The sequence below is a fragment of the Escherichia sp. R1 genome, assembly GCF_003000935.1.
Taxonomy (GTDB): domain Bacteria; phylum Pseudomonadota; class Gammaproteobacteria; order Enterobacterales; family Enterobacteriaceae; genus Escherichia; species Escherichia coli.
In genome coordinates this window covers 57,672-115,342 of sequence record NZ_PSRU01000014.1, presented here as the reverse complement: position 1 = coordinate 115,342, position 57,671 = coordinate 57,672, and the positions used below count along the sequence as shown (strand labels likewise).

At 49.2% G+C, this 57,671-nt stretch carries 53 protein-coding genes and 8 pseudogenes (2 of these 61 cut by a window edge); 33 read left to right on the top strand and 28 right to left on the bottom strand.

Going from position 1 to position 57,671, the window contains the following annotated elements:
* The 8 genes and pseudogenes from sapF to pspF all read right to left on the bottom strand — a co-directional run.
* Positions 1–546, bottom strand: partial view of a peptide ABC transporter ATP-binding protein SapF gene (gene sapF / locus C4F37_RS17475; RefSeq protein WP_000573407.1) — the 5' portion only. The gene continues 261 nt to the left of window position 1, outside the view; only the first 546 of its 807 coding nucleotides appear in the window; its start codon is at positions 544–546; the stop codon falls past the left edge of the window.
* Between the two features lies 1 nt (position 547).
* Complete coding sequence (gene sapD, locus C4F37_RS17470) at positions 548–1,540, bottom strand: peptide ABC transporter ATP-binding protein SapD (protein WP_001128858.1); 993 nt, start codon at positions 1,538–1,540, stop codon at positions 548–550.
* Positions 1,540–2,430 (bottom strand): peptide ABC transporter permease SapC, encoded by an 891-nt coding sequence (gene sapC, locus C4F37_RS17465; RefSeq protein WP_001146163.1) that lies wholly within the window; start codon positions 2,428–2,430, stop codon positions 1,540–1,542. The genes sapD and sapC overlap by 1 nt, the downstream gene beginning before the upstream one ends.
* The gene (gene sapB / locus C4F37_RS17460; RefSeq protein ID WP_000583271.1) at positions 2,417–3,382 is read right to left on the bottom strand and encodes a putrescine export ABC transporter permease SapB; all 966 of its coding nucleotides are present in this window, start codon (positions 3,380–3,382) and stop codon (positions 2,417–2,419) included. The genes sapC and sapB overlap by 14 nt, the downstream gene beginning before the upstream one ends.
* The gene (gene sapA, locus C4F37_RS17455) at positions 3,379–5,022 is read right to left on the bottom strand and encodes an ABC transporter substrate-binding protein SapA (RefSeq protein ID WP_001250202.1); all 1,644 of its coding nucleotides are present in this window, start codon (positions 5,020–5,022) and stop codon (positions 3,379–3,381) included. Before sapA ends, sapB begins: the two co-directional genes overlap by 4 nt.
* A gap of 312 nt (positions 5,023–5,334) precedes the next feature.
* Positions 5,335–5,580, bottom strand: a complete 246-nt coding sequence (locus C4F37_RS17445; protein WP_001015099.1) for a YmjA family protein — start codon at positions 5,578–5,580, stop codon at positions 5,335–5,337.
* 133 nt (positions 5,581–5,713) lie between these two features.
* Positions 5,714–5,821, bottom strand: a pseudogene (locus C4F37_RS27905) (hypothetical protein); the annotation flags it as partial.
* A gap of 185 nt (positions 5,822–6,006) precedes the next feature.
* Positions 6,007–6,984 carry a phage shock protein operon transcriptional activator gene (gene pspF, locus C4F37_RS17435; RefSeq protein ID WP_001538703.1) on the bottom strand — a complete coding sequence of 326 codons (978 nt, stop codon included), beginning with the start codon at positions 6,982–6,984 and terminating at the stop codon, positions 6,007–6,009.
* 166 nt (positions 6,985–7,150) lie between these two features.
* Here pspF and pspA point away from each other — a divergent pair, with 166 nt between their 5' ends.
* The 16 genes from pspA to ompG all read left to right on the top strand — a co-directional run bounded on the left by pspA (position 7,151) and on the right by ompG (position 21,922).
* Positions 7,151–7,819 carry a phage shock protein PspA gene (gene pspA / locus C4F37_RS17430; protein ID WP_000511015.1) on the top strand — a complete coding sequence of 223 codons (669 nt, stop codon included), beginning with the start codon at positions 7,151–7,153 and terminating at the stop codon, positions 7,817–7,819.
* Positions 7,820–7,872: 53 nt separating this feature from the next.
* Positions 7,873–8,097 carry an envelope stress response membrane protein PspB gene (pspB, locus tag C4F37_RS17425; protein WP_001274960.1) on the top strand — a complete coding sequence of 75 codons (225 nt, stop codon included), beginning with the start codon at positions 7,873–7,875 and terminating at the stop codon, positions 8,095–8,097.
* The gene (gene pspC, locus C4F37_RS17420) at positions 8,097–8,456 is read left to right on the top strand and encodes an envelope stress response membrane protein PspC (protein WP_000907391.1); all 360 of its coding nucleotides are present in this window, start codon (positions 8,097–8,099) and stop codon (positions 8,454–8,456) included. Before pspB ends, pspC begins: the two co-directional genes overlap by 1 nt.
* 8 nt (positions 8,457–8,464) lie before the next feature.
* Entirely contained in the window at positions 8,465–8,686 is a 222-nt protein-coding gene (gene pspD, locus C4F37_RS17415; protein WP_001295585.1) for a phage shock protein PspD, read from the top strand.
* 74 nt (positions 8,687–8,760) lie between these two features.
* Positions 8,761–9,075, top strand: a complete 315-nt coding sequence (gene pspE, locus C4F37_RS17410) for a thiosulfate sulfurtransferase PspE (protein WP_000473128.1) — start codon at positions 8,761–8,763, stop codon at positions 9,073–9,075.
* A 209-nt stretch (positions 9,076–9,284) separates the two neighbouring features.
* A complete protein-coding gene (gene ycjM / locus C4F37_RS17405; protein ID WP_106106713.1) occupies positions 9,285–10,964 on the top strand; it encodes a glucosylglycerate phosphorylase in 1,680 nt (559 codons plus the stop codon).
* Positions 10,965–10,977: 13 nt separating this feature from the next.
* On the top strand, positions 10,978–12,270 hold the full coding sequence (locus tag C4F37_RS17400) for an ABC transporter substrate-binding protein (protein ID WP_001538705.1): 1,293 nt from the start codon (positions 10,978–10,980) through the stop codon (positions 12,268–12,270).
* A gap of 20 nt (positions 12,271–12,290) precedes the next feature.
* The gene (locus C4F37_RS17395; RefSeq protein WP_001773899.1) at positions 12,291–13,172 is read left to right on the top strand and encodes a carbohydrate ABC transporter permease; all 882 of its coding nucleotides are present in this window, start codon (positions 12,291–12,293) and stop codon (positions 13,170–13,172) included.
* Positions 13,159–14,001, top strand: coding sequence for a carbohydrate ABC transporter permease (locus C4F37_RS17390; protein ID WP_001538707.1), 843 nt, complete (start codon positions 13,159–13,161; stop codon positions 13,999–14,001). Before C4F37_RS17395 ends, C4F37_RS17390 begins: the two co-directional genes overlap by 14 nt.
* Positions 14,002–14,031: 30 nt before the next feature.
* Positions 14,032–15,084, top strand: coding sequence for a zinc-dependent alcohol dehydrogenase (locus C4F37_RS17385; RefSeq protein WP_001538708.1), 1,053 nt, complete (start codon positions 14,032–14,034; stop codon positions 15,082–15,084).
* An 18-nt stretch (positions 15,085–15,102) separates the two neighbouring features.
* Positions 15,103–15,891 carry a sugar phosphate isomerase/epimerase family protein gene (locus C4F37_RS17380; RefSeq protein ID WP_001538709.1) on the top strand — a complete coding sequence of 263 codons (789 nt, stop codon included), beginning with the start codon at positions 15,103–15,105 and terminating at the stop codon, positions 15,889–15,891.
* 9 nt (positions 15,892–15,900) lie between these two features.
* On the top strand, positions 15,901–16,956 hold the full coding sequence (locus tag C4F37_RS17375; protein WP_001538710.1) for a Gfo/Idh/MocA family protein: 1,056 nt from the start codon (positions 15,901–15,903) through the stop codon (positions 16,954–16,956).
* Positions 16,953–19,220, top strand: a complete 2,268-nt coding sequence (gene ycjT, locus C4F37_RS17370) for a kojibiose phosphorylase (protein ID WP_001773900.1) — start codon at positions 16,953–16,955, stop codon at positions 19,218–19,220. Before C4F37_RS17375 ends, ycjT begins: the two co-directional genes overlap by 4 nt.
* On the top strand, positions 19,217–19,876 hold the full coding sequence (pgmB, locus tag C4F37_RS17365) for a beta-phosphoglucomutase (RefSeq protein WP_000775772.1): 660 nt from the start codon (positions 19,217–19,219) through the stop codon (positions 19,874–19,876). The genes ycjT and pgmB overlap by 4 nt, the downstream gene beginning before the upstream one ends.
* 13 nt (positions 19,877–19,889) lie before the next feature.
* Positions 19,890–20,972, top strand: a complete 1,083-nt coding sequence (locus C4F37_RS17360; protein ID WP_000057991.1) for an ABC transporter ATP-binding protein — start codon at positions 19,890–19,892, stop codon at positions 20,970–20,972.
* Positions 20,973–21,016: 44 nt separating this feature from the next.
* Positions 21,017–21,922, top strand: a complete 906-nt coding sequence (gene ompG, locus C4F37_RS17355; protein ID WP_001350256.1) for a monomeric porin OmpG — start codon at positions 21,017–21,019, stop codon at positions 21,920–21,922.
* Between the two features lie 50 nt (positions 21,923–21,972).
* Here the strand turns inward: ompG and C4F37_RS17350 are convergent, their stop codons facing one another.
* A complete protein-coding gene (locus C4F37_RS17350) occupies positions 21,973–22,971 on the bottom strand; it encodes a LacI family DNA-binding transcriptional regulator (protein ID WP_001538712.1) in 999 nt (332 codons plus the stop codon).
* A 156-nt stretch (positions 22,972–23,127) separates the two neighbouring features.
* Here C4F37_RS17350 and C4F37_RS17345 point away from each other — a divergent pair, with 156 nt between their 5' ends.
* The 3 genes from C4F37_RS17345 to tyrR all read left to right on the top strand — a co-directional run bounded on the left by C4F37_RS17345 (position 23,128) and on the right by tyrR (position 27,272).
* Positions 23,128–24,525, top strand: coding sequence for a YcjX family protein (locus tag C4F37_RS17345; protein ID WP_000825763.1), 1,398 nt, complete (start codon positions 23,128–23,130; stop codon positions 24,523–24,525).
* Complete coding sequence (locus C4F37_RS17340) at positions 24,522–25,583, top strand: YcjF family protein (RefSeq protein ID WP_000138728.1); 1,062 nt, start codon at positions 24,522–24,524, stop codon at positions 25,581–25,583. Before C4F37_RS17345 ends, C4F37_RS17340 begins: the two co-directional genes overlap by 4 nt.
* A gap of 147 nt (positions 25,584–25,730) precedes the next feature.
* Positions 25,731–27,272 (top strand): transcriptional regulator TyrR, encoded by a 1,542-nt coding sequence (gene tyrR, locus C4F37_RS17335; protein WP_001296041.1) that lies wholly within the window; start codon positions 25,731–25,733, stop codon positions 27,270–27,272.
* 43 nt (positions 27,273–27,315) lie between these two features.
* On the opposite strand, the gene tpx is transcribed toward tyrR, so the two are convergent.
* Positions 27,316–27,822 carry a thiol peroxidase gene (gene tpx / locus C4F37_RS17330; protein WP_000084387.1) on the bottom strand — a complete coding sequence of 169 codons (507 nt, stop codon included), beginning with the start codon at positions 27,820–27,822 and terminating at the stop codon, positions 27,316–27,318.
* A 118-nt stretch (positions 27,823–27,940) separates the two neighbouring features.
* Here tpx and ycjG point away from each other — a divergent pair, with 118 nt between their 5' ends.
* Positions 27,941–28,906: an L-Ala-D/L-Glu epimerase gene (gene ycjG, locus C4F37_RS17325; protein ID WP_001538714.1), complete on the top strand. Its 966-nt coding sequence runs from the start codon at positions 27,941–27,943 to the stop codon at positions 28,904–28,906.
* On the opposite strand, the gene mpaA is transcribed toward ycjG, so the two are convergent.
* The 3 genes from mpaA to C4F37_RS17310 form a co-directional block, all read right to left on the bottom strand.
* Positions 28,881–29,609, bottom strand: a complete 729-nt coding sequence (gene mpaA, locus C4F37_RS17320; RefSeq protein WP_001773901.1) for a murein tripeptide amidase MpaA — start codon at positions 29,607–29,609, stop codon at positions 28,881–28,883. The genes ycjG and mpaA overlap by 26 nt on opposite strands.
* Positions 29,610–29,899: 290 nt before the next feature.
* Positions 29,900–30,538: an SDR family oxidoreductase gene (locus C4F37_RS17315; protein ID WP_001556942.1), complete on the bottom strand. Its 639-nt coding sequence runs from the start codon at positions 30,536–30,538 to the stop codon at positions 29,900–29,902.
* A gap of 70 nt (positions 30,539–30,608) precedes the next feature.
* Positions 30,609–31,529 (bottom strand): alpha/beta hydrolase, encoded by a 921-nt coding sequence (locus C4F37_RS17310; RefSeq protein ID WP_001538718.1) that lies wholly within the window; start codon positions 31,527–31,529, stop codon positions 30,609–30,611.
* A 137-nt stretch (positions 31,530–31,666) separates the two neighbouring features.
* On the opposite strand from C4F37_RS17310, the gene pgrR reads away from it, so the two are divergent.
* Both pgrR and mppA read left to right on the top strand, forming a co-directional pair.
* Complete coding sequence (pgrR, locus tag C4F37_RS17305; RefSeq protein WP_000817700.1) at positions 31,667–32,566, top strand: DNA-binding transcriptional regulator PgrR; 900 nt, start codon at positions 31,667–31,669, stop codon at positions 32,564–32,566.
* A 336-nt stretch (positions 32,567–32,902) separates the two neighbouring features.
* Entirely contained in the window at positions 32,903–34,516 is a 1,614-nt protein-coding gene (mppA, locus tag C4F37_RS17300) for a murein tripeptide ABC transporter substrate-binding protein MppA (protein WP_000682996.1), read from the top strand.
* A 50-nt stretch (positions 34,517–34,566) separates the two neighbouring features.
* Here mppA and ynaI read toward each other — a convergent pair whose 3' ends face one another.
* A complete protein-coding gene (ynaI, locus tag C4F37_RS17295; protein WP_000559904.1) occupies positions 34,567–35,598 on the bottom strand; it encodes a low conductance mechanosensitive channel YnaI in 1,032 nt (343 codons plus the stop codon).
* Positions 35,599–35,841: 243 nt separating this feature from the next.
* On the opposite strand from ynaI, the gene C4F37_RS17290 reads away from it, so the two are divergent.
* The gene (locus C4F37_RS17290; RefSeq protein ID WP_000605090.1) at positions 35,842–36,099 is read left to right on the top strand and encodes a DUF2534 family protein; all 258 of its coding nucleotides are present in this window, start codon (positions 35,842–35,844) and stop codon (positions 36,097–36,099) included.
* A gap of 49 nt (positions 36,100–36,148) precedes the next feature.
* On the opposite strand, the gene uspE is transcribed toward C4F37_RS17290, so the two are convergent.
* The 4 genes and pseudogenes from uspE to C4F37_RS17270 form a co-directional block, all read right to left on the bottom strand.
* On the bottom strand, positions 36,149–37,099 hold the full coding sequence (uspE, locus tag C4F37_RS17285) for a universal stress protein UspE (protein WP_001262123.1): 951 nt from the start codon (positions 37,097–37,099) through the stop codon (positions 36,149–36,151).
* Positions 37,100–37,250: 151 nt separating this feature from the next.
* Positions 37,251–38,003 carry a fumarate/nitrate reduction transcriptional regulator Fnr gene (fnr, locus tag C4F37_RS17280; RefSeq protein WP_000611911.1) on the bottom strand — a complete coding sequence of 251 codons (753 nt, stop codon included), beginning with the start codon at positions 38,001–38,003 and terminating at the stop codon, positions 37,251–37,253.
* A 194-nt stretch (positions 38,004–38,197) separates the two neighbouring features.
* Complete coding sequence (gene ogt, locus C4F37_RS17275) at positions 38,198–38,713, bottom strand: methylated-DNA--[protein]-cysteine S-methyltransferase (protein WP_000945019.1); 516 nt, start codon at positions 38,711–38,713, stop codon at positions 38,198–38,200.
* A gap of 10 nt (positions 38,714–38,723) precedes the next feature.
* Positions 38,724–38,855, bottom strand: a pseudogene (locus C4F37_RS17270) (hypothetical protein); the annotation flags it as partial.
* A gap of 20 nt (positions 38,856–38,875) precedes the next feature.
* Here C4F37_RS17270 and C4F37_RS28425 point away from each other — a divergent pair.
* Positions 38,876–39,052 (top strand): annotated as a pseudogene (locus tag C4F37_RS28425) (LysR family transcriptional regulator); the annotation flags it as partial.
* 173 nt (positions 39,053–39,225) lie between these two features.
* Here C4F37_RS28425 and C4F37_RS17260 read toward each other — a convergent pair.
* A complete protein-coding gene (locus tag C4F37_RS17260) occupies positions 39,226–40,041 on the bottom strand; it encodes an AraC family transcriptional regulator (protein WP_000156569.1) in 816 nt (271 codons plus the stop codon).
* A 96-nt stretch (positions 40,042–40,137) separates the two neighbouring features.
* On the opposite strand from C4F37_RS17260, the pseudogene C4F37_RS17255 reads away from it, so the two are divergent.
* From C4F37_RS17255 to smrA, 3 genes and pseudogenes are all read left to right on the top strand, one after another.
* A pseudogene (locus C4F37_RS17255) lies at positions 40,138–41,028 on the top strand (HlyD family secretion protein); the annotation flags it as partial.
* Positions 41,019–42,414, top strand: a pseudogene (locus C4F37_RS17250) (DHA2 family efflux MFS transporter permease subunit); the annotation flags it as partial. The pseudogenes C4F37_RS17255 and C4F37_RS17250, both read left to right, overlap by 10 nt.
* Before the next feature lie 253 nt (positions 42,415–42,667).
* On the top strand, positions 42,668–43,231 hold the full coding sequence (gene smrA, locus C4F37_RS17245; protein ID WP_001046820.1) for a DNA endonuclease SmrA: 564 nt from the start codon (positions 42,668–42,670) through the stop codon (positions 43,229–43,231).
* 20 nt (positions 43,232–43,251) lie between these two features.
* Here smrA and dgcM read toward each other — a convergent pair whose 3' ends face one another.
* Positions 43,252–44,484, bottom strand: coding sequence for a diguanylate cyclase DgcM (gene dgcM, locus C4F37_RS17240; protein WP_000628065.1), 1,233 nt, complete (start codon positions 44,482–44,484; stop codon positions 43,252–43,254).
* Positions 44,485–44,677: 193 nt separating this feature from the next.
* Between dgcM and ydaN the strand changes: the two genes are divergently transcribed.
* The 4 genes from ydaN to dbpA all read left to right on the top strand — a co-directional run bounded on the left by ydaN (position 44,678) and on the right by dbpA (position 47,573).
* Positions 44,678–44,725, top strand: a complete 48-nt coding sequence (ydaN, locus tag C4F37_RS27900; protein WP_211180494.1) for a protein YnaN — start codon at positions 44,678–44,680, stop codon at positions 44,723–44,725.
* A 13-nt stretch (positions 44,726–44,738) separates the two neighbouring features.
* On the top strand, positions 44,739–45,722 hold the full coding sequence (gene zntB, locus C4F37_RS17235; RefSeq protein WP_000387388.1) for a zinc transporter ZntB: 984 nt from the start codon (positions 44,739–44,741) through the stop codon (positions 45,720–45,722).
* A gap of 274 nt (positions 45,723–45,996) precedes the next feature.
* Positions 45,997–46,170, top strand: coding sequence for a proline-rich small protein YnaL (gene ynaL / locus C4F37_RS28285; RefSeq protein ID WP_001296046.1), 174 nt, complete (start codon positions 45,997–45,999; stop codon positions 46,168–46,170).
* Between the two features lie 29 nt (positions 46,171–46,199).
* Positions 46,200–47,573, top strand: coding sequence for an ATP-dependent RNA helicase DbpA (gene dbpA, locus C4F37_RS17225; RefSeq protein WP_000123774.1), 1,374 nt, complete (start codon positions 46,200–46,202; stop codon positions 47,571–47,573).
* Between the two features lie 128 nt (positions 47,574–47,701).
* Here dbpA and ttcA read toward each other — a convergent pair whose 3' ends face one another.
* A complete protein-coding gene (gene ttcA / locus C4F37_RS17220) occupies positions 47,702–48,637 on the bottom strand; it encodes a tRNA 2-thiocytidine(32) synthetase TtcA (RefSeq protein WP_001157412.1) in 936 nt (311 codons plus the stop codon).
* A gap of 51 nt (positions 48,638–48,688) precedes the next feature.
* Positions 48,689–48,919 (bottom strand): annotated as a pseudogene (locus C4F37_RS17215) (tyrosine-type recombinase/integrase); the annotation flags it as partial.
* Between the two features lie 12 nt (positions 48,920–48,931).
* Here C4F37_RS17215 and C4F37_RS17210 point away from each other — a divergent pair.
* Positions 48,932–49,047, top strand: a pseudogene (locus tag C4F37_RS17210) (DUF1627 domain-containing protein); the annotation flags it as partial.
* A 1,226-nt stretch (positions 49,048–50,273) separates the two neighbouring features.
* Here the strand turns inward: C4F37_RS17210 and C4F37_RS27370 are convergent.
* The 4 genes and pseudogenes from C4F37_RS27370 to nifJ form a co-directional block, all read right to left on the bottom strand.
* Positions 50,274–50,875: pseudogene (locus tag C4F37_RS27370) on the bottom strand (metal ABC transporter permease).
* Positions 50,876–50,963: 88 nt separating this feature from the next.
* Positions 50,964–51,398 carry a universal stress protein UspF gene (uspF, locus tag C4F37_RS17185; protein ID WP_001295593.1) on the bottom strand — a complete coding sequence of 145 codons (435 nt, stop codon included), beginning with the start codon at positions 51,396–51,398 and terminating at the stop codon, positions 50,964–50,966.
* A 140-nt stretch (positions 51,399–51,538) separates the two neighbouring features.
* Positions 51,539–52,672 carry a porin OmpN gene (gene ompN / locus C4F37_RS17180; RefSeq protein ID WP_001773902.1) on the bottom strand — a complete coding sequence of 378 codons (1,134 nt, stop codon included), beginning with the start codon at positions 52,670–52,672 and terminating at the stop codon, positions 51,539–51,541.
* 365 nt (positions 52,673–53,037) lie between these two features.
* Positions 53,038–56,562: a pyruvate:ferredoxin (flavodoxin) oxidoreductase gene (gene nifJ / locus C4F37_RS17175; RefSeq protein WP_001538722.1), complete on the bottom strand. Its 3,525-nt coding sequence runs from the start codon at positions 56,560–56,562 to the stop codon at positions 53,038–53,040.
* A gap of 273 nt (positions 56,563–56,835) precedes the next feature.
* On the opposite strand from nifJ, the gene C4F37_RS17170 reads away from it, so the two are divergent.
* Entirely contained in the window at positions 56,836–57,102 is a 267-nt protein-coding gene (locus C4F37_RS17170) for a putative hemolysin (RefSeq protein ID WP_001295715.1), read from the top strand.
* Here the strand turns inward: C4F37_RS17170 and hslJ are convergent.
* Together hslJ and ldhA are read right to left on the bottom strand one after the other, a co-directional pair.
* Positions 57,099–57,521 carry a heat shock protein HslJ gene (hslJ, locus tag C4F37_RS17165; protein WP_001538723.1) on the bottom strand — a complete coding sequence of 141 codons (423 nt, stop codon included), beginning with the start codon at positions 57,519–57,521 and terminating at the stop codon, positions 57,099–57,101. The genes C4F37_RS17170 and hslJ overlap by 4 nt on opposite strands.
* 110 nt (positions 57,522–57,631) lie before the next feature.
* Positions 57,632–57,671 carry the 3' portion of a D-lactate dehydrogenase gene (gene ldhA / locus C4F37_RS17160; RefSeq protein ID WP_000762229.1) on the bottom strand. The gene runs 950 nt beyond the window's last position, so the window shows 40 of its 990 coding nt (coding positions 951–990); its start codon lies off the right edge, out of view — the gene reads right to left on this strand; it ends in the stop codon at positions 57,632–57,634.

The window sequence follows — 57,671 nt, the reverse complement described above, 5'->3', positions numbered from 1 at the left end:
ATCCAGTGAGGCGAGGGCTTCATCGGCAATAATGACTTTTGGGCGCAATATCAGCGCGCGCGCCAGACCCAGACGCTGTTTTTGCCCGGGTGCTAACATATGCGGATAGTAACTGACGTGATCCGGTAGCAGCCCAACCATACGCATCGTTTCAATAATCTGTTTGCGACGCTGTTCCGGTTCCAGGTCGGTGTTCAGGCGCAGTGGAAAATCCAGAATTTGCGAGATACGTTGACGGGGATTCAACGAGGTGGAAGGATCCTGAAAAATCATGCGAATACGCTGACTGCGGAAGGAATAATCGCCAAAATGCAGCGGATGATCGTCAATCAATAACTCGCCGCTGGTAGGTTCTATCATTCCCGCCAGCATTTTTGCCAGCGTGGATTTACCCGAACCATTCTCGCCGATAATCGCCAGTGTCTGGCCTTCACGTAGCGTAAAGCTCAAGGGTTTTACCGCTTCTACGGTCTGACGACGAAACCAGCCGGTCCGGTAGCGGAACGTTTTACTTAAATTACGCACTTCAAGTAGCGTTTCGATCATCTCACTCTTTCTCCATGTTCAGCGGGAAATGACAGGCATAGAGATGATTTTTCGCCCCCGTCAAACGTGGCGTCACAATGCATTCTCGTTGTGCATACGGGCAACGTGGCCCCAGACGACAACCAATCGGTAACTGTTCCAGCAGCGGGATAGCGCCGGGCAGCGTATTGAGGCGACTTTTATGCGGCATCGCGCTGCCGAAGTCTGGTATCGCGCGGATCAGCGCCTGGGTATAAGGATGGTGTGGCATCGTCACCAACTCCTTACTCGGCGCGGTTTCCACCGTTTGACCGCAGTAAAGCACGTTAATTTTATCCGCCCATTGGCTAAGCATTTGTAAGTCATGGCTGATAAGCAAAATAGTGGTATTGCTGTTTTGGTTGAGACGCGTCAGCAGGCGAAAGATTTGCGCCTGGGTTGTTGGCTCCATTGAGTTGGTCGGTTCGTCAGCAATTAGCAGACGCGGTTGATTCGCCAGTGCAATGGCTATCATCACTTTCTGACATTCACCTTCGGTCAACTCATAGGGAAAACTGCGCATCGCATCTTTGTGATCTTTAATCCCCACGCGGTGCAGCAGTTCAATGGCACGGCGTTTGCGCCAGCCAAAACGCTGCCACCAACGGCCTTTATAGGTCCAGGCAGGGATGTTTTGCATCAACTGGCGACCCACACGTTCTGAAGGGTCAAGACACGACTGTGGTTCCTGGAAAATCATCGACACGTTGTGACCAACCAGCTTGCGCCGTTCGCGTGCGGAGAGACGCAGCAAATCGATATCATCAAAACGCATACGGTCAGCAGTAACACGCCAGTTATCTTTATTCACCCCACAAATCGCTTTAGCAATCAAACTTTTGCCGGAACCGGATTCGCCAACAAGACCGCGGATTTCACCTTCGGTTAAGGTCATACTTACGCGGTCGACGGCTTTAACCCACTCATCACCGGTTTTAAATTCAATGGTCAGGTTACGAATATCGAGTAATGGCATTATTCCACCCCCGCAATAATTGCACGACGGACACCGTCGCCAAGGAGGTTAACCAACAGCACGCTAATCATAATTGCCGCACCTGGCAGCATGACAGTCCATGGGGCGACATAAATCAGTTCCAGCGCATCACCGAGCATCGCGCCCCATTCAGGTGAGGGGAGTTGTGCGCCGAGATCGAGAAAGCCCAGCGCGGCGATATCGAGAATTGCCATCGACAGTGCGCGGGTGATCTCGGTGACCAGCCCGGCGGTGATGTTGGGCATCACAGCAAACCAGAGAATATTCAGCGTTGATGCGCCATCCAGACGGGCGGCGATAACGTACTCTTTTTCCAGTTCGTCATGCACCATGCTGTAAATCGAACGTACCATACGCGGCAGCAGCGCCAGCCAGACAGCAAACATGGCGTGAGACAAACTCGGTCCGGCAAACGCTACAACGATAATTGCCAGCAGCAGCGAAGGGATCGCCAGTAAGGTATCCAGAATATGGTTAAGCACCGCTGAGCGTAGGCCGTGGGTCGCCCCGGCGAAGGTGCCCAGTACCAGGCCACAGATCGTCGCGGCAAGCGTCACCACAAATGCGCCACCTACGGTTGGCGCAGCTCCGCTCAGTAAACGGCTTAAAACATCGCGTCCGAGGTCGTCAGTCCCCAGGAAGAAAGAAACTTCGCCATAGCGCGACCATGACGGCGGCAATAATTGATAACCGAGAAATTGCTGGTCGATGCCGTAAGGCGCAAACCAGCCGCCAAAAATACACAGTACAGCCAGCCCCGCACAGCCGTACAGGCCGACCATCGCAGAGGCGTCACTATAAAATTTGCGCCAGGCGGTACGCAGCGTGCCCGGCGGGCGCTTTTCGCTGTATACGCTATCGTAAGGCATACCATTCCTTATGTTTCAGAGGGTTAGCCATGGCACCCAAAATATCAGAAATCACGTTAACAATAATGACCAGTGAGCCACACACCATCACTCCGGCGGAAATGGCTGCGTAATCCTGCTGGCGGATGGCGTTAATTAACCAGCGCCCTAAACCCGGCCAGCTAAAAACCATTTCGGTGATCATCGCCAGCGTCAGCATGGTAGAAAACTGTAAGCCCAGGCGAGGAATAACCGGAGGTAACGCGTTATGCAGAACGTGGCGACGCAAAATAGTAAAGCGTGACAAACCGCGGGTCGCCGCCGCTTTTACATAATTCTGGTCATACACTTCGATAGTGCTGATACGCATTAGTCGGATCACTTCAGTTGTTGGCGCAACCGACAGGGTGATCACGGGCAATACCATATGACGGATTGCGCTAATGATCATTTCATCCCGCCACGGTGAGTCCGAAAGCCAGGCATCAATCAACGCAAAACCGGTAATCGGTTTCACTTCGTAGAGCAAATCGAAACGCCCAGAAACGGGCAACCAACCTAGTGTGAGTGAACAAAACAGCGTCAGCAGAAGCGCCAGCCAGAACACCGGGATTGAAAAGCCCAGTAAGGCGATGGCGTTGATCAAGTTATCCTGCCACTTATGGCGCGTAATCCCGGCAATCATTCCTACGGGGATGCCAACAATCAGCGCAAAACCGAAGGCGAGGATGCACAGTTCCATCGTCGCCGGGAAGACCTCTTTTAACTGTTCGGCAATCGGTTGACCGTTAATGCTGGAAACACCAAAATCCCAGTGGATCAGGCCGTTAAACCAGAACACCCAGGCATTCCACAGTGACGCGCCTTGTAACGGCGCATGTGGGGTGAAATAGCTCAAGCTGAAGCCAACGAAGGTCAGCAGGAACAAGGTCACAATCAATAACAAAATACGGCGTAAGGTGAAGATAATCATGGCTTTTTCACCTCATCCTGTTTCTCGCGATACACCCCAGCAAAGGAGGCGTTACCAAACGGGCTAAGTACCAGACCTTTGATATCATACCGATAGGCCTGCAAACGCAATGACGACGCCAGCGGCAGAATAGGTAATTCCTGCGCCAGAATACTTTGCGCTTCGTCATAGGCTTCAATACGCGCCGCCAGCTGCTGCGAAGAGAGCGCCTTACGCAATACGCTGTCGAATTTCGGATCGCACCAGTGGGCGAGGTTGGTCTGTGAATGAATTGCCGCGCAGCTCAGTAACGGACGGAAGAAACTGTCCGGGTCGTTACTGTCCGTCGCCCAACCGGATAACGTCAGATCATGGCTCATATCCATCAACCGCGCCTCCTGAAAACGACCTTCTACCGGCACAATCACCACTTTTACGCCAACCTGTGCCATATCCGCCTGAATCAGTTCGGCGGTTTTCAGTGGACTGGGGTTCCACGCCTGCGAACGTGTGGGCACCCACAGTTTCAGCGTTAAGTTTTCCAGCCCCAACGCCTTCAACTGTTCGCGCGATTTTGCTGGATTGTATTCAGTAATTTTAGCCTCGTTGTCATAGGCCCACGAGGCGCGCGGTAAAATAGAGGCAGCCGTTTCAGCCGTACCATAATAGATGGATTGCATCAGGCGCTGGTTATTAATCGCCAGTGCCAGCGCATGGCGGACCGCCGGATTATTTAGCGGCGGTTTGGCGGTGTTGAATGCCAGATAGGCGACATTCATCCCAGGACGCAGCGTTAAACGCAAGCGTGGGTCGTCACGCAAAATGGATAGCTGACTGGCAGCAGGCCAGGCCAGAACGTCGCACTCCCCGGTCAGGAGTTTCGACAATCGTCCTGTACCGCCAGAGCCTAAATCCACCACCACTTGTGGCATCAACGGCTTACCACGCCAGAAATCATCATGACGTTGTAAGCGAATATATTGCCCGGCGCGGTATTCCGACAACTGATACGGACCGGTGCCGACCGGTTGACGGTCGAGTTGCTCCTGGCGATCTTCTTTCTCTAACTTCCCTGCATATTCTGCCGACATGACCGAAGCATAATGGGTCGCCAGGTGCCACAAAAAAGAAGCATCCGGCTGGGCGAGACGGAACTCAACGGTATGATTATCCAGCTTGCGGACGCTTTTCACGTTATCGGCAAATTGCAGACTGTCGAAATAGGGGAAGTTACTGCCGTTGACGTTATGCCACGGGTTGTTGCGGTCAAAAATCCGTTGGAAGGTAAACACCACATCATCGGCATTCATTTTACGAGTGGGAGTAAACCAGTCGGTTTTTTGAAACGGAACATCGCGACGCAGGTGGAAGCGATAGGTCGCGCCGTTGTCGAGTACTTCCCAGCTTTCGGCAAGTTCCGGCATCAGGCGATAGGTATAGGGATCGACATCCAGCAGTCGATCATAAAACTGGGCGGCAAGGGTATCGACAATTAACCCACTGCTCGCTTTGGATGGGTTAAAGGTGTTGACTTGCCCGCTGACGCAATAGACAAAACCGCTGTCGCGGATATCAGCATGCGGGGGGGATTCAGGCGCGGCGATTGCCTGACCACTCACAAGTCCAGCAATCACCAAAAGAGACGATAATACCTGGCGCATAATATTAAGGGATTTTATGTAAAGAGGCTATCTTACTAATATTTAATGACATTTGCCATTACCGTTTGTGTTCAGAGGTCGTAATGAGGGCCGTGTGGTTGGTCATTGAACAGGTGGCGTCGCCATCAGTTCAACATTCGTACCCGTGATTTCTTTATAACTATAACTCACAGAACAACTTAGCGAGGAGCAGAGCGGTACGATCGTGAGAAACCCATTAAAGCACGCTGCTGTGCGTGTCATTTTTAGCCGGATGCGGCGCGAACGCTTTATCCGGGCAACGATACTGACCGATAGTCTGCAATTAAATAATTACTCATTACCCCATTGATTCAAAAACTCTGCGATCTCATCAATGCGTACGGGATTAATCCCCGCTTCAGCAGCCATTTCATGTTGGGCTTCTTCACTGATCTCTTCATTGTTCATCAAACGGGTGAGCAGTAACTGGAAGTAGTGGGCCAGTGGTGTGCGTTCAGCGTCTGCGACAGGCTCTGCGCATTCGGTCGCGTACTCATCGGCAATATCAAAATATTTTAGCGGGATATCGTGGTTCATTATTTGCCCCTGGGGTTAATGCGCTAAGCATAAAGGCGGATGATAGCACTCGTGATCCGGGTCATACATATTTTTATAGTTAATGGCGCGGTGCATTACCCTCAGGCAGGATAATGCGCCACGCATTCTACTATTACGTTTCGTTCACCGGCGTTCTGTCGCCATCATACAACGGCACTTTGCGATAGCGGCGGATCAAATACCACAAATATGCGCCGCCTAACGAAGCCCATACCATCCCGGTTGCGCAATTCGATGCGGCAATGAAAATTTTGCAGGATGCGCTGAGAGATTAATACGCAGAAGCAGGGTTAACGCAATAATGCCTGATGCGCAGCGCTTATCAGGCCTGCAAACGACGTATTGATTATGTATGCCGGATAAAGCGTTCACGCTGCATCCGGCAAGTTGTATTGCCCAACTTCGCTAAATCTGGTGCTTTTTCAACAACGCGCGGAACTGATGATAGGTTAACCCCAGCAATTCAGCGGCGCGCTTCTGGTTATACTTCCCTTGTTCCAAGCTGACCTGAAGCAGTTCTTTTTCCTGCTGCATCTGAAACTCGCGTAAATCCAGTGGCAGCGTCGGAAGCGAAGTGTTTTCTGAAACGGCGATGGCTTCTTCAGATGGACGGCGTTTAAAGGGATCAATAATGATGTCATCAAGCGGATAATCGCTGGTGCCGTGGCGATACACTGAACGTTCCACCACGTTTTTCAATTCACGAATATTTCCCGGCCAGCGATAATTCAGCAATGTTTCTCTGGCGCGCTCCGTAAACCCCGGGAACAGAGGCAGCTTGATTTCCCGACACATCTGAATGGCAAAGTGTTCTGCCATCAGCATAATGTCGCTTTCGCGCTCGCGCAGGGGCGGCAGTTGCACTACATCGAAAGCCAGCCGGTCGAGCAGGTCAGCGCGAAAAGTACCTTCATTGACCATCGCCGGGAGATCGGCATTCGTCGCGCATACCAACCGCACATTCACCTGCAATGGCTGGCTGCCGCCAACGCGCTCCAGTTCACCGTACTCAATCACGCGCAATAATTTCTCCTGTACCATCATCGGTGCCGTAGCGAGTTCATCAAGAAATAGCGTACCGCCATCGGCACGTTCAAATCTCCCAGGATGACGTTTTTGCGCACCGGTAAACGCCCCCGCTTCGTGACCAAACAGTTCGGAATCCAGCAGATTTTCATTTAACGCCGAGCAGTTAAGGGAAATAAACGGCCCCTGCCAACGGGAGGAGAGATAATGCAGACGGCTGGCAATCAGCTCTTTACCTGTGCCGCGCTCGCCGATGATGAGCACCGGTTTGTCCAGCGGTGCGAGATGCGAAACCTGTTCCAGCACTTCGAGAAAGCTGTTTGCCTCACCAAGTAAATTATCTTTGTATTCTGCCATGATGAAATTCGCCACTTATTAGTGTAATTCGCTAATTCATCCTGGCATGTTGCTGTTGATTCTTCAATCAGATCTTTATAAATCAAAAAGATAAAAAATTGGCACGCAAATTGTATTAATAGTTCAGCAGGACAATCCTGAACGCAGAAATCAAGAGGACAACATTATGGGTATTTTTTCTCGCTTTGCCGACATCGTGAATGCCAACATCAACGCTCTGTTAGAGAAAGCGGAAGATCCACAGAAACTGGTGCGTCTGATGATCCAAGAGATGGAAGATACATTGGTTGAAGTACGTTCTACTTCGGCGCGTGCGCTGGCAGAAAAGAAACAGCTGACTCGTCGTATTGAACAAGCGTCGGCGCGTGAAATTGAATGGCAGGAAAAAGCGGAACTGGCACTGCTGAAAGATAGAGAAGATCTGGCGCGTGCGGCGTTAATTGAAAAACAGAAACTGACCGATCTGATTAAGAGCCTGGAACATGAAGTGACGCTGGTGGACGATACGCTAGTGCGTATGAAGAAAGAGATCGGCGAGCTGGAAAACAAATTGAGCGAAACACGCGCTCGCCAGCAGGCATTGATGTTACGCCATCAGGCGGCAAACTCGTCGCGCGATGTGCGTCGTCAGCTGGACAGTGGCAAACTGGATGAAGCAATGGCTCGTTTCGAATCTTTCGAACGCCGTATCGACCAGATGGAAGCGGAAGCAGAAAGCCACAGCTTCGGTAAACAAAAATCGCTGGACGATCAGTTTGCCGAACTGAAAGCCGATGATGCAATCAGCGAGCAACTGGCACAATTAAAAGCCAAAATGAAGCAAGACAATCAATAATAACATCCAGGCGGCGTCCGAACGCGCCGCCGCTCATCGTCTAAGGAGTACTTATGAGCGCGCTATTTCTGGCTATTCCGTTAACCATTTTTGTGCTGTTTGTTTTACCGATCTGGTTATGGCTGCATTACAGCAATCGTTCCGGTCGCAGTGAATTGCCGCAAAGTGAGCAGCAGCGATTAGCGCAACTGGCTGATGAAGCAAAACGGATGCGCGAGCGTATTCAGGCGCTGGAATCCATTCTTGATGCAGAACATCCGAACTGGAGGGATCGCTAATGGCGGGCATTAATCTCAATAAAAAATTATGGCGTATTCCGCAGCAGGGCATGGTCCGTGGCGTCTGCGCCGGGATTGCCAACTATTTTGATGTACCGGTAAAACTGGTGCGTATCCTGGTGGTGCTGTCGATTTTCTTCGGTCTGGCGCTGTTTACCCTGGTTGCTTACATCATTTTGTCATTTGCGCTTGATCCAATGCCGGACAACATGGTCTTTGGTGAGCAGCTACCTTCCAGCAGCGAATTGCTGGATGAAGTCGACCGTGAACTGGCGGCAAGTGAAACGCGTTTACGCGAGATGGAACGTTATGTCACTTCCGACACTTTCACGCTGCGTAGCCGTTTCCGTCAACTGTGAGGAAAGTTATGAATACTCGCTGGCAACAGGCCGGGCAAAAGGTGAAGCCTGGGTTCAAATTAGCAGGCAAGCTGGTACTTCTAACCGCGCTGCGCTATGGCCCGGCGGGTGTGGCGGGCTGGGCGATAAAATCAGTTGCTCGCCGACCGCTGAAAATGTTGCTGGCTGTGGCGCTGGAACCGCTGTTAAGTCGGGCTGCCAATAAACTGGCGCAGCGTTATAAAAGGTGAGGGGAGTTTCGCAAAAATGGTTAAATCTCAGGCGTATAATGGATAGCAATTTTCATCCATAGAAGGACGCTTACATGTTTAAAAAAGGCTTACTCGCTCTGACACTGGTGTTTTCACTGCCCGTTTTCGCCGCTGAACACTGGATCGATGTTCGTGTTCCAGAGCAGTATCAGCAAGAACACGTTCAGGGGGCCATCAATATTCCCTTGAAGGAAGTGAAAGAGCGCATTGCCACCGCCGTTCCGGATAAAAACGACACCGTGAAAGTGTATTGCAATGCCGGACGCCAGTCAGGGCAGGCAAAAGAGATCCTTAGCGAGATGGGATATACCCACGTTGAGAACGCCGGTGGCCTGAAAGACATCGCAATGCCGAAGGTCAAAGGTTAAAAGAATTCACCATGAGCGGCGCTTATGCGCCGTTTTTTCTGTCACACCCTATTTACATCCCCATAGATTATTTGCGTTAGCTCACAAATACGCTTTTTCCCAGGTAAAAAAAGATTTCCTGCGTGACTAAACCCCTTGAGCTCAATTGACAGTTTATTTTATGCGGAGTAGTCTCTCGTTTCATGGGACCGCTACCACGGAAAGGCAACATGAAACAGAAAATTACGGATTACCTGGACGAAATCTACGGTGGAACATTTACCGCAACTCATTTACAGAAACTTGTAACGCGTCTTGAGAGTGCGAAACGATTAATTACACAGCGACGTAAAAAACACTGGGATGAAAGTGATGTCGTGTTAATCACCTATGCCGATCAATTTCACAGTAATGATTTAAAACCACTACCCACATTTAATCAGTTTTACCATCAATGGCTGCAAAGCATTTTTTCACATGTTCATTTATTACCTTTTTATCCATGGTCATCTGATGATGGGTTTTCGGTAATTGATTATCATCAGGTCGCCAGTGAAGCGGGGGAGTGGCAGGATATTCAGCAACTCGGTGAATGCAGTCATTTAATGTTTGATTTTGTCTGCAACCATATGTCGGCAAGAAGTGAATGGTTTAAAAACTATTTACAACAGCATCCAGGTTTTGAAGATTTTTTTATTGCCGTTGATCCGCAAACCGATCTCAGCGCCGTCACCCGTCCGCGTGCGTTACCGCTATTAACACCGTTTCAAATGGATGATAATTCCACGCGCCATTTATGGACCACCTTTAGCGACGATCAAATTGACCTCAATTACCGTAGCCCTGAAGTGTTGCTGGCGATGGTGGATATATTGCTGTGTTACCTGGAAAAGGGCGCGGAATACGTCCGTCTGGATGCCGTTGGCTTTATGTGGAAAGAGCCGGGAACAAGCTGCATCCATCTGGAAAAAACACATCTGATTATCAAACTGTTACGGTCGATTATTGATAACGTCGCGCCAGGCACAGTGATCATTACCGAGACCAATGTTCCGCATAAAGACAACATTGCTTACTTTGGCGAAGGCGATGACGAAGCACATATGGTGTACCAGTTCTCGCTGCCGCCGCTGGTGCTGCATGCGGTGCAAAAACAGAACGTTGAGGCGCTTTGTGCGTGGGCGCAAAACCTGACACTACCTTCCAGCAACACCACCTGGTTTAACTTCCTCGCCTCTCACGATGGCATCGGGCTGAACCCACTGCGTGGCTTGTTACCAGAAAGCGAAATATTAGCGCTGGTCGAGGCATTACAGCAGGAAGGTGCATTAGTAAACTGGAAAAATAATCCCGACGGTACGCGTAGCCCGTATGAAATAAATGTCACCTATATGGATGCGTTAAGCCGCCGCGAGAGTAGCGATGAAGAACGGTGTGCCAGGTTTATTCTCGCCCATGCGATTTTGTTAAGTTTCCCCGGTGTGCCAGCGATATATATTCAAAGCATTCTGGGGTCGCGTAATGATTACGCAGGTGTCGAAAAACTTGGATATAATCGTGCGATTAACCGTAAAAAATACTCTAGTAAAGAGATAACGACAGAACTGAACAATAAAGCGACATTAAGGTATTCGATATATTATAAGTTGTCGCGTTTAATTACACTTCGTTGCAGTCATAACGAGTTTCATCCGGATAATGATTTTACCATCGACACGGTTAATTCATCCGTAATGTGTATTCAAAGAAGCAACGCGGATGGTAATTGTCTGACAGGATTGTTTAATGTCAGTGAAAATATTCAGCATATAAATATTACTGACCTGCACGGTCGGGATCTGATTAGTGAAGTTGATATAGTGGGTAATGAAATAACGCTGCGCCCCTGGCAGGTTATGTGGATTAAATAAAAAGGAACATCTCATGATTAAATCAAAAATCGTGCTGTTATCAGCACTGGTTTCCTGCGCCCTGATTTCAGGCTGTAAAGAAGAAAATAAAAATAATGTATCCATCGAATTTATGCATTCTTCGGTGGAGCAGGAGCGCCAGGCCGTCATCAGCAAATTGATTGCCCGTTTTGAAAAAGAAAACCCAGGTATCACCGTAAAACAAGTGCCCGTGGAAGAAGACGCCTATAACACCAAAGTCATTACCCTTTCACGTAGCGGTTCGCTGCCGGAAGTGATCGAAACCAGCCATGACTACGCCAAAGTGATGGACAAAGAGCAGCTTATCGATCGCCAGGCGGTTGCCACGGTCATCAGCAACGTCGGTGAAGGCGCGTTCTACGATGGCGTACTGCGGATTGTGCGCACCGAAGATGGCAGCGCCTGGACCGGTGTTCCTGTCAGCGCATGGATTGGCGGGATCTGGTATCGCAAAGATGTGCTGGCAAAAGCTGGGCTGGAGGAGCCAAAAAACTGGCAGCAATTGCTGGACGTTGCACAGAAACTGAATGACCCGGCGAATAAAAAATACGGTATTGCGCTGCCTACAGCAGAAAGCGTGTTGACGGAACAGTCTTTCTCCCAGTTTGCGTTATCCAATCAGGCTAACGTCTTTAACGCCGAAGGCAAAATCACCCTTGATACACCAGAGATGATGCAGGCGCTGACCTATTACCGCAACCTTGCTGCCAACACCATGCCAGGTTCTAACGACATCATGGAAGTGAAAGACGCTTTTATGAACGGCACCGCGCCGATGGCGATTTACTCCACCTATATCCTTCCGGCTGTGATTAAAGAGGGCGATCCGAAAAACGTTGGTTTCGTTGTACCCACCGAGAAAAACTCTGCGGTCTACGGCATGTTGACCTCGCTGACCATTACCGCCGGGCAAAAGAGCGAAGAGACCGAAGCGGCTGAAAAATTTGTCACCTTTATGGAGCAGGCAGACAACATTGCCGACTGGGTGATGATGTCGCCAGGCGCGGCGCTGCCGGTGAACAAAGCGGTTGTCACTACCGCCACCTGGAAAGACAACGACGTTATTAAGGCGCTGGGAGAATTGCCAAATCAGTTAATCAGCGAACTGCCAAATATTCAGGTCTTTGGCGCAGTAGGGGATAAAAATTTTACCCGCATGGGCGATGTGACGGGTTCTGGCGTGGTGAGCTCCATGGTGCATAACGTCACCGTGGGTAAAGCCGACCTCTCTACCACGCTGCAAACGAGCCAGAAAAAGCTGGATGAGTTGGTTGAACAGCGCTAAACCCAGGACAGGAATCCGCAATGAACAGGCTTTTTTCAGGTCGTTCCGATATGCCCTTTGCGCTGCTGCTTCTCGCGCCCAGCTTATTACTGCTGGGCGGTCTGGTGGCGTGGCCAATGGTGTCGAATATCGAAATCAGTTTTTTACGTCTGCCGCTCAATCCCAACATCGAGTCAACGTTTGTTGGGGTAAGCAACTACGTGCGTATTCTCTCCGATCCCGGCTTCTGGCACTCGCTGTGGATGACGGTCTGGTATACCACACTGGTGGTGGCGGGCAGCACCGTGCTCGGGCTGGCCGTGGCGATGTTTTTCAACCGCGAGTTCCGCCTGCGCAAAACCGCGCGTTCGCTGGTGCTCCTCTCCTACGTAACGCCGTCTATTTCGCTGGTGTTCGCCTGGAAATACATGTTCAACAACGGTTACGGCATTGTGAACTACCTCGGCGTCGATCTTCTGCATCTCTATGAGCAGGCACCGCTGTGGTTCGATAATCCGGGCAGTAGCTTTGTGCTGGTGGTGCTGTTCGCCATCTGGCGCTACTTCCCCTATGCCTTTATTTCGTTTCTGGCGATTTTGCAGACCATCGACAAATCGCTGTACGAAGCGGCAGAGATGGATGGCGCTAATGCCTGGCAACGGTTTCGTATCGTCACGCTGCCCGCGATTATGCCGGTCCTGGCGACGGTGGTGACCCTGCGCACCATCTGGATGTTCTACATGTTCGCGGATGTTTATCTGCTGACGACCAAGGTCGTTATTCTCGGTGTCTATCTCTACAAAACCGCCTTTGCCTTTAATGACCTAGGGAAAGCGGCGGCGATCTCGGTGGTGCTCTTCATCATTATTTTCGCTGTCATTCTGCTGACCAGGAAACGGGTGAACCTCAATGGCAACAAATAAACGCACACTCAGTCGCATCGGTTTTTACTGCGGGCTGGCGCTGTTTCTCATCATCATGCTGTTTCCGTTTTTTGTGATGCTGATGACCTCGTTCAAGAGCGCAAAAGAGGCGATCTCGCTGCATCCTACGCTGCTGCCACAGCAGTGGACGCTGGAGCATTACGTCGACATTTTTAACCCGATGATTTTCCCGTTTGTCGACTACTTCCGTAACAGTCTGGTGGTGTCTGTGGTTTCATCCGTGGTGGCGGTATTTCTCGGCATTCTCGGGGCTTACGCGCTTTCCCGCCTGCGCTTTAAAGGGCGGATGACCATCAACGCCAGCTTTTACACGGTGTATATGTTCTCCGGCATTTTGCTGGTGGTGCCGCTGTTCAAAATCATCACCGCGCTTGGCATATACGACACCGAGATGGCGCTGATCATCACCATGGTAACGCAAACCCTGCCCACCGCCGTGTTTATGCTGAAAAGCTACTTCGACACCATCCCTGATGAGATCGAAGAAGCGGCGATGATGGATGGCCTCAACCGTCTGCAAATCATCTTCCGTATCACCGTGCCCCTGGCGATGTCCGGGCTGATATCCGTATTCGTCTACTGCTTTATGGTGGCATGGAACGACTATCTGTTTGCGTCGATTTTCCTCTCCAGCGCCAGCAATTTCACCTTACCAGTCGGCCTGAACGCGCTGTTCAGTACGCCTGATTACATCTGGGGACGGATGATGGCGGCCTCGCTGGTGACCGCATTGCCGGTGGTGATTATGTATGCGCTTTCGGAGCGTTTTATTAAGAGTGGTTTGACCGCCGGTGGCGTGAAGGGCTAAAGCGGCCAGTTTCTTTATAAGGAGTTTTACATGAAAAAGTTAGTAGCCACAGCACCGCGCGTAGCTGCGCTGGTTGAGTATGAAGATCGGGCGATTTTAGCCAGTGAAGTGAAGATCCGCGTGCGTTTCGGCGCGCCGAAACATGGAACGGAAGTGGTCGATTTCCGCGCCGCCAGCCCGTTTATCGATGAAGACTTTAACGGCGAATGGCAGATGTTTACCCCGCGTCCGGCAGATGCGCCGCGCGGTATTGAGTTTGGCAAATTCCAGCTTGGCAACATGGTGGTTGGCGACATTATCGAGTGCGGCAGCGACGTTACCGACTACGCGGTGGGCGACAGCGTATGCGGCTACGGCCCGCTCTCCGAGACGGTCATCATTAACGCAGTGAATAACTACAAGCTGCGCAAAATGCCGCAAGGCAGCTCCTGGAAAAACGCCGTCTGTTACGACCCGGCGCAGTTTGCCATGAGCGGCGTGCGCGATGCCAACGTACGCGTAGGGGATTTTGTCGTGGTGGTAGGGCTTGGCGCGATCGGTCAAATTGCCATCCAACTGGCGAAACGCGCTGGCGCATCGGTGGTAATTGGCGTCGATCCTATTGCCCATCGTTGTGATATTGCTCGTCGACACGGTGCGGATTTCTGCCTTAACCCTATTGGCACTGACGTAGGCAAAGAGATCAAAACGCTGACCGGCAAGCAGGGTGCCGATGTGATTATCGAAACCAGCGGTTACGCCGACGCGCTGCAATCGGCGCTTCGCGGCCTGGCATATGGCGGCACCATCTCGTATGTCGCGTTTGCCAAACCGTTTGCCGAAGGTTTTAACCTCGGACGCGAAGCCCATTTCAATAACGCCAAAATTGTTTTCTCCCGTGCGTGCAGCGAGCCGAACCCGGATTATCCGCGCTGGAGCCGCAAACGTATCGAAGAAACCTGTTGGGAACTGCTGATGAACGGTTATCTCAATTGTGAAGATTTAATCGACCCGGTGGTGACCTTTGCCAATAGCCCGGAAAGTTACATGCAGTATGTCGACCAGCATCCGGAACAGAGCATCAAAATGGGCGTTACGTTTTAATTCAAAGGAATGAAAAAAATGAAAATCGGCACACAGAATCAGGCGTTCTTTCCGGAAAACATTCTGGAGAAATTTCGTTATATCAAAGAAATGGGTTTCGATGGTTTTGAGATCGACGGCAAACTGCTGGTCAACAATCTCGAAGAAGTCAAAGCAGCAATCAAAGAAACCGGTTTACCGGTGACCACCGCCTGCGGTGGCTATGACGGTTGGATTGGCGACTTTATCGAAGAGCGTCGACTTAATGGCGTAAAGCAGATCGAACGCATTCTTGAAGCTCTGGCAGAAGTGGGCGGTAAAGGTATCGTCGTTCCGGCTGCATGGGGCATGTTTACCTTCCGCTTACCGCCGATGACCTCGCCGCGTAGCCTGGACGGCGACCGCAAAATGGTGAGTGATTCCCTGCGCGTACTGGAACAGGCGGCCGCACGTACCGGAACCGTGGTGTACCTCGAACCGTTAAACCGCTATCAGGATCACATGATCAACACCCTCGCCGATGCTCGTCGTTACATCGTCGAAAACAATCTTAAACATGTGCAGATTATCGGCGATTTCTATCACATGAATATCGAAGAAGATAACCTGGCGCAGGCGTTGCACGACAACCGCGACTTGCTCGGTCATGTGCATATTGCCGACAACCATCGTTACCAGCCGGGCAGCGGCACCCTCGATTTCCACGCGCTGTTTGAACAGCTGCGCGCCGATAACTATCAGGGTTATGTGGTGTATGAAGGGCGTATCCGGGCAGAAGATCCTGCCCAGGCGTACCGTGATTCGTTGGCCTGGGTGCGTACCTGCTAAGAGGTCTTTGTGAAAAGTGCAATGACAAGCTCTCCGCTGCGAGTCGCGATCATAGGCGCGGGCCAGGTGGCGGATAAAGTTCATGCTTCGTACTACTGCACCCGCAACGATCTGGAACTGGTGGCTGTCTGTGACAGCCGCCTTTCCCAGGCGCAGGCGCTGGCAGAAAAATACGGGAATGCATCCGTGTGGGACGATCCGCAGGCCATGCTGCTGGCGGTGAAACCTGATGTGGTTAGCGTCTGCTCACCTAACCGTTTTCATTACGAACATACCCTGATGGCACTGGAAGCGGGCTGCCATGTGATGTGCGAAAAACCGCCCGCCATGACGCCAGAACAGGCGCGGGAAATGTGCGATACCGCGCGCAAACTGGGCAAGGTGCTGGCCTACGACTTTCACCATCGTTTTGCGCTCGATACGCAACAGCTGCGTGAACAGGTGACCAACGGCGTTTTGGGAGAGATTTACGTTACCACCGCCCGCGCCCTGCGTCGCTGCGGCGTTCCCGGCTGGAGTGTCTTTACCAATAAAGAACTGCAGGGTGGTGGCCCGCTGATCGACATCGGCATTCATATGCTGGATGCGGCGATGTATGTGCTGGGCTTTCCGGCGGTGAAAAGCGTGAATGCGCATAGTTTTCAAAAGATCGGCACGCAAAAGAGCTGTGGTCAATTTGGCGAGTGGGATCCGGCAACTTATAGCGTCGAAGATTCGCTGTTTGGCACCATTGAATTTCATAACGGCGGCATTCTGTGGCTGGAAACGTCATTTGCACTCAACATCCGCGAACAGTCGATTATGAACGTCAGCTTTTGTGGTGATAAAGCCGGTGCGACGCTGTTTCCAGCACATATCTACACCGATAACAACGGTGAATTAATGACGCTGATGCAACGGGAAATGGCAGACGACAACCGCCATTTGCGCAGCATGGAAGCCTTTATTAATCACGTACAGGGCAAGCCCGTGATGATAGCCGACGCCGAGCAGGGGTACATCATCCAGCAACTGGTGGCGGCGTTGTATCAATCCGCAGAAACAGGGACGCGTGTGGAATTATGACCAGGCCAGTAACGTTATCAGAACCCCATTTCAGCCAGCATACACTGAACAAATATGCTTCACTGATGGCGCAGGGGAACGGCTATCTTGGGCTTCGCGCCAGCCATGAAGAAGATTACACGCGCCAGACGCGCGGCATGTATCTGACGGGGCTGTATCATCGGGCGGGTAAGGGTGAAATCAACGAACTGGTGAACCTGCCTGATGTCGTGGGGATGGAGATTGCCATAAATGGTGAGATTATCTCGTTATCCCGCGAAGCATGGCAGCGTGAGCTTAACTTTGCCAGTGGCGAATTACGTCGCAATGTCGTCTGGTCTTCAGCCAGCGGCGCACGTTATGCCATTGCCAGCCGTCGCTTTGTTTCGGCAGAACAACTGCCGCTGATGGCGCTGGAAATCAGCATTACGCCGCTGGACGCTGACGCGTCAGTGCTGATTTCAACAGGCATTGACGCCACGCAAACCAACCACGGACGACAACATCTCGACGAAACCCAGGTGCGGGTATTTGGTCAGCATCTGATGCAGGGGATCTATACCACTCAGGATGGACGCAGTGATGTGGCCATCAGCTGTTGCTGCCAGGTGAGCGGTGACGTGCAGCAATGCTATACCGCCAAAGAGCGCCGCTTGCTGCAACATACCAGTGCACAACTACCTGCGGGCAAAACGCTGACGCTGCAAAAACGGGTGTGGATCGACTGGCGGGACGACAGACACGTCGCTTTAGACGAGTGGGGTAGTGCATCGCTTCGTCAGCTTGAAATGTGCGCGCAGCAGAGTTACGACCAACTTCTTGCAGCATCAACAGAAAACTGGCGTCAATGGTGGCAGAAACGTCGTATCACGGTAAACGGCGGCGATGCGCACGATCAGCAAGCGTTAGATTATGCGCTTTATCACCTGCGCATCATGACGCCTGCCCACGATGAGCGCAGCAGCATTGCGGCGAAAGGTTTAACCGGCGAAGGCTACAAAGGCCACGTTTTCTGGGATACAGAAGTATTTTTGCTACCGTTCCATCTGTTTAGCGATCCGACGGTTGCCCGAAGTTTACTGCGTTATCGCTGGCACAACTTGCTTGGCGCGCAGGAGAAAGCGCGACGCAACGGCTGGCAGGGCGCTCTGTTTCCGTGGGAAAGCGCGCGTAGCGGCGAAGAAGAGACGCCGGAATTTGCTGCCATTAACATTCGTACCGGGTTGCGGCAAAAAGTGGCCTCTGCGCAGGCGGAACATCATCTGGTGGCCGATATCGCCTGGGCGGTTATTCAATACTGGCGGACCTCGGGGGATGAAAGTTTCATTGCTCATGAAGGCATGGCGCTACTTCTGGAGACGGCAAAGTTCTGGATTAGCCGCGCGGTGAGGGTTAACGACCGTCTGGAAATTCATGATGTTATTGGGCCAGATGAATATACCGAACATGTCAATAATAACGCCTTCACCAGCTATATGGCGTATTACAACGTCCAGCAGGCGCTGAATATCGCTCGTCAGTTTGGCTGTAGCGACGACGCGTTTATTCATCGTGCAGAAATGTACCTCAAAGAACTGCTGCTGCCAGAAATTCAGCCCGACGGCGTTTTGCCGCAGGATGATTCGTTTATGGCTAAGCCGGTGATTAATCTGGCGAAATACAAAGCGGCGGCGGGGAAGCAAACCATTCTGCTGGATTATTCACGCGCAGAAGTGAACGAGATGCAGATCCTCAAACAAGCTGATGTGGTGATGCTCAATTACATGCTGCCGGAGCAGTTCTCAGCGGCATCGTGTCTTGCCAATCTGCAATTTTATGAACCGCGCACTATTCACGACTCGTCATTAAGTAAAGCAATCCACGGCATTGTTGCCGCACGCTGTGGCCTGCTGACCCAAAGTTATCAGTTCTGGCGCGAGGGGACTGAAATCGATCTTGGTGCTGATCCACATAGCTGTGATGACGGTATCCACGCTGCCGCAACTGGCGCTATCTGGCTGGGGGCGATTCAGGGTTTTGCCGGGGTGAGCGTGCGTGACGGTGAATTACATCTCAATCCGGCGTTACCTGAGCAGTGGCAACAGTTGTCTTTCCCTATGTTCTGGCAGGGCTGCGAATTACAGGTCACTCTCGACGTGCAGCGTATTGCGATTCGAACTTCTGCGCCCGTTTCACTGCGCTTGAACGGTCAGCTTATTTACGTCGCTGAAGAATCTGTTTTCTGTTTGGGGAATTTTATTTTGCCCTTCAATGGGACCGCTACCACGCATCAGGAGGGGGAATGAAACTGCAAGGGGTAATTTTCGATCTGGATGGAGTAATCACCGATACCGCGCATCTGCATTTCCAGGCGTGGCAGCAGATTGCCGCTGAAATTGGCATCAGCATTGATGCGCAGTTTAACGAATTCCTAAAAGGGATCAGCCGCGATGAGTCCCTGCGGCGAATTCTGCAGCACGGGGGTAAAGAGGGCGATTTTAACCCACAGGAACGGGCGCAACTGGCGTATCGCAAAAATCTGCTTTACGTCCACTCACTGCGCGAACTGACGGTTAATGCTGTGCTGCCTGGCATTCACAATTTGCTGGTAGATCTCCGAGCACAGCAGATTCCGGTTGGGCTGGCTTCTGTCTCCCTGAATGCGCCGACGATTTTAGCAGCGCTGGAGCTGCGCGAGTTTTTCACCTTCTGCGCGGACGCTTCCCAACTCAAAAATTCGAAACCGGACCCGGAAATCTTTCTCGCCGCCTGTGCAGGGCTGGGCGTGCCGCCACAGGCATGTATCGGCATTGAAGATGCGCAGGCGGGCATTGAAGCCATTAACGCCAGCGGTATGCGCTCGGTGGGGATCGGCGCGGGCTTAACCGGGGCGCAATTATTGTTGCCCTCGACGGACTCCCTGACCTGGCCGCGGTTATCGGCCTTCTGGCAAAACGTATAGCAAAGGAATCAACATGGCACAGCTTTCGTTACAACATATTCAAAAGATCTACGATAACCAGGTGCATGTGGTGAAGGACTTCAACCTGGAGATTGCCGATAAAGAGTTCATCGTGTTTGTCGGTCCGTCGGGCTGCGGTAAATCGACCACCCTGCGTATGATTGCCGGGCTTGAGGAGATCAGCGGCGGTGATCTGTTGATCGACGGCAAACGAATGAATGACGTTCCAGCCAAAGCACGCAATATCGCGATGGTGTTCCAGAACTACGCGCTGTATCCGCATATGACGGTCTACGACAACATGGCGTTTGGCCTGAAGATGCAAAAAATCGCCAGAGAGGTGATTGATGAGCGGGTGAACTGGGCGGCGCAAATTCTCGGCCTGCGTGAGTACCTGAAACGCAAGCCGGGCGCGCTTTCCGGCGGGCAACGTCAGCGAGTGGCGCTTGGGCGGGCGATTGTGCGCGAAGCGGGCGTGTTTTTAATGGATGAGCCGCTCTCTAACCTGGATGCCAAGCTGCGCGTGCAAATGCGCGCAGAGATCAGCAAGCTGCATCAGAAACTGAACACCACCATGATCTACGTGACCCACGATCAGACCGAAGCGATGACCATGGCGACGCGGATTGTCATTATGAAGGATGGGATTGTTCAGCAGGTCGGTGCGCCGAAAACGGTTTATAACCAACCTGCGAATATGTTTGTTGCCGGATTTATTGGATCACCAGCGATGAATTTTATTCGCGGCACGATCGATGGCGATAAATTCGTTACGGAAACGCTTAAATTAACCATACCCGAAGAGAAATTAGCGGTTCTGAAAACACAGGAAAGTTTGCATAAGCCCATCGTAATGGGAATACGCCCGGAAGATATTCATCCGGACGCGCAAGAGGAAAATAACATTTCCGCCAAAATTAGCGTGGCGGAATTAACCGGTGCGGAATTTATGCTCTACACCACGGTTGGGGGGCACGAGTTAGTGGTCCGTGCTGGTGCGTTAAATGATTATCATGCAGGAGAAAATATCACTATTCATTTTGATATGACTAAATGTCATTTCTTTGATGCAGAAACGGAAATAGCAATTTGCTAAATACAGGGGGAAGGCATTCTCCCAGGATAATACAAGGAACAATAATGAAAAAGTTATTACCCTGTACCGCACTGGTGATGTGTGCGGGAATGGCCTGCGCACAGGCCGAGGAAAAGAACGACTGGCACTTTAATATCGGCGCGATGTACGAAATAGAAAACGTCGAGGGTTATGGCGAAGATATGGATGGGCTGGCGGAGCCTTCTGTCTATTTTAATGCCGCCAACGGGCCGTGGAGAATTTCTCTGGCCTATTATCAGGAAGGGCCGGTAGATTATAGCGCGGGTAAACGTGGAACGTGGTTTGATCGCCCGGAGCTGGAGGTACATTATCAGTTCCTCGAAAGCGATGATTTCAGTTTCGGTCTGACTGGTGGTTTCCGTAATTATGGTTATCACTACGTTGATGAACCGGGTAAAGACACGGCGAATATGCAGCGCTGGAAAATTGCGCCAGACTGGGATGTGAAACTGACTGACGATTTACGTTTCAACGGTTGGCTGTCGATGTATAAATTTGCCAACGATCTGAATACGACCGGTTATGCTGATACCCGTGTCGAAACGGAAACAGGTCTGCAATATACCTTCAACGAAACGCTTGCCTTGCGAGTGAACTATTATCTCGAGCGTGGTTTCAATATGGATGATAGCCGCAATAACGGTGAGTTTTCCACGCAAGAAATTCGCGCCTATTTGCCGCTGACGCTCGGCAACCACTCGGTGACGCCGTATACGCGCATTGGGCTGGATCGCTGGAGTAACTGGGACTGGCAGGATGATATTGAACGTGAAGGCCATGATTTTAACCGTGTGGGTTTATTTTACGGTTATGATTTCCAGAATGGTCTTTCCGTTTCGCTGGAATACGCGTTTGAGTGGCAGGATCACGACGAAGGCGACAGCGATAAATTCCATTATGCGGGTGTTGGGGTGAATTACTCGTTCTGATAATGTGCTAAATTGCCGGATGCGGGGCGAGCGCCAAATCCGGCATATATTTATTTCAACGACATATGCGTAGCAACGGTAATATTTTGTGGTGACGGTTTTCCGGCAATTAGCTGGAATAATAACTCGCAGCTTTGTTGACCTAACTCCTGCGTCGGAACATCGATGCCGCCTGGTGCAGGCGTTAATATAAACGACAGCGTTTCATTACTATAACCCACCACCGCTAACTGCTGCGGAATAGCAATGTTTTTCTCTGCCGCCGCACGATAAATACTCATTAATTTCAGGCTGTCAGTAGCAAACACTGCCTCAGGCAACGGTGACTGGCTTAATAATTCCCGTGCTGCTTTTAATGCTGTCTCATGGGTATAACCGCCGTCAACAATCCATTCATCACGCACTGCAATATTATGCATAGCCAGGCTTTGCCTATAACCATTTACCCGATCCACTGAAACATGAACATCAAGCGGCGCATGCAGGCATGCAATATTCTTATGCCCGCTTTCAATTAACGCATCGGTTAGTGCAATACTGTCGCCATAATTATCGGTATCGACGGAATAAACATGGCTGTATTGACCTTCAACTTTACCGATCACCACCACCGGGATCTCGTATTTGTCGAGTTGTGCAAAGAAGGATTCATCAGCAGGCGAACTTAGCATAATAATGCCTTTAATCATTTTCTGCTTAATTTTGCTTTCGCATTTTTGCAGATCTTCTGCCGGATTGTGCGACGTTTGTAATATCACGTCGAAACCTTCTTCTTCCGCTTTGGCGGTGATGGCATGCAAAACTTCAGAGAAAAACGGATTACCCGCCGTAGTTTTGGTCGAACGGGTAGAAATCACCATAATGGCATCAAAACCCGAAGAGGTCAGCGCGCGGGCCAGCTTGTTTGGTTGATACTGTAATTCTTCAATGGCCCGTAACACTTTTTCGCGCGCTTCCGGGGAGATATTGGTTTGCTTATTCAGCACGCGTGATACGGTGGATTTTGATACGCCTGCAACCCTGGCAATATCATAAATAGTAGGGGACATAGGTCAGGAACTCCGTCCGAACGTGAATGCTGCACATCTTATGGAGTTCGCCCGTCGATGACAACACGGGTAGTTGATAATCAATGGCCTGGCCCCCACATTCATATCCTTACGAACGATTTTTTTTTCTGGTCTTCAGAGCAGCACAGGACAGCAATGAAGCGACTTAAAAATGAACTCAATGCGCTGGTGAATCGGGGTGTCGACAGACATCTGCGCCTCGCTGTAACCGGACTTAGCCGCAGCGGCAAAACAGCGTTTATCACCGCGATGGTTAATCAGTTGCTCAATATTCATGCCGGAGCACGTTTGCCGCTTTTAAGTGCGGTGCGTGAAGAGCGCCTGCTGGGCGTAAAACGCATTCCCCAGCGTGACTTTGGCATTCCGCGCTTCACCTATGATGAAGGGTTGGCGCAGTTATATGGCGATCCTCCCGCCTGGCCGACGCCTACGCGCGGCGTCAGTGAAATTCGCCTGGCGTTACGTTTTAAATCGAACGATTCGCTGCTGCGCCACTTTAAGGACACCTCCACGCTGTATCTTGAGATTGTGGATTATCCCGGCGAATGGTTGCTCGACCTGCCGATGCTGGCGCAGGACTATTTAAGCTGGTCGCGCCAGATGACGGGCTTACTCAATGGTCAGCGCGGCGAATGGTCGGCGAAATGGCGAATGATGTGCGAAGGGCTGGACCCGCTAGCGCCTGCCGACGAAAACCGGCTGGCAGACATTGCCGCCGCGTGGACCGATTATCTCCATCACTGCAAACAGCAGGGGCTGCACTTTATTCAGCCAGGACGCTTTGTTTTGCCTGGCGATATGGCAGGAGCGCCCGCGCTGCAATTCTTCCCATGGCCAGATGTCGATGCCTGGGGCGAGTCCAAACTGGCGCAGGCCGATAAGCACACCAATGCCGGAATGTTGCGCGAGCGGTTTAATTATTACTGCGAGAAAGTGGTGAAGGGGTTCTATAAGAATCATTTTCTGCGCTTTGACCGCCAGATTGTGTTGGTGGATTGCCTGCAACCGCTCAACAGTGGACCACAGGCATTTAATGATATGCGTCTGGCGCTGACGCAGCTGATGCAAAGTTTCCACTACGGGCAGCGTACCCTGTTCCGGCGTTTGTTTTCGCCGGTTATCGATAAGCTATTGTTTGCTGCCACTAAAGCGGACCATGTGACCATCGATCAGCACGCCAATATGGTTTCATTGCTGCAACAACTGATTCAGGATGCCTGGCAAAATGCGGCGTTCGAAGGGATCAGTATGGACTGTCTGGGGCTGGCGTCTGTTCAGGCGACCACCAGCGGAATTATTGATGTTAACGGTGAGAAAATCCCGGCGCTGCGCGGTAATCGACTCAGCGATGGCGCACCGCTCACTGTTTATCCTGGCGAAGTTCCCGCACGTTTGCCAGGTCAGGCGTTCTGGGATAAGCAAGGCTTCCAGTTTGAGGCGTTTCGTCCGCAGGTGATGGATGTCGACAAACCGCTACCGCATATTCGTCTTGATGCTGCGCTGGAATTTTTAATAGGAGATAAATTGCGATGACCGAACCGTTAAAACCACGTATTGATTTCGACGGTCCACTGGAGGTCGATCAGAATCCAAAATTCAGGGCGCAGCAGACCTTTGACGAAAATCAGGCGCAAAATTTTGCCCCAGCCACGCTCGATGAAGCGCAGGAAGAAGAGGGGCAAGTTGAAGCGGTAATGGATGCAGCGTTACGTCCGAAACGCAGCCTGTGGCGCAAAATGGTGATGGGCGGGCTGGCTCTGTTTGGCGCAAGCGTTGTCGGGCAGGGCGTGCAGTGGACAATGAACGCCTGGCAAACCCAGGACTGGGTGGCGCTGGGTGGATGTGCCGCTGGGGCATTGATTATCGGCGCTGGCGTGGGTTCTGTGGTAACAGAGTGGCGGCGCTTATGGCGCTTGCGACAGCGCGCCCATGAACGCGACGAAGCGCGCGATTTGTTGCACAGTCACGGCACGGGTAAAGGCCGTGCATTCTGCGAAAAACTGGCGCAGCAGGCGGGTATTGATCAGTCACATCCGGCGCTGCAGCGCTGGTATGCCTCAATCCATGAAACGCAGAACGATCGTGAAGTGGTCAGCCTGTATGCTCACTTGGTCCAGCCAGTTTTAGATGCCCAGGCGCGGCGCGAAATCAGCCGCTCAGCGGCGGAATCAACGTTAATGATTGCCGTTAGCCCACTGGCGCTGGTGGATATGGCGTTTATCGCCTGGCGCAATCTGCGTTTGATTAATCGCATCGCCACGCTGTATGGCATTGAACTGGGATATTACAGCCGTTTGCGCCTGTTTAAGCTGGTATTGCTGAATATCGCTTTCGCCGGAGCCAGCGAACTGGTGCGCGAAGTGGGGATGGACTGGATGTCGCAAGATCTCGCTGCGCGTTTGTCTACCCGCGCAGCTCAGGGGATTGGTGCTGGACTTCTGACGGCACGACTGGGGATTAAAGCTATGGAGCTTTGCCGCCCGCTGCCGTGGATTGACGATGACAAACCTCGCCTCGGGGATTTCCGTCGTCAGCTTATCGGTCAGGTGAAAGAAACTCTGCAAAAAGGCAAAACGCCCAGCGAAAAATAATGCAATATCGGGTGCTGACCGGATATCTTTACGCCGAAGTGCCCGTTTTTCCGTCTTTGTGTCAATGATTGTTGACAGAAACCTTCCTGCTATTCAAATAGTGTCATATCATCATATTAATTGTTCTTTTTTCAGGTGAAGGTTCCCATGCGTCTGGAAGTCTTTTGTGAAGACCGACTCGGTCTGACCCGCGAATTACTCGATCTACTCGTGCTAAGAGGCATTGATTTACGCGGTATTGAGATTGATCCCATTGGGCGAATCTACCTCAATTTTGCTGAACTGGAGTTTGAGAGTTTCAGCAGTCTGATGGCCGAAATACGCCGTATTGCAGGTGTTACCGATGTGCGTACTGTCCCGTGGATGCCTTCCGAACGTGAGCATCTGGCGTTGAGCGCGTTACTGGAGGCGTTGCCTGAACCTGTGCTCTCTGTCGATATGAAAAGCAAAGTGGATATGGCGAACCCGGCGAGCTGTCAGCTTTTTGGGCAAAAATTGGATCGCCTGCGCAACCATACCGCCGCGCAATTGATTAACGGCTTTAATTTTTTACGCTGGCTGGAAAGCGAACCGCAAGATTCGCATAACGAGCATGTCGTTATTAATGGGCAGAATTTCCTGATGGAGATTACGCCTGTTTATCTTCAGGATGAAAATGATCAACACGTCCTGACCGGTGCGGTGGTGATGCTGCGATCAACGATTCGTATGGGCCGTCAGTTGCAAAATGTCGCCGCCCAGGATGTCAGCGCCTTCAGTCAAATTGTCGCTGTCAGCCCGAAAATGAAGCATGTTGTCGAACAGGCGCAGAAACTGGCGATGCTAAGCGCGCCGCTGCTGATTACGGGTGATACCGGCACCGGAAAAGATCTCTTTGCGTATGCCTGTCATCAGGCAAGCCCCAGAGCGAGCAAACCTTACCTGGCGCTGAACTGTGCGTCTATACCGGAAGATGCGGTCGAGAGTGAACTGTTTGGTCATGCTCCGGAAGGGAAGAAAGGGTTCTTTGAGCAGGCGAACGGTGGTTCGGTGCTGTTGGATGAAATAGGTGAGATGTCACCACGGATGCAGGCGAAATTACTGCGTTTCCTTAATGATGGCACCTTCCGTCGGGTTGGCGAAGACCATGAGGTGCATGTCGATGTGCGGGTGATTTGTGCTACGCAGAAGAATCTGGTCGAACTGGTGCAAAAAGGCGTGTTCCGTGAAGATCTCTATTATCGTCTGAACGTGTTGACGCTCAATCTGCCGCCGCTACGTGACTGTCCGCAGGACATCATGCCGTTAACCGAGCTGTTCGTCGCCCGCTTTGCCGACGAGCAGGGCGTGCCGCGTCCGAAACTGGCCGCTGATCTGAATACTGTACTTACGCGTTATGCGTGGCCGGGAAATGTGCGGCAGTTAAAGAACGCTATCTATCGCGCACTGACACAACTGGACGGTTATGAGCTGCGTCCACAGGATATTTTGTTGCCGGATTATGACGCCGCAACGGTAGCCGTGGGCGAAGATGCGATGGAAGGTTCGCTGGACGAAATCACCAGCCGTTTTGAACGCTCGGTATTAACCCAGCTTTATCGCAATTATCCCAGCACGCGCAAACTGGCAAAACGTCTCGGCGTTTCACATACCGCGATTGCCAATAAGTTGCGGGAATATGGTCTGAGTCAGAAGAAGAACGAAGAGTAAGCGTGAATATGCCTGATGGTGCAACACCATCAGGCATATTAACTTATGCTTTCAGTACAGCCAGAGCTGCTTCGTAATCCGGCTCGGTGGTGATTTCATCCACCAGCTGGCTGAAAATCACATTGTCATTTTCATCAATAACCACAACGGCACGCGCTGCCAGACCTTTCAGTGGGCCATCAGCAATTGCCACACCGTAGGCTTGCAGGAATTCAGCGTTACGGAAAGTGGAGAGGGTGATAACGTTGTTCAGACCTTCTGCGCCGCAGAAACGAGACTGGGCGAACGGCAGATCGGCAGAGATACACAGCACAACGGTGTTGTCGATCTCGGTTGCCAGTTGGTTAAACTTACGTACTGATGCGGCGCAAACACCGGTATCAATACTCGGGAAAATGTTCAGCACTTTGCGTTTACCCGCAAACTGACCGAGGGTGACGTCAGACAGATCTTTTGCCACGAGAGTAAAAGTCTGCGCTTTGCTACCCGCCTGCGGGATGGAATTGGCGACTGTAACCGGGTTGCCCTGGAAATGAACGGTTTGTGACATGATTATCTTTCCTGTTTACATATAGTTAACGTCACACCTAGTTTATGCTAACTGTCAATAACACAGCAAACGCTATTTGCGCTTAATCCGCAGACCACCGCGACAACAAGGAGTAAAGATGAGAACCGTTAAGGTATTTGAGGAGGCCTGGCCCTTACATACCCCGTTTGTGATTGCTCGGGGAAGTCGCAGTGAAGCGCGCGTGGTGGTGGTTGAACTGGAAGAAGAGGGTATTAAAGGCACCGGCGAATGCACGCCGTATCCGCGTTATGGGGAAAGTGATGCCTCGGTAATGGCGCAAATTATGAGCGTCGTGCCGCAATTAGAGAAAGGGCTGACACGGCAGGAGTTGCAAAAAATCCTCCCTGCCGGCGCAGCACGTAATGCGCTGGATTGTGCATTGTGGGATCTGGCGGCGCGAAAACAGCAGCAATCGCAGGCTGATTTGATCGGCATAACGCTTCCCGAGACAGTCACCACGGCACAGACGATAGTCATCGGTACGCCTGATCAGATGGCCAATAGTGCATCAACACTCTGGCAGGCAGGCGCGAAATTACTGAAAGTGAAGCTGGATAACCATCTTATCAGTGAGCGGATGGTGGCAATTCGCACAGCTGTGCCCGATGCGACGCTGATCGTTGATGCAAATGAATCCTGGCGTGCAGAAGGGTTGGCGGCGCGTTGCCAGCTATTGGCAGATTTAGGCGTTGCGATGCTTGAACAACCGCTTCCTGCGCAGGACGATGCGGCGCTGGAGAATTTTATTCATCCGTTACCGATTTGTGCTGATGAAAGTTGTCATACTCGTAGCAATCTGAAGGCGCTGAAAGGGCGCTATGAGATGGTTAACATTAAGCTTGATAAAACCGGTGGTCTGACGGAAGCGCTGGCGCTGGCGACTGAAGCGCGTGCACAAGGTTTTCGTCTGATGCTGGGCTGCATGTTGTGTACCTCTCGTGCCATTAGCGCCGCTTTACCGCTGGTGCCGCAGGTCAGTTTCGCCGATCTTGACGGACCGACCTGGCTGGCGGTAGATGTGGAACCGGCGCTTCAGTTCACGACGGGCGAATTGCATCTTTAGGATGCCAGCGCAGCAAGTTTGCCATCGCAAAGAGATATTTTTCGCTGGCTTCGTCGGAGGAGATGGGTGGAAACTCTGCGGTGATGCAATGCAAGTTGAGATCTGCACACCAACTGCCGAAAGAGCCAGGCGTTTCATAACCGACGCTGGTTACCAGAGGCAATTCAAACGCCTGGGCCAGCCATTCACCTAATTCGCTGTGTCTGGGATCTTCAATACAGGCCAGCGGATCGTGGAATGAGACCACCCAGGCAGGTTGAATGCGGTGTATAAGCTGGCACAGCGCCTGGGTTTCAGGTTCGGAGCCAGGTTTGTCACCTGTCAGTAAAACGACATCACGTTCTTCAGCGGCGCGGTTCCAGCGATAAACTGTTTCACCTTCCTTCCAGTTCGCTGCCGGAAAGTTTCGGTTTAAATCCACACCATTAGCATTGGCCCGTAACCCTAACTGGCAGCCGTCAGGATTCACACACAGCACCACATGATGGCGGCGCAAAGAAGGTGTCAAAGTCCGCAGAGCACAGGAGAGCGTGACGATCGAAGAGTTTTCATCACCGTGAGTGCCAGCCAGAATCAAACCACTTTCGTGACTGGTTGCAGGGGTCGGAAACCAGATTAACGGCGCGCCCAATAATGAACGTCCGTAATGTTCTGTTCCGGGCGGAAATGCGCCGCGTTCGGCGCGTGGGCGAGTTACGGTCATGATCGTCTCTGGTTCAGGAAGTATTACAGGCAGTGTTGTGCAAATTTTGCGGATTATCAAATCCTTTTCTTCAACGCTATGTCATCGATCTTGTATCACTTTTTTGCCGGAAGTTGTTTGTATTTTCATTGATGTGCAGATATTAGAATTGTCGTAATGTTATATACATGGCGTATTTTATTCTTACTGGTTCTACACATGTTAATCGCATCTGATTGATCAGTTCACCTTAATAAGTTTAATAAATCGTACTGCACATAGTACAGTACGATGGTAGCTATATAATTGATTTACATGAAGAAGGGTTTATCACCATCAGTCCCGGGTTGATTGATGCCTATATTCTCACCAATGTGTTTCTCAGGTTTATCGATGATATCTGTGATTAATGCTGCGACACTCTTACGTGATACGATCGTACCTTTGAATGGTTCATTGCGTGAGGTAAGCTCATAATCAATAATATCTTCATCAGTCAGCCAGGCAGGGCGAAGAATTGTATATTCCAGTCCAGAAGCCTCAATTGCATTCGCAGCCCTGCGGAATGGTTTTAGGGGTTCACCAATAACTGCATTATTCCATTCGCCAAATTTTCCTGGAACTTCATCATAAATACCGAGGGAAAGAACAAAGATCAGACGTTTAACATCACAGGCTTTCATCGCAGCGATCACTGAATTTGCCTGAATATCTAAATCTTCCCCCGTAAGGTTGGCATACACAACATCCTGTCCCTGCATGGCTTGCTTCAGTGCTGCATGATTCAGTACATCCCCCATAATAATCTTGCTATTAGTGGGATAGGGTTTGTGGATTTTTGCTGGCTGACGGGCAAATAAAGTTTGTTTAATGGTTTGTTTATCTGCCAGTTGATTAATCACATGGCGGGCTATCTGACCGCCAGCACCAAGAATCAGTACATTTTTCATGAAACTTTTCCCAGATTATTGGCAGCAATATGCCAGGCCATATCACTATTACGGATTTGAATATGTTTCATTACAGAGTTTCCTCAAAGAACGGAGCTAATACTGAAATTGCTTCAGCCACATAGACTTTGCCATCATAAAGATCCATATGGTTTGCGCCTTCAACAATGTGATAGCGTTTATCCTGGCTTGATGCTCGATCGTACAGGTCGTCACTCATCCATTTGCTCCCAGCCTGGCTGCCCGCCACAATCTGTATCGGCTGAGTCAGGTACACTTCCGCCATATGGTAAGCATCATAGGTAATAATCTGGTTAAGGCTGCGCAAAGTAGCGTAACCCGGTGCTGTTGGATACTGCGCGCGAGGGGTGTGGTAATATTCCCAGGCCTGACGCAGTTCTTCGTTCGGCGCATCGGACTCCTTCATTGGTGCCAGTGGCATAGTGGCGTATTCTCCGCTGCTAATATCGCTGGTTCGGGCGTTTGAACCCGCGTCAACGTATGGTAGGGCATCAATAGATTTCACATTGTTTTCCCAACCATTACGGAACATCGAACCAATATTGACCGCACTAACAGTACCGATGGCCTTGATGCGGCGATCCTGAATTGCAGCATTGGCTGTATATCCTGCACCGGCACAAATTCCCATCGCACCAATTCGGGTATTGTCGACATAAGAAAGCGTTGTCAGGTAATCAATCACGGCACTGACGTCTTCAGTACGAATGTATGGGTTTTCTAACTGACGCGGCTCGCCGCCGCTTTCACCTTGATAAGATGCGTCATAAGCAATAGTGACAAATCCCTTTTCCGCCAGTTTTTCGGCATAGGTTCCGACCGTTTGCTCTTTAACGCCCCCACCTGGGTGAGATACCACAATTGCCGGATACTGACGGGTTTCATCAAATTTTGGAGGGAAATAGATCACTGCAGACAAAGAGATGGTTGGATTATTGCTGTTAGTGAAGCTGACTTTATTATTCATCATTCCGTTCCTCATGGAGTTGTCGGTTCGTTTTAACGGTTGGTGATATCACTATAGATATTGATCATTAAGTTGATTAGACCCAAAATCATGATTAGACCTATCATTTAAATGATTAATAGATTGTATGGAGATACTGAATGAAGCGTGAAGAAATCGCTGATCTGATGGCGTTTGTCGTTGTTGCAGAGGAGCGTAGCTTCACTCGCGCAGCAGCCCGCCTGAGCATGGCGCAGTCAGCTTTAAGCCAGATAGTGCGCCGTATAGAAGAACGATTGGGATTGCGGCTTCTGACGCGAACCACGCGCAGCGTTGTACCCACTGAAGCGGGCGAGCATCTTTTGTCTGTTCTTGGCCCTATGTTGCATGACATAGATTCTGCCCTGACATCCCTGAGCGATCTGCAGAACCGCCCATCCGGGACAATACGTATTACTACTGTAGAACATGCAGCAAAAACGATATTGTTACCAGCTATGCGCACATTCCTGAAATCGCATCCTGAAATTGATATTCAGCTTACCATTGATTATGGTTTGACCGATGTCGTTTCTGAACGTTTTGATGCAGGCGTCCGTCTGGGTGGGGAGATGGATAAAGATATGATCGCCATTCGAATCGGGCCAGACATACCAATGGCTATTGTTGGCTCACCGGATTATTTTTCTCGTCGAAGTGCTCCAACGTCAGTGTCACAATTAATAGATCATCAGGCAATTAATTTGTATCTTCCCACATCGGGTACAGCAAATCGCTGGAGATTAATACGCGGTGGACGTGAAGTTCGTGTTCGCATGGAAGGTCAGCTTTTACTGAATACGATAGACCTGATCATTGATGCTGCAATTGATGGGCATGGATTGGCGTATCTACCTTATGATCAGGTTGAGCGGGCTATTAAAGAAAAAAAACTGATACGTGTTTTGGATAAATTCACACCAGATTTACCCGGTTATCACCTGTACTATCCACACCGTCGACATGCTGGCTCGGCATTCTCATTATTTATAGATAGGCTGAAGTATAAAGGTGCTGTTTAGCACTACTTGCTGATACATTAATTTAATTCTTCTCTTAACGTATTCTCAGTTCCTTTCAACGTTTTGGTTATTTTTTATTCTTCGCACAATGGCGACAGATGCTGATTATGATACCGAAAACGGGTTTGAATGTGCGAAGCCCGAACGTAGTGTTCGGAGTTCTATGTGCTTTACCGCATTTTGGAGACTATTATTTACACTAAATCTGATTTGATATATTGATACTTAAAACATTTGATGCTTCCTTTGTCACTTTTTTGATGGAAGTTGTTTGCATTTCTTTAAAGCGAAACAAATAATTACGCATCAATTTTAATGTCGGTTAGAGGGAAACTTATGAAGCACTCTGTTTCAGTCACGTGTTGTGCGCTGTTGGTCAGCAGCATTTCTCTTTCGTATGCTGCTGAAGTTCCGAGCGGCACAGTACTGGCAGAGAAGCAGGAGCTGGTGCGCCACATTAAAGATGAGCCAGCGTCGCTGGATCCCGCTAAAGCCGTGGGCCTGCCGGAGATTCAGGTCATTCGCGATCTGTTTGAAGGACTGGTGAATCAGAACGAGAAAGGGGAGATTGTCCCCGGCGTTGCGACTCAGTGGAAAAGTAATGACAACCGTATCTGGACTTTTACCCTGCGCGATAACGCAAAATGGGCGGATGGCACACCGGTAACGGCGCAAGATTTTGTCTACAGCTGGCAACGTCTGGTGGACCCGAAAACGCTATCGCCATTTGCATGGTTTGCCGCGCTGGCGGGAATCAACAACGCACAGGCGATTATTGATGGTAAAGCCGCGCCTGACCAGCTTGGCGTCACCGCAGTTGATGCCCATACTTTGAAAATCCAGCTTGATAAACCATTGCCGTGGTTTGTGAATTTAACCGCTAACTTTGCCTTCTTCCCGGTGCAAAAAGCCAACGTAGAAAGCAGTAAAGAGTGGACGAAACCCGGAAATCTGATCGGCAATGGCGCTTATGTTCTTAAAGAGCGCGTAGTCAATGAAAAACTGGTCGTAGTGCCGAATACCCATTATTGGGATAACGCCAAAACGGTACTGCAAAAAGTGACCTTCCTGCCAATTAATCAGGAATCCGCAGCCACTAAGCGTTATCTCGCGGGGGATATTGATATCACCGAATCCTTCCCGAAAAATATGTATCAGAAGTTGTTGAAGGATATTCCGGGGCAGGTTTATACGCCGCCGCAGCTCGGGACCTATTATTATGCGTTTAACACGCAAAAAGGGCCGACGGCAGATCAGCGCGTTCGCCTGGCATTAAGTATGACGATAGATCGCCGCCTGATGACCGAAAAAGTGTTGGGGACGGGCGAAAAGCCAGCGTGGCATTTTACACCAGATGTTACCGCGGGATTTACGCCGGAACCTTCGCCGTTTGAACAAATGAGTCAGGAAGAACTGAATGCGCAGGCAAAAACTTTGTTGAGCGCAGCTGGTTATGGTCCGCAAAAACCGCTGAAGTTGACGCTTTTGTATAACACTTCAGAAAACCATCAAAAAATTGCGATTGCTGTAGCATCGATGTGGAAAAAGAACCTGGGCGTAGATGTTAAATTGCAAAACCAGGAATGGAAAACCTATATCGATAGCCGTAATACCGGCAATTTTGATGTTATCCGCGCCTCGTGGGTAGGGGATTATAATGAACCCTCCACTTTCCTGACATTATTAACGTCAACGCATTCCGGGAATATTTCACGCTTTAACAATCCGGCATATGACAAAGTTCTGGCCCAGGCATCGACGGAAAATACCGTTAAAGCGCGTAATGCCGATTACAACGCGGCAGAAAAAATCCTCATGGAGCAAGCACCGATTGCACCAATTTATCAATATACCAATGGACGATTAATCAAGCCGTGGCTGAAAGGTTATCCCATTAATAACCCTGAAGATGTGGCGTACAGTCGGACTATGTATATTGTGAAGCATTAATGTGATGGGAACTGGCGTTACCCTTGTGGATAACGCCAGTGATGTCTGATTTAGCGACCCTGGTCCGGCGGTGTAATGTTATCCATATACAGCGTCTGGCTGGGGAAGGCAAAGTCCGCGCCGTGTGACTGTACAATATCGATAATCTTCAAATAAACGTCTTGCTGTGCGGCAAGCCACTCAGCCCATACCGTGGTTTTGGTAAAGCAATAAACCATAATATTTAATGACGAATCAGCAAACTGGTTGAAATAAACCAGTAAGGTTTGTCGCTGGTCGATGGCCGGGTGATTTTTCAGCATCTCACGTACGGCTTCGACAATAACGCCCACTTTTGCCGCATCCTCATAACGTAAACCAATGGTCGTGGTAATGCGCCGGTTGGTCATTCGTCCAGGATTTTCTACGCTGATCGACGAAAACAGCGAGTTCGGTACGTACAATGGACGATTATCAAAGGTCTTAATTTTGGTAATTCGCCAGCCAATTTCCGTTACTGTACCTTCGATATTTCTGTCCGGTGAACGGATCCAGTCGCCAATACTGAAAGGACGGTCGAAATAGAGCATAATCCCGGAAAAGAAGTTACTCAGAATATCTTTACCGGCCATACCGACAGCCAGACCACCAATACCACCAAAGGTCAACAAGCCAGAAAGGCTCATGCCGAAATGTTCGCCATAAAGCAGAACAAGCACCACAATAATGGTGATTTTGATAATGCGCGACATGATCCGCGCACTGGTGATATCGCGACCTTTTTTAATCTGCTGTTTTTCAAACTGATTAATCAGCAGAAATAGCTTAATCGTCAGAATAACCGCAATCAGGGACGTACAGATAAAATCGATAACGCCTGGGGTGATAAATTTGAGTTTATAGTTTTCTATAACATAGTTAATGATGCTACCAACAGCACTAATAATTATGGTGTAGATTAAAAATTGCACCGCATGGAATAAAAATCCTTTTCTTTTACGATTTCCACGGCGAAACCAAAAGCTCATCAGAATCAATGCTGCGCAGCTACCGAAAATAATGACCAGATTAAGCGCATTATTTGTAAACAGTTCAGCGATCATTGTTTTATCAGGCTCCTCCAGATAATTGTCGTCATGCCGGAAACCCCTGGCGGGACTATTTTACCGCGACAATTCATTCAGATCATCAATAGTCAGGGAAGGAAGTAGCAACATTAGCTAACTAATCAATGCGTTGATTGTAAATCCAGCTAAGAGGTGAGATTTTCAGAGCAGACAACGGTGAAATGTCATGGTATTGTTACGTTTAGGTAACAAGAAATTTATCTGCACAAGGATTACATCATGATTATGGCGAAACTGAAGTCAGCGAAAGGGAAGAAATTTCTCTTTGGTTTGTTGGCGGTTTTCATTATTGCGGCGTCGGTTGTGACTCGCGCGACCATCGGCGGCGTTATAGAACAGTACAATATTCCGCTGTCTGAGTGGACGACATCAATGTATGTGATTCAGTCATCGATGATTTTTGTTTATAGCCTGGTCTTTACTGTGTTGCTGGCAATCCCGTTGGGAATTTATTTCCTTGGCGGCGAAGAGCAGTAAGTAAAAAATAGGCCCGATAACTCGGGCCTTGTCAGTTATTGAAGAGTCGTTAATCGTCTTCTTCGTCATCCAGTTCAACGGGTGTCTGATACTGGTCAGGTTTAATGACCAGCAGGTCGCAGCGAAGATGATCAATCACCTGTTCCGCCGTGTTGCCAAGGAATGCTGCTGAAATACCGGTGCGTCCGACCGTGCCCAGAACCACAATCCCCGCCTGTAAGTGCTCCGCCAAATCAGGAATCACCTCTTCGGGCAGACCTTTTTCTACGTGCGTCATGTTTTCATTAATGCCGAATTTCTGCCGCAGAGCTTTCATTGCCAGCAAATGTTGCCCACGAATGGCATCGTTATAAACGCTCGGGTCAAATTCCGGCAGTTCAATCGCGATATTAATTGGCGTTACCGGATAAGCGCCAACCAGATGAACTTCGGTATGGTTGACTTGTTCTGCCAGTTCGATCGTCTCTTTGACCAGTTTTTCATTGAGCGCATTATGGTACGGCTCTTCACTGGCGAGATTCACCGCCACCAGCGCCTTACCCCCTTCCGGCCACGGCTGGTCTTTCACCATCCACACCGGGCTTGGGCATTTGCGTAACAGATGCCAGTCCGTTGGCGTAAAAATCACCGCTTCCAGACGGTCATGTTGGTGCGCCATTTTTAGCACCAAATCGTGCCCGCCGCTGATCACTTCCTGAATGATGGCTTCGAAAGGACGGTTATGCCAGACCACTTTAATTTCAATGGGAACGCCAGCATTGAGATAATATTTTGCCTGCTCGTGGATCCAGGCTGTACGCTGGCTGATGACGCCCTGACGCATAGCGGTACGTTCGTCCGGAGAGAGCAGGGTGGTCATTTCGTATGAGAAGTCATAGATCGGCAAAAAGGCTTTAATTTTGCCACCAATCCGTTGATGTAAATAAACAGCTCGCCGCAATGCTGGTTGGTCGTCCTGGTTAGGATCGATAACAACGAGCATGTTCTGATACATAGCCATACAGGGTCTCCTTACAACAACTGTCAACGCAGTTTGTAATTAAAAGATTAACCCATATCTGGTGAATGAAACAGTGATGAACCTTCTGTCAGATCAATAAATCAGAAAAATTTAATGATATGACAGAAGGATAGTGAGTTATGCGGAAGAATCAGGCAACGTTACGCGTATGACCAGCAAGCTGGGCCAGCGCATCGTTATTTTCGATAGTGATGTATTTACCTTTGACTGCCAGCATACCGCTTTTCTGGAAGCGACCCAGCAGACGGCTGATGGTTTCAACCGTCAGGCCCAGATAGTTACCGATATCACCACGAGTCATCGTCAGGCGGAATTCACGAGGGGAGAAGCCGCGTTGGGCAAAACGACGGGACAGGTTGTAGATGAATGCAGCCAGACGTTCCTCGGCATTTTTCTTCGACAACAGCAGGATCATGTCCTGATCGCCTTTGATTTCACCGCTCATCAGACGCATCATCTGCTGACGCAGATTCGGCATTTTACCAGACAAATCGTCCAGCGTTTCGAACGGGATTTCACATACCATCGAGGTTTCCAGCGCCTGCGCGAAACTCGGGTGATGACCGCTGCCGATGGCATCAAATCCCACCAGATCGCCTGCTAAATGGAAACCAGTGATTTGCTCGTCGCCTTGCTCAGTGATGGTATAACTTTTAATCGTACCGGAGCGGATGGCATAAAGCGATTTTAGTTCATCTCCAGCCTTAAACAGCGTCTGGCCTTTCTGAATAGGCTTCTTCCGCTCAATGATATTATCAAGCTGATCAAGCTCATGTTCGTTGAGTGTGAACGGGATGCAAAGCTGGCTGATGCTGCAATCCTGGCAATGGATAGCACAACCGCCAGACTGAATGCGCCGTATAATTCGCTTTTCCGGGATCATAGGTCTGCTCAAGCCGTAATTGATATTTGTCAATTTTAACATCTTTTTAGGGAGCAAGTAAGTCTAAGCAAACCTTAACAGCAGAGAATTCCGATATTAGATGTAAATATATGTCTATCTATTTGAAAACCCTTAAGTTGTTAAGGGTGACTTTACATAAAAGTGTGAACAAGCTGGCACAAATTGTTTAATGTTTACAGCAAAAGATAACCTTCGTGGCGCAATAACCACTCTTTTCGCTGAACTCCGCCTGCATATCCGGTCATGGTGCCGTTTCGGCCAATAACCCGATGGCAAGGTACGACGATGCTGATGGGATTCGATCCGTTTGCCGCACCAACGGCACGCGCCGCGCCAGGGCGGCCTAATTGTTCAGCCAGTTGGCCATAATGCATTACCTGCCCGCAGGGGATAGTGCGCAGTGTTTTCCAGACTTCGCGCTGAAATGGCGTCCCCCCCGTGGCAGTGGGAAGCGTATCAATAATGCTAAGATTACCGGCAAAATATTCACGAAGCTTGTCGCTTAAACCACCTGGGTTGGTGGCAGAAATGCGCTCATAGCTTTCTTTGCGATAATGGATGTCCAGCAGCTGCACCATGCGTTCGCTGTACTCTTCCCATTCAACCGCCCGCAGGCGAAATTGCTCATCGCAAATCACCCACAGTGGACCCAGTGGCGTGGCAATTTTTTCTTCAAGTAATCTCAGCATCTGTTCTCTCTTAAGACAAACGTGGGTAAATACCCGGACCTATCGGCAAGCCAACAAGATACCACGCCAGCAACATCAGCAGCCATACCACCGAAAAGATTAATACTAACAAAAAGTAAGTACCAGGTTTAGCGTCTGGTTTGTCGAAGTATTTAAGCATAAAGCGATTTTTTGATTTTTCTGCCTGAAGAAATGAGGGCAAGCCATCAAATTCCAGTCAGCGAAATTTTACCGTAGGCTATCCGTTATTTGATTCTGTGGCGTGATAGCCGCCAGACACCACTGATCTCGTCACTCATTCCCCAATCCCGGCGAGAATGTGGTTATTTACAGAGCTAAAAAATGAATAAAAAAATAGAGCCTGTCGACATCCACCAGACTCTACAGTACACACAGCAGTGCATCCTCGTCTTAAATCCGGCCTGGGGTCCTGGTGACCGGTGACAGTGTTATAACGGTTTTACCCATCCGTTGCCAATTTTCTTCAGTGACAGATTTCACGAAAATATAAGTTAAATCATTTGTCTTGTGATTGCATAATCATGCATCGTTAATCGACGAGTAAATTTACCGGGTGAGTAGCCCGTTCGACGCTTAAACATATTGCCGAACGATTCAGCTGAGGCATAGCCCAGACGATGGGCAATTTTGGTCAACGAATATCCATCATCAAGAAGCGTCACTGCAGAAATAACGTGCATTTGCTGAACCCAGTGGCGAAATGTTAATCCCGTCTCTTTAACAAATAAGCGCATGAGTGTACGGCTACTGACGTTAATTTTATCCGCTAGATTATCCAGTGTTGGCAGATACCCTTGGTTGTTTAGCAAATTCTCACAAAGCTGCTGTAGCCGCTCATCATTTGGCCAAGGGAGTTCAAGTGACATTTTCACCCCCATTTTTATTTCCTGAAGTATCAGTGTCTCGAGGGCTGAAAAACGTAACTGTTGTTTATCTGTGGTACTTTGCGACGGTGGAAGTTGGTTAATTGCAATTAGTAATTCCCTTAACAGGGGTGAAATACCCGTCATGAAGCAAACTTTTCCCAGCGTTTCACTTTCCGCTTCTGAAACCAGTACGGTTTTTAAAAGTACGTTGCCTGTCGCAACAAACTTATGCGGCATTTGTGGGGGCAGCCAAAGCGCGCTGCTGGCATGCACTAGCCAGACGCTTTCTCCAGCCCATATACGAACGACTCCTTCAGCCGGGTAAAGCAACTGGGCATAGAGATGTTTATGCCAGGGAACTGTGCCTCCATTCAGATGTTCCGAATCCAGTCCGATAATGTGATGCCCTGGTGATGCTTTGGGTTGCAGTGTGATTGTCATTTACAGTAGGTATTTTGTCAGAAATCATCAAATAAGCCATGTTAAATTTTAAATATGACGTATGCAAGTTTCCGGATATATACGGTGTAAAGAGTGATGATAATTTCTAAAAAACAGCTTATTGGGGTGGTAGCGATCGGTATTATTTTGGCTGGCGTTGTCTTTTTTATCTGGTGGGTAAGCAAAGGAAGATTTATACAGACGACGGATGATGCTTACATTGGTGGTAATATCACCACGGTGGCAAGTAAAGTTTCTGGTTATATTTCTGCTATAGAGGTGCGCGATAATCAGAGCGTAAAAAAAGGCGATATTATCCTGCGTCTCGATGATCGGGATTATCGTGCAAATGTCGCCAGGCTTGAGGCAAAAATAAAAAGTAGCAAAGCCAATCTCGAAAGCATTCAAGCCACTATTGCGATGCAGCAGTCGATAATTCAAAGTGCCAGTGAAACATGGCAGGCAGTAAAACATGAGGAGCAAAAGCGCCTGCGAGATACTGAACGTTATGAAAAACTCGCACAATCAGCGGCAATATCGCAACAAATTATTGATAACGCCAGGTTTGACTACCAGCAGGTCGCAGCAAAGGAGCGCAAAGCCGCGAACGATTTCCTGGTGGAGAAGCAACGGCTGGCAGTTTTATCTGCTCAGGAAGAAAACGTACGTGCAAGTATCGAAGAAGTTCAGGCCGCTTTGACTCAGGCACTACTGGATCTGGAATATACCCTTGTTCGTGCGCCGATTGATGGCATTGTCGCAAACCGCAGCGCCCATACAGGCAGTTGGGTGGAAGGCGGCACATCGTTAGTTTCACTAGTACCAGTCAGTGAGTTGTGGGTTGATGCAAATTATAAAGAAAACCAAATAGCGGGAATGAAGCCAGGAATGAAGGCTGAGATCCGTGCTGATATTCTCAAAGGGGAAGTGTTTCACGGTCACATTGAAAGCCTTTCCCCAGCGACAGGAGCCAGTTTCAGCTTGATATTCAAATTGTATCGTCATCCCTAAATGAAATAGGTGGTGGTCTGTCCGCAGGTAAAGACGAAATGGCCTGGCTTCAGACCAGCTATTTAATTGCCGAGATTATTGTTATTCCGCTCTCTGGGTGGCTGTCACGGGTATTTTCCACTCGTTGGCTTTTTACTCTATCCGCGGGAATATTTACTTTAATGAGTATCGCTTGTGGACTTGCATGGAATATTCAGATCATGATTTTTTTTCGTGCTTTACAGGGAGTTGCTGGCGCATCCATGATCCCTTTAGTTTTCACGACGGCGTTTATTTATTACCAGGGTAAAGAGTTGGGGTTGGCTGCTGCGGTAGTCAGTGCGCTGGCCTCACTGTCACCGACGCTAGGGCCAACTCTGGGGGGCTGGATCACTGATAACCTCGACTGGCGATGGCTATTTTATATCAATATATTACCGGGCATATATTTAGTTTTGAGTATTCCTTTTCTGGTTAATTTTGATAAACCTGATCTCTCTTTACTGAAAGTTGCTGATTATCCGAGTATTATCCTGTTGGCCATGACACTGGGATGTCTGGAATATACCCTTGAAGAAGGAGCGCGCTGGGGATGGCTGGATGATAATACTATTTTGCTGACATCAGTTCTGGCATTGGTGAGTTTTATTTTATTTGCTGCGCGTACACTTAAAATATCCAATCCGATAATGGATCTTCATGCTTTTAAGGATAAAAATTTCACACTGGGATGTTTCTTTTCTTTTTCTGGAGGGGTTGGAATATTCTCTACTGTATATTTAATACCTGTGTTTTTGGGGCAGGTTCGCGGATTAAATGCCGAAGAGATAGGTTTTGCCGTTTGCACAACAGGTATTTTCCAGTTATTTTCTGTTCCCTTTTACTTCTGGTTAAGTAAAAAAATAAATCTGCAATGGCTGTTGATGGCGGGGCTGGGCGGATTTGTGTTTTCAATGTATCTTTTTACCCCTATAACCCACGAATGGGGATGGCAGGAGTTACTGTTTCCACAGGCAATTAGAGGGATTTCGCAGCAGTTTGCGATGGCCCCCATCGTAACATTAACGCTGGGGGGAATTCCAAAAGAACGGCTGAAGTTAGCCTCTGGTGTATTTAATTTAACACGTAATCTTGGGGGCGCAATTGGTATTGCCCTGTGTGGCTCTATTCTCAATAATCGAACTAATTTTCATTTTTCGAGAATGGGTGAAAAAATGGTTTCTGTTCCCCATACGGTGAATGACTTCATTTCCAGAAGTGCTTTGTTTTTTAATCGCAGTGGAAGTGACCAGACATCGGAAATACTGGCTTCAACCAAATTATTGAGTCAATTGATGCTGAGGGAGGCGCAAACTATGGCATTTTCGGATACCTTTCTGCTAATCAGTGGTCTGTTATTTATCGCATTTTTGTTGGTTCCTGCTATGAATAAATCATCCTGATCGGAGCCTGTGCTGAATTAAACTCGGGCTAAACTGTTCGATACTGCTAACAGGCTAGTATAAAATGCCCCGCCTGCGCAGATACTCACAGGTATGAAGTAGAGTATTGTTTCAATCTGTGAAGGGAACGATGCAGTAAGTATGAACAATTAACCCGTCTGAATCACGACGTGTGAAGGTGCATAGGAGGTTACATGAACCTTGACGACAAATCGCTGTTTCTTGACGCCATGGAAGATGTCCAGCCGCTGAAACGTGCTACAGATGTCCACTGGCATCCAACGCGTAACCAACGTGCGCCGCAGCGTATCGACACGCTGCAACTTGATAATTTCCTCACCACTGGATTTCTCGACATCATCCCGCTAAGTCAGCCGCTGGAGTTTCGGCGGGAAGGGTTGCAACATGGGGTGCTGGATAAGCTGCGCAGTGGTAAATATCCGCAACAGGCGAGCCTGAATCTTTTGCGCCAGCCGGTGGAAGAGTGCCGCAAAATGATGTTCAGTTTCATTCAACAAGCCCTGGCGGATGGTTTGCGTAACGTGCTGATTATTCATGGCAAAGGACGGGATGATAAATCGCATGCCAATATTGTCCGCAGCTATGTGGCGCGCTGGCTGACCGAATTTGATGATGTTCAGGCATATTGCACCGCGCTACCGCATCATGGCGGCAGCGGGGCGTGTTACGTCGCACTACGTAAAACAGCGCAGGCGAAGCAAGAAAACTGGGAGCGCCACGCTAAGCGCAGTCGTTGATCACGAGACGCATCCGCGGCTTATGCCGCCAGCACGCGGTTGCGTCCATCATTTTTCGCTCGATACAAAGCATCATCAACGCGTTTAAACAGTTCATCGATGCTTTCATTTCCTTCGTGATGCGCCACACCAATGCTGACAGTAAAGCGTGGTAAGCCCGAAATACTCACTTTTGCCACGCTTACGCGGATAGTTTCAGCCAGCGAAAGCGCGGTATCCAGTGGGGTTCTTGGTAGCAATAAGACAAACTCTTCGCCTCCCCAACGAAACACCAAATCGCCTTTGCGAGCGCAACTTTCGAGAGTGCGGGCAAGGGCGCATAACACCTCATCACCTTTAGAATGCCCATAGAGATCGTTAATGTGTTTAAAACGATCGGTGTCGATGAGCAACAAGCTGTAATCCTGAGCGATGGCGAGGTGCTGCATTTGGCCTGGCTCGGTAATGTGATAAAACTGTCGCCGATTCAGTAATCCGGTCATCGCATCATGGTGGGCAGCATGTTCCAGCTGCTCCTCCAGCCGTTTTTGCTCAGTAATATCATGCACAATACATAACATGAGCTTGTCGCCATAAATTTCAATCGGCCCGGCATAGGTCTGCACATGACGAGTCGAACCATCCGCCAGTTTATGAACAAAATTCAAAGGTTTATGACCACCGGGTAAATGCGAGATTTCATGCATGATAGGCATGACGCGACGCCCGAGCATATTAATTTCCCAGGTATGTTTCTGGCACATCGTTTCATGGTTATAACCATAGAAATTGAGCGCGGCGAGGTTAGCATCGACGATTTGGCCATCTCGTGAGGGGTCAATCAACAACATTGGTGCAGAGTTAGTCAGAAAAAAGCGCGCATAAAAACCTTGTTTTTTGCGCTGATAATTTGCCGAGCGACTGGCTTTTAAACCCAGCGTTGCCGGTGCTTCGATACCTTCGAAAATAATCACCGGTTCTGTTTCTGTCAGCTCTCGCAAAACAAGCCGACAGCTTAATGCTGTTTCCTCTTCTTTACGCTGAACGGTGAGGATTTCGATAATATCGTGTTGATTTTGCAGATCGGAGAGGTATTTCGGCAGTTCTTTTTGTGAGGAGACGGAATAGGGACCGGTTCGTAGCTGACTAAACGTGAGGTCTTGCATCAACAGTCGCGCCGCGCTGTTGGCATAAATTAACTGTTCCTCAAAGGGCGAAACGATCCAGACAGGACTGGTGAGTAAGTCCAGGGTATTGAAGTTGTGTGTAATCATTGAGATCCCATTATTTTTATCAATTTTTGTTGCTATCCGATCGCAAAAAAGCCACGTCATATGATCAGATAATTCTGATAATGATAGACGCTATTTAACACTTCACACGGTTTGTATACGGAAAAGCATTTTGCTTTTTGTATTCAATTTAGACAGAATTTTATTAATCATTTCAGGGTAATGGGGTGATGAGATGTTGCGTAACAGGGCCAGAAGGCTAGACTACAAAATAATGCGTTGATGATGGAGGCACTGTGGAAGCGATTAAGGGATCGGACGTTAATGTCCCGGATGCAGTATTTGCCTGGATGCTGGATGGTAGAGGCGGCGTTAAACCGCTGGAAAATACAGATGTGATTGATGAAGCGCATCCCTGCTGGCTCCACCTTAATTATGTACACCATGATAGCGCCCAATGGCTGGCGACAACACCGCTGCTTCCCAATAACGTACGTGATGCGCTGGCGGGCGAGAGCACACGGCCCCGAGTCAGCCGTCTCGGTGAAGGCACGCTGATTACATTGCGCTGTATAAACGGCAGCACCGATGAACGCCCCGATCAACTGGTCGCTATGCGTGTATATATGGACGGGCGGTTAATTGTTTCGACCCGACAACGCAAAGTGCTGGCGCTGGACGATGTGGTGAGCGATCTTGAAGAGGGCACTGGTCCGACCGATTGCGGGGGGTGGCTGGTGGATGTGTGCGATGCGTTGACCGATCATTCCAGCGAATTTATCGAGCAGCTGCACGATAAAATTATCGACCTCGAAGATAATCTTCTCGATCAGCAAATTCCACCGCGTGGATTTCTGGCTCTGCTGCGCAAACAATTAATTGTGATGCGTCGCTATATGGCACCGCAACGTGATGTTTATGCTCGTCTTGCCAGTGAACGTTTGCCGTGGATGAGCGATGACCAACGCCGTCGGATGCAGGATATTGCCGATCGCCTTGGGCGCGGTCTTGACGAAATCGACGCCTGTATAGCACGGACTGGCGTGATGGCGGATGAAATCGCTCAGGTGATGCAGGAAAATTTAGCTCGTCGTACCTATACAATGTCGTTGATGGCAATGGTCTTTTTACCCAGTACGTTTCTGACAGGGTTATTTGGCGTCAACCTTGGTGGGATCCCTGGCGGCGGATGGCAATTTGGATTTTCAATTTTTTGTATTCTGTTAGTTGTTCTTATTGGTGGTGTTGCTTTATGGTTGCATCGTAGTAAATGGTTGTAACAAAAGCAATTTTTCCGGCTGTCTGTATACAAAAACGCCGTAAAGTTTGAGCGAAGTCAATAAACTCTCTACCCATTCAGGGCAATATCTCTCTTGCAGGTGAATGCAACGTCAAGCGATGGGCGTTGCGCTCCATATTGTCTTACTTCCTTTTTTGAATTACTGCATAGCACAATTGATTCGTACGACGCCGACTTTGATGAGTCGGCTTTTTTTTGCCTGTTATTTATCAGCGTCTACCCTTTAAGAGTCCACCCAATGACCGGAGGGAAATATGACGACACTTATTTATTTGCAAATTCCTGTCCCTGAACCGATTCCTGGCGATCCTGTTCCAGTACCCGATCCGATCCCTCGCCCGCAACCCATGCCTGACCCACCACCCGATGAAGAACCGATTAAATTGTCGCATCGTGAGCGTAGATCTGCGAGGATACGCGCCTGCTGACTTTGCGTCGATGACCACGAGAATAGATTGTGACCGCTTTTTCTACCCTGAATGTTTTGCCTCCCGCCCAACTCACAAACCTTAATGAGTTGGGTTATTTAACCATGACGCCGGTGCAGGCCGCCGCGCTTCCGGCGATCCTTGCCGGAAAAGATGTTCGCGTGCAGGCGAAAACCGGCAGCGGCAAAACGGCGGCTTTTGGCCTCGGCTTGTTACAGCAAATTGATGTGTCGCTATTTCAAACCCAGGCTTTAGTGCTGTGTCCTACGCGTGAACTGGCGGATCAGGTGGCAGGTGAATTGCGTCGGCTGGCGCGTTTTCTGCCAAATACCAAAATTTTGACGTTGTGCGGTGGTCAACCGTTCGGTATGCAGCGTGATTCGTTGCAACATGCGCCGCATATTATCGTGGCAACGCCGGGCCGTTTGCTGGATCACCTGCAAAAAGGCACTGTATCACTGGATGCGTTGAATACGCTGGTGATGGATGAGGCCGACCGCATGCTGGATATGGGATTTAGCGACGCCATTGATGATGTCATCTGTTTTGCGCCAGCATCTCGGCAGACACTTCTGTTTTCGGCAACCTGGCCGGAAGCCATTGCCGCAATCAGCGGAAGAGTGCAACGCGATCCTTTAGCGATTGAAATTGACTCAACAGATGCTCTGCCACCTATTGAACAACAATTTTATGAGACATCCAGCAAAGGCAAAATTCCTCTGTTGCAACGGTTATTAAGCTTGCATCAGCCATCCTCTTGCGTGGTGTTTTGCAATACCAAAAAAGATTGCCAGTCTGTCTGCGACGCGCTGAATGAAGTAGGGCAAAGTGCATTGTCGTTACACGGCGATCTGGAGCAACGCGATCGCGATCAGACCCTGGTACGTTTTGCTAACGGTAGCGCCCGTGTATTGGTCGCGACTGATGTTGCTGCGCGTGGTCTGGATATAAAATCGCTTGAGCTGGTGGTGAACTTTGAGCTGGCGTGGGACCCTGAAGTTCATGTACATCGCATCGGTCGTACAGCTCGTGCAGGAAATAGCGGTCTGGCGATCAGTTTCTGTGCCCCGGAAGAAGCACAGCGGGCCAATATCATTTCTGACATGTTGCAGATAAAACTTAACTGGCAAACGCCGCCAGCGAATAGTTCCATTGTGCCGCTGGAAGCAGAAATGGCAACGTTGTGTATCGATGGCGGGAAAAAAGCCAAAATGCGCCCGGGTGATGTATTAGGTGCGCTGACAGGAGACATCGGGCTTGATGGCGCAGATATTGGCAAAATCGCCGTGCATCCGGCGCATGTTTATGTCGCGGTGCGTCAGGCTGTTGCTCATAAAGCATGGAAACAGCTACAGGGCGGGAAGATTAAAGGAAAAACGTGCCGGGTGCGGTTATTAAAATAATGAAATGTTGAATTGCAGGGTGCAAGAGTAAACATCTTCTTCGGGATTGCCGGATGTGACGCTGGCCGCGTCTTCTCCGGCCTCCATAAGAGTAGCCCGATACGCTTGCGCATCGGGCGCTATCCTGGTTATTTCACTTCAACCACATTCAGCCGTAACTCATCCAACTGATTTTCATCTTCTTCAGGCTGCCAGCCCGCTGGTTGTAGTGGGATCTCTTCGCGATCAAACGCCAGATCACCCCCGTTAACCACTTCAGAACCGTGGGTAATGCCTTTGAAATCGAACAGGTTGGTATCGCACAGATGCGACGGCACCACATTCTGCATCGCGCTGAACATCGTCTCGATACGCCCCGGATAACGTTTATCCCAGTCACGCAACATGTCAGCAATCACCTGACGTTGCAGGTTAGGCTGTGAACCGCACAGGTTGCACGGAATAATCGGGAACGCTTTTGCATCGGCAAAGCGCTGAATATCTTTCTCGCGGCAGTAGGCCAGCGGACGAATCACGATATGTTTGCCATCATCGCTCATCAGTTTCGGAGGCATACCTTTCATCTTGCCACCGTAGAACATATTTAAGAACAGCGTTTGCAGGATATCGTCACGATGGTGACCCAGCGCGATCTTCGTCGCCCCCAGTTCCGTTGCGGTGCGATAAAGGATACCGCGACGAAGACGAGAACACAGTGAGCAAGTGGTTTTGCCCTCCGGAATCTTCTCTTTCACGATACCGTAAGTGTTCTCTTCAACAATCTTGTACTCAACGCCCAGCGTTTCAAGATACTCGGGCAGAACGTGTTCCGGGAAGCCCGGTTGCTTTTGATCGAGGTTAACAGCCACCAGCGAAAAATTGATTGGCGCGCTTTGCTGCAAATTGCGCAGAATCTCCAGCATGGTATAGCTGTCTTTACCCCCGGAGAGGCAAACCATGATGCGATCGCCTTCTTCAATCATATTGAAGTCAGCAATGGCTTCGCCCACGTTACGACGCAGACGTTTTTGTAATTTGTTCAGGTTGTATTGTTCTTTCTTTGTAATTTGTTGATTTTCTTGCATTATTTCAGTTCTCTGGTACTAAATGTGGCATATTGAGGGCAAACTTTGCAACTACGATAACCGCGCATTCAACATGGCTACCTGTTCGTCGTTCATGTCATCAATCCACATACCGTAAATTTCATACACCATCTGCGCAGTTTCATGCCCCATCTGGCTGGCTATAAATGCCGGGTTCGCTCCTGCCGTCAACAGCCAGCAGGCAAAAGTATGTCGCGTATGGTACGGATTACGGCGGCGAATACCAGCACGTTTTACTGCTGCATTCCATCTCGCTCCCAAATAGTCGTAGTGAAATCTGATGGGAAAGCCTTGCTTAGCATGCTGGTGTTGCGCTACCCGTACAGGATGCGGTAACACAGGAAGAAATTAGAACAGAAACTGTGGCGGACATTGTGCATTCGTTGCCAGGCGGAGAAATAGAACGCTACAACAAGTGCAGAATATAATTTTTCGCAAGTGCCAGAATAGCGATATTATGCAGTGTTTTTTAGTTTTCTATCAGGGGATATTTTGTGAAACTTTTCGGTGAATAAAATAATTCTCTGTAATAAATGATGGGTATGGTTGGTGGTTATATTTGCGCATGGAAATATTACATTGGATATGAATGTATTTCAAATGAAAGAACCATGACACCCGAATGGAGTTAGGGATTCATTACGTATCTAATCTAAAGAATAAGAAAAATACTTAATTCATTGTGGGTGGTGATGATATCTTGATATGTAAAAATGGTTCTCTTAATAAGATGTAACTAGCTTATTACTTATCCATAGCACAAGAAATGGTCCTGTATCTGCGTTGCCATGAAATAAGATAGGCCTAAATGTAATAAAGAGTTGCATGACAAAATTACTAAAGTTCACAATAAAAAAGAATTAAGTTTTTTGTTCAAGTATTTTTTTAGTGTATTGTTTTGAAATGTTCTACGCTGCTCTAACCTTCAGTCTGAAGAGGGCTTGAATCGTGATGTCAGTTCGATTGACATAATGTTATTAATAATGTTTACGTTTGAATGTGAAATATGCTTAACTATGCCTTGATTGTTAATCACAGGGACTGACTATGAGAAAAATACTGATGTATTTATGTATTAGCATATGGATTGTTATATCATGCGTGCCTATCATATTAACTAGCGAGTATTTAACAGAGGCGAGTATAATGGCATTGATGTTTGGTCATGCCAATGCACTATGTATTGGGGTTTTTATTTCTATTATTTATATAGAATGCTGGAGGTAAATAGTGTGAACAGCATTAGTTTGATGATTTTATACTGAACTAAAGGGGGAAAGAGGTAACGAAAAAAGACCTCCACCAGGTACGAATCTGAGGCGGGCAGATGGAGGTCGATATCTACACGATTAAATTGATAAGTAAAAGTCCCATCAGGGATTGATTTGTTCGAGTCTAATTTAAAGTAATTTCAACGATTTGGCAGAATTTCTTAGAGTTAATGATTTTCAAGTTTTCGATTACCAGGAAAAAGGCTGGGTGCTGATAAAATAGTCATCTGCATTCCTTAAATTGTGTAAGGGTGAAAGGATAAAGTTCAATTTAAAGGCGGTGCAATATTAGCACCATCTTATATATGTAATGATTGATTTGCCTCTTTATTCTACTGTTGAGATTATTGTTTCCGAAAATTGATTATTATAAGCGCGAAAAGAAATGCTACAGCAAATAAGAGGACGATTGTCGGCGCTGGGGCTCTGTCGAGAAAATATAATAACCATACGCCTGATATTGTTATTGATATCGTTACGGCGATAAGTAATGTCTTATGAAAGCGATGCGTGATGAGGACAGCAATAGACCCTGGAGCTATTAATAGTATATAGACAGAATAATTCCGACTGCTTTTAATGTGGCAAAAATGGTAGGCGATACCATGCAGAGTAAACCGTAATGTAATAATGATATCTGTAATCCGCTGAATTGTGCCTGTTGATAGTCAAGACAAAAATTCCTGAAAAAACGATACCTATAATGGTATCTTTCTTTATGATGCTATTATCTTTCAGATAGCCAGTTGCAATTGCACAAGACAGTCCTACAATAAATGCACCAATTCCCAGCGGCATACCTATAATCCAGGCATAGAACTATGCCAGGAAACATTGCGTGGTTCATTGCATCTCCTATTAGCGCCCAGTCTTTTAATACCAGAAAAACTGATAATAATGCACAGGGGAACGATATTATAATAGCGATTATCAATGCATAATTCATAAATTTAAATTGTAATGATTAGAGGGGAAAATGTCAGCACATTTGCGAAATGAATCAAAAAGCCCGCAGCAATGTGCGGGCGTTAGTGTCAGCGCACAACCAGCACGGAGCACTCTGCGTGACGCACTACAGCTGCGGCGTTAGAACCGAGCAGATAAGTGGTGATATCCGGTCGATGGGAAGCAATGATGATCATATGAGCGGGGATCTTCTTCGCCAATTCCAGAATGCGGTCTTTGGGCGAGCCTTCTTCAACATGGACATGCACTCTGTCGGTTGGCAGTTTAAATTTTTTAATGATCTCTTCCAGTTGCGATTTGGCTTCCGCTTTCAGATCATCCATTGCCGGTAATTCTGCGGAATAGGCTAAACCCAGAGAGGCATAGTAGGGCAGCGAAGGTATTACCGTCAGGAAATGAACCTCTGCATCATCAATCTTTGCCTCTGCCTCAACGTGGCTAATCACGCGTTGAGTTAATTCTGAATCGGAAATATCGATAGGGACAAGAATCGTTCTGTTCATAAAACCTCCTGTTTTAGTATCCGCATAAAGTGTAACGCCAGATGACACTTTTTGTGTAATGACGGAGTTCACATTTTTAATTTAGATCAAAGGAGGAAGAATAAGCAGAAAAAGCCCGCCAAAACAGCGGGCAGGGGGATTTAGAACTGATAAACCAGACCTAAAGCGACAATATCATCGGTAGAGATGCCGTTGGCAGCGTAGAAACTGTCATCTTCATCCAACAGGTTGATTTTATAGTCAACATAGGTGGACATGTTTTTATTGAAATAGTAAGTCGCGCCAACATCGGCGTATTTAACCAGATCTTTATCATCAACACCTGCTGGGGTGTCTGCACCACCGGCAGCGTGCAGGTCACGGCCTTTAGACATCAGGAAAGAGACTGCCGGACGCAGACCAAAATCAAACTGGTACTGTGCAGTGACTTCAAAGTTCTGGGTTTTGTTTGCAACAGCATAATCGCTGTCGCCAAACGGGGTCATATTACGCGTTTCTGAATACATGGTTGCCAGGTAAATATTGTTAGCATCGTATTTTAGCCCAGCAGTCCACGCGTCTGCTTTATCACCACCTGCCGCAGTATGGTTAACCTGGTCATTGGTGCGGTCAGAAGAGGTGTATGCCGCACCAGCGCTAAAGCCCATGCCTAAATCATATGTTGTGGAAAGACCCCAGCCGTCACCGTTTTCATGGCGAACATCACGTCCGTTGTTGGTGCCTTCCTGACCATTACTGGCACCTTCGTTGTTACCTTGATACTGCACCGCGAAGTTCAGACCATTTACCAGACCGAAGAAATCAGCATTACGATAAGTCGCGACGCCATTGGCACGACCAGTCATAAAGTTGTCTGCATTGGTATAAGAGTCACCGCCAAATTCAGGTAGCATATCAGTCCAGCCTTCGATGTCGTACATTACGCCATAATTACGTCCGTAATCGAAAGAACCGTAATCTGCAAATTTCAGTCCGGCAAATGCCAGACGGGTCCATGACTGGTTTGTTGAAGATTCGGTGTTGTTTGCCTGAATATTGTATTCCCATTGACCGTAGCCAGTGAGTTGATCGTTAATTTGGGTTTCGCCTTTAAAACCCAGACGAGCATAGCTCTGGTCGCCATCTTTCGCTGAATTATCAGAAAAATAATGCAGGCCATCAACTTTGCCATACAGATCTAATTTGTTGCCGTCTTTATTATAAACTTCGGCTGCATGTGCAGCACCTGTAGCGAGCAGGGCAGGAATTAAGAGTGCCAGTACTTTGCTTTTCATTGAATAAATCCTTTAGTTATTTTATTTGCCTTTCATCCCCATTTTGGGGAGTGAAAACATCCTAAAGGAGAAGTTCAGTTAGCCGATAAATATCATTTGTTACGCCTTAAGTAAAACCTTAATTAAATAATTCTTCTGAAATGATAATAAGTCTGGTGAATGTATTGGAGATAACACATACAAAATAAAAATTATACTTTTAATTTTCTATACGTTATTCTGCGCGGGTTATATGCCTTTATTGTCACAGATTTTATTTTCTGTTGGGCCATTGCATTGCTACTGATTTTCCAACACAAAAGAAGACAAGCCCGAACAGTCGTCCGGGCTTTTTTTTAGAATTGGATGATCCTTATCCAGAGCATTTAATCGGTGTTGCTTTTTTCCGCTTTTCCGGCCATTTGTGCCAGGAAGTCATAGTGCTTTTGCAAATCAGCTGCAGCATCTTTCCATAACTGTTCTGCCACTTCTGGCTGCTGCGAATTCAGACGACGGAAACGCTGCTCGTGAAGTAACGTTTCTTCCAGTGCTTCTGACGGCGGGCGTGAATCCAGCGCCAGCGGCAGTTTGCCTTCATCGGCACGACGAGGATCGAAGCGATATAACGGCCAGAAGCCGGTAGCAGTGAGTTGGCGCATCTGATCGTGGCTGAGTGCCAGATCGTAACCATGCTCTTCACATGGGCTATAAGCGATGATCAGCGATGGCCCCGGATACGCTTCCGCTTCCTGAATCGCTTTCACCGTCTGGTTCAGCTGCGCGCCGAGAGAAATCTGCGCCACATAAACATGACCGTACATCATCATACTGACGCCAAGATCTTTACGCGCTTTACGTTTACCATGCTCGCCAAACTTAGTTACTGCACCCAGCGGTGTCGCTTTCGATGCCTGACCACCGGTGTTGGAATAGCATTGCGTATCCAGCACCAGAATGTTGACGTTTTCCGTCAAACTCAATACATGATCCAGACCGCCAAAGCCGATATCGTAAGCCCAGCCATCGCCACCAATCAGCCAGATTGATTTTTCCACCAGTGCATCTGCGTCACGCAGCAGTTCATGTGCTTCGGCAACATCGTTGAGTTGCTGGCGTAAAGCTGCAACCTGTTCACGACGAACCTCTGGCGTGGCGTCTGATTTCAACGCAGTCAGTAATTCTGCCGGGATTTTATCGGCAAATTGATCGAGCAGACGCAGCACGCGGACACGGTGTTGATCGACCGTCAGGCGGAAACCAAGGCCAAATTCGGCGTTATCTTCAAACAGCGAGTTCGCCCATGCCGGTCCACGACCATTGGCATCGGTGGTATATGGTGTTGAAGGCAGGTTACCGCCGTATATTGAAGAACAGCCAGTGGCATTAGCGATCAACATCCGGTCGCCATAGAGCTGAGTCAGCAATTTAATATACGGCGTCTCGCCACAACCGGAGCAAGCACCGGAATATTCAAACAGCGGTGTAATCAGCTGCGATGTACGAATATCAATACGTTCCAGTTTGCTACGGTCGATTTCTGGCAGGTTGAGGAAGAAATCGTAATTGATTTTCTCTTCTTCGACATGTTCCAAGCGCGACATCATATTGATGGCTTTAATCTCTGGATTCTGACGGTCTTTCGCCGGGCAAACTTCGACGCACAGGTTACAACCGGTGCAATCTTCCGGAGCCACCTGCAAGACATATTTCTGCCCGCGCATATCACGCGATTTCACATCCAGCGAATGCAGGCTGGCAGGGGCGTTTTCCATCGCTTCAGGCGGTACCACTTTTGCGCGAATAGCTGAGTGTGGGCAAGCGGCGACACAGTGGTTACATTGGGTACAGAGTTCCTCTTTCCAGATGGGGATCTCTTCGGCGATATTGCGTTTTTCCCAGCGCGTGGTGCCCATCGGCCAGGTGCCGTCTGGCGGCAGCGCCGAAACGGGGAGGGCGTCGCCAAGCCCGGCGAGCATCGCAGCGGTTACGGTTTTCACGAAATCAGGAGCGGCATCGGAAACCACTGGCGGTCGATTGGCGCTATGCGGATTAACTGGCTGCAGTGGAACTTCTTCTACGGATTCACGCGCCAGCGCCAGAGCCTGCCAGTTGCGTTCCACCAGATCCTGGCCTTTGCTACTGTAACTTTTGGCAATCGCACCCTGCAATTCTGCGAGGGCACTATCGCCAGGCAGAATCTGCGTCAGATGGAAAAAAGCCATCTGCATGACGGTATTAATACGGGCCGCCAGGCCACATTCGCGGGCGATTTTCGCCGCGTTAATCACATAGAAGCGCGCTTTTTTCTGGTTTAGCACGGCCTGAACTTCCTGCGGCAAGCGCGACCACACTTCAGCTGCGCTGTACGGCGTGTTGAGCAGGAAAATGCCGCCAGGTTTTAAACGCTCAGCCATCTGATATTTATCGATAAACTGCAACTGGTGGCAGCCAACAAAATCAGCCTGGGAAATGAGATAAGCGGAACGAATCGGCTGTTCGCTCACGCGAAGGTGAGAAACCGTCAGGCCGCCCGCCTTTTTGGAATCGTAAACAAAATAGCCCTGTGCGTACCACGGCGTGGAATTACCGATAATCTTGATATTGTTTTTGGTCGCGGAAACGCTGCCATCACTACCAAGGCCATAAAACAAGGCTTCCAGTTTCGCCGAGTTTGGTAGGGTGTTTTCCGGCAACGGCAGTGACAGATTGGTTACATCATCGTAAATACCAACCGTAAAGCGCGCTTTCGGTTTAGCCGCGTTGAGCTCGGCAAATACCGCCAGTACACAGTCCGGGCCAAATTCTTTGGATGAAAGACCATAGCGCCCACCAATGACACGGGGCAGGGTTTCGCGCTCGCCATTATTAAAGGCTTCTGCCAGTGCGGTCATCACATCCAGGTACAGGGGTTCCGCTTGCGCACCTGGCTCTTTGGTTCTGTCCAGTACCGCCACGTTGCGCACGGATCCCGGCAGAGCTTGCAGCAAGTGTTTGGCGGAGAAGGGGCGGTACAGGCGAACTTTCAGCACGCCGACTTTTTCGCCACGGGTCAGCAATTCATCAACCACTTCTTCACTGGTGCCAATGGCAGAGCCCATCAGGATAATCACCCGTTCCGCTTGCGGATGCCCGTAATACTCAAACGGCTGATACTGACGACCTGTCGCGGCAGCGAAATCATTCATCGCCTGTTCAACATGGTCATAGACCGCGTTGTACCATGGGTTGGTGGCTTCGCGAGACTGGAAATAAGTGTCAGGATTGGCGGACGTACCGCGGATCACCGGATGTTCCGGGTTGAGTGCCCGGGCGCGATGAGCATCAATTTCTGCCTGCGGCATCAGTTCAAGAATCGTGTCATCGGCCAGCGGGACAATTTTATTGATTTCGTGGGATGTGCGGAAACCATCAAAGAAATGAATAAATGGCACGCGGCTTTTCAGCGTCGCGATGTGCGAAATGAGTGCAAAGTCTTGCGCCTCCTGGACGTTTGCTGCACACAACATCGCGCAACCCGTCTGGCGCACCGCCATAACGTCGGAATGATCGCCAAAAATAGAGAGTGCATGTGTGGCAACGGTACGTGCCGCAACATGCAGGACAAACGGTGTGAGTTCGCCTGCCAGTTTGTACAGCGTTGGGATCATCAGCAGCAAACCCTGCGATGACGTAAACGATGTTGAGAGGGCACCAGTTTGCAAAGCACCATGCACGGTAGCGATAGCACCCGCTTCCGACTGCATTTCAACCACGCGTGGTGTGTCTCCCCAAACGTTTTTCAAGCCGTTTCCGGCCCATGCATCAGCCTGTTCTGCCATCGTGGAACTGGGGGTAATAGGGTAGATGGCGATAACTTCACTGGTGCGAAACGCCACCGAAGCAACCGCGCCATTACCGTCAATAGTAATCATATGACACCCTTACATTGCGCAAATGAGGGGCGCACGAAATTGCTGCGCGCCCAGTAGTAATCGTTCAATTTTAGCAAATGGCTTTCTTCTGCATTTTCGCTTTTGTGTCCCCCACATCAGCGTAATGAATGTTTTGATCAAACAGAGGGCAAAAAAATAGCCATAAAAAAGTAAAAATGCGGGGCAACGCGCAGGACAGCTCTCGACGCCGCCCTCTGTGCTGCCTATTATTTATGGCGGTGTTGTTTGGCTTGAAGATCAGAGGAAGAAAAGATGCGAGCAGCGTTTTGGGTAGGGTGTGCCGCTTTATTGTTGTCGGCGTGTAGTAGTGAACCTGTTCAGCAGGCGACTGCGGCGCACGTAGCGCCAGGTTTAAAAGCGTCGATGTCCAGTAGTGGAGAAGCAAATTGTGCAATGATCGGCGGTTCGCTTTCTGTTGCCCGCCAACTGGATGGTACGGCGATTGGGATGTGTGCATTACCCAACGGCAAACGCTGTAGCGAACAGTCACTTGCCGCCGGGAGCTGTGGCAGCTATTAATTCATTAAATCCGCCAGCTTATAAGTTAATGTCTGTTTCGCGGTCGCCAGCGTTAACTGGTTCGCGGTCAGATCCACTTGTGCACCTTCTTTCAGCATTTCGCTAATGGTGTTATCGAGTTCATTAAGCTGCGGGTTAGCGCACATCATACGGGTCATTGCCAGCCCTTTGGCGGTCAGTTCACCATTAGACAGTTTGCCTTCACCGTTAAAGCGGTTACACATGCTGCCGGAAATCATCATCTTTTCACCAAAGCTGATTTCTGGCGGATTTTTATCGCTGGTCACGGGCTTACCGTTTACGCTTTCCAGCACAAAGCGATGATGCTGTAGCTGTTCTGGCGTTACAGCAATTTTGTCACTACTTACACATCCCGCCATCAGCAGGCTTAGCGCAACAAGCGCGGCTACTTTCTTCATTGTGGTTCTCAATTACTGTTTCTGATTCAGGACTATTTTAAGAATAGAGGATGAAAGGTCTTTGGGGATTATCTGAATAAGCTCCCCAGGAATGCAGGGGAGCGGGAAGATTAAACCAGTTCGTTCGGGCAGGTTTCGCCTTTTTCCAGA

Coding starts and splice junctions, on each gene's coding strand:
- C4F37_RS17390 (WP_001538707.1), top strand. CDS start 13,159: ATGGCAACAAATAAACGCACACTCAGTCGCATCGGTTTTTACTGCGGG.
- C4F37_RS17385 (WP_001538708.1), top strand. CDS start 14,032: ATGAAAAAGTTAGTAGCCACAGCACCGCGCGTAGCTGCGCTGGTTGAG.
- ompN (WP_001773902.1), bottom strand. CDS start 52,672: ATGAAAAGCAAAGTACTGGCACTCTTAATTCCTGCCCTGCTCGCTACA.
- C4F37_RS17345 (WP_000825763.1), top strand. CDS start 23,128: ATGAAGCGACTTAAAAATGAACTCAATGCGCTGGTGAATCGGGGTGTC.
- C4F37_RS17290 (WP_000605090.1), top strand. CDS start 35,842: ATGATTATGGCGAAACTGAAGTCAGCGAAAGGGAAGAAATTTCTCTTT.
- C4F37_RS17260 (WP_000156569.1), bottom strand. CDS start 40,041: ATGACAATCACACTGCAACCCAAAGCATCACCAGGGCATCACATTATC.
- uspF (WP_001295593.1), bottom strand. CDS start 51,398: ATGAACAGAACGATTCTTGTCCCTATCGATATTTCCGATTCAGAATTA.
- pgmB (WP_000775772.1), top strand. CDS start 19,217: ATGAAACTGCAAGGGGTAATTTTCGATCTGGATGGAGTAATCACCGAT.
- C4F37_RS17315 (WP_001556942.1), bottom strand. CDS start 30,538: ATGAAAAATGTACTGATTCTTGGTGCTGGCGGTCAGATAGCCCGCCAT.
- ycjT (WP_001773900.1), top strand. CDS start 16,953: ATGACCAGGCCAGTAACGTTATCAGAACCCCATTTCAGCCAGCATACA.
- smrA (WP_001046820.1), top strand. CDS start 42,668: ATGAACCTTGACGACAAATCGCTGTTTCTTGACGCCATGGAAGATGTC.
- C4F37_RS17380 (WP_001538709.1), top strand. CDS start 15,103: ATGAAAATCGGCACACAGAATCAGGCGTTCTTTCCGGAAAACATTCTG.
- sapC (WP_001146163.1), bottom strand. CDS start 2,430: ATGCCTTACGATAGCGTATACAGCGAAAAGCGCCCGCCGGGCACGCTG.
- ttcA (WP_001157412.1), bottom strand. CDS start 48,637: ATGCAAGAAAATCAACAAATTACAAAGAAAGAACAATACAACCTGAAC.
- ompG (WP_001350256.1), top strand. CDS start 21,017: ATGAAAAAGTTATTACCCTGTACCGCACTGGTGATGTGTGCGGGAATG.
- fnr (WP_000611911.1), bottom strand. CDS start 38,003: ATGATCCCGGAAAAGCGAATTATACGGCGCATTCAGTCTGGCGGTTGT.
- C4F37_RS17360 (WP_000057991.1), top strand. CDS start 19,890: ATGGCACAGCTTTCGTTACAACATATTCAAAAGATCTACGATAACCAG.
- sapD (WP_001128858.1), bottom strand. CDS start 1,540: ATGCCATTACTCGATATTCGTAACCTGACCATTGAATTTAAAACCGGT.
- pgrR (WP_000817700.1), top strand. CDS start 31,667: ATGAAGCGTGAAGAAATCGCTGATCTGATGGCGTTTGTCGTTGTTGCA.
- pspF (WP_001538703.1), bottom strand. CDS start 6,984: ATGGCAGAATACAAAGATAATTTACTTGGTGAGGCAAACAGCTTTCTC.
- C4F37_RS17170 (WP_001295715.1), top strand. CDS start 56,836: ATGCGAGCAGCGTTTTGGGTAGGGTGTGCCGCTTTATTGTTGTCGGCG.
- pspD (WP_001295585.1), top strand. CDS start 8,465: ATGAATACTCGCTGGCAACAGGCCGGGCAAAAGGTGAAGCCTGGGTTC.
- tyrR (WP_001296041.1), top strand. CDS start 25,731: ATGCGTCTGGAAGTCTTTTGTGAAGACCGACTCGGTCTGACCCGCGAA.
- dgcM (WP_000628065.1), bottom strand. CDS start 44,484: ATGATTACACACAACTTCAATACCCTGGACTTACTCACCAGTCCTGTC.
- mppA (WP_000682996.1), top strand. CDS start 32,903: ATGAAGCACTCTGTTTCAGTCACGTGTTGTGCGCTGTTGGTCAGCAGC.
- ogt (WP_000945019.1), bottom strand. CDS start 38,713: ATGCTGAGATTACTTGAAGAAAAAATTGCCACGCCACTGGGTCCACTG.
- C4F37_RS17445 (WP_001015099.1), bottom strand. CDS start 5,580: ATGAACCACGATATCCCGCTAAAATATTTTGATATTGCCGATGAGTAC.
- mpaA (WP_001773901.1), bottom strand. CDS start 29,609: ATGACCGTAACTCGCCCACGCGCCGAACGCGGCGCATTTCCGCCCGGA.
- C4F37_RS17350 (WP_001538712.1), bottom strand. CDS start 22,971: ATGTCCCCTACTATTTATGATATTGCCAGGGTTGCAGGCGTATCAAAA.
- C4F37_RS17310 (WP_001538718.1), bottom strand. CDS start 31,529: ATGATGAATAATAAAGTCAGCTTCACTAACAGCAATAATCCAACCATC.
- ynaI (WP_000559904.1), bottom strand. CDS start 35,598: ATGATCGCTGAACTGTTTACAAATAATGCGCTTAATCTGGTCATTATT.
- pspE (WP_000473128.1), top strand. CDS start 8,761: ATGTTTAAAAAAGGCTTACTCGCTCTGACACTGGTGTTTTCACTGCCC.
- ycjM (WP_106106713.1), top strand. CDS start 9,285: ATGAAACAGAAAATTACGGATTACCTGGACGAAATCTACGGTGGAACA.
- sapA (WP_001250202.1), bottom strand. CDS start 5,022: ATGCGCCAGGTATTATCGTCTCTTTTGGTGATTGCTGGACTTGTGAGT.
- C4F37_RS17340 (WP_000138728.1), top strand. CDS start 24,522: ATGACCGAACCGTTAAAACCACGTATTGATTTCGACGGTCCACTGGAG.
- pspA (WP_000511015.1), top strand. CDS start 7,151: ATGGGTATTTTTTCTCGCTTTGCCGACATCGTGAATGCCAACATCAAC.
- nifJ (WP_001538722.1), bottom strand. CDS start 56,562: ATGATTACTATTGACGGTAATGGCGCGGTTGCTTCGGTGGCGTTTCGC.
- C4F37_RS17400 (WP_001538705.1), top strand. CDS start 10,978: ATGATTAAATCAAAAATCGTGCTGTTATCAGCACTGGTTTCCTGCGCC.
- pspC (WP_000907391.1), top strand. CDS start 8,097: ATGGCGGGCATTAATCTCAATAAAAAATTATGGCGTATTCCGCAGCAG.
- hslJ (WP_001538723.1), bottom strand. CDS start 57,521: ATGAAGAAAGTAGCCGCGCTTGTTGCGCTAAGCCTGCTGATGGCGGGA.
- uspE (WP_001262123.1), bottom strand. CDS start 37,099: ATGGCTATGTATCAGAACATGCTCGTTGTTATCGATCCTAACCAGGAC.
- tpx (WP_000084387.1), bottom strand. CDS start 27,822: ATGTCACAAACCGTTCATTTCCAGGGCAACCCGGTTACAGTCGCCAAT.
- ycjG (WP_001538714.1), top strand. CDS start 27,941: ATGAGAACCGTTAAGGTATTTGAGGAGGCCTGGCCCTTACATACCCCG.
- C4F37_RS17395 (WP_001773899.1), top strand. CDS start 12,291: ATGAACAGGCTTTTTTCAGGTCGTTCCGATATGCCCTTTGCGCTGCTG.
- sapB (WP_000583271.1), bottom strand. CDS start 3,382: ATGATTATCTTCACCTTACGCCGTATTTTGTTATTGATTGTGACCTTG.
- pspB (WP_001274960.1), top strand. CDS start 7,873: ATGAGCGCGCTATTTCTGGCTATTCCGTTAACCATTTTTGTGCTGTTT.
- ynaL (WP_001296046.1), top strand. CDS start 45,997: ATGACGACACTTATTTATTTGCAAATTCCTGTCCCTGAACCGATTCCT.